Here is a 57671-nt window from a genome sequence, read left to right on the forward strand (position 1 = left end):
GCGCGCGGCTCCGGCTCGCGCGGGCGCTTGCGGCTCGGCGCGTCGTCGCGCGCGGGAATGCGGCCATAGCTCGTCTCGGCGAGCGCGCGCACGGTCTCGAAATCCACGTCGCCGGCGACGATGAGTATGGCGTTCTCCGGCGTGTAGAAGCGACGATAATAATGCAGGGCGTCCTCGCGGCCGAGCGTCTCGATCTCATGACCCCAGCCGATGATCGGCGTGCCATAGGGGTGATGCGGGAACAGCGCCGCCTGCACCGCCTCGTCGAGCTGGGCGGAAGGGTCGTTCTCTGTGCGCATGCGGCGCTCCTCGAGCACCACCTCGCGCTCCGGCCCCACAATCTCGTCGGAGAGGACCAGATTCGTCATGCGATCGGCCTCGAACTCCATCAGCGTGCCGAGATGCTCCTTGCCGATCCGCTGGAAATAGGCCGTGTAGTCATAGCTGGTGAAGGCGTTCTCCTGGCCGCCGAGCTCCGAGACGAGATTGGAGAACTCGCCCTGCGGATGGGCGTGCGTGCCCTTGAACATCAGATGCTCGAGGAAATGCGCGATTCCCGACTTGCCGAGCGGATCGTCGGCGGAGCCGTTGCGATACCAGACCATATGGGTGACGACCGGCGCGCGGCGGTCGGCGATGACGACGATCTCATTCCATTGGCGAGGCGCGAATGGACGACCCCGGCGGCGGCGCTCTCGCTTTTGGCGGCTCCGGCGCGCGCGTCGATCTTGGCGGAGGCGGGGCTGGCGGCGTGATCGGCCGCGATCGCCTCGGCCCCCGGCTGTGTCATCGGCATGATAATCTTTCCTCGCTATAGCGCGTCCGGCGCTCGGGCGTGTGCTGAACGGCCAGAAACGGTCCGACCGAACCTCGGCCCGGCCAAGAGAATTCGGCGCCAGTTCGGCCGTGGGCTTTCCCCCGGACGCTTCGACGGAAGCATTCGATCTATATAAGCGTGAATGCGAGGCATGTCAGGCGCCGCGCGCGAGAGCGCGGCGCATCGCTTTGTCGATGAATGGCGAGCAGGCTGTGTGACGACTATACCCGTTGTGAGGGCGTCGTCGGACGCTCCGCGCCAGCGTTGCCGCAGCTGAAGCTCTCATGGCATCATCTTCCCCTCGAATCGTCAAAATTCGACGGCGCGGCGGCCAATGCGCCGTGACCGAAGCGCCGCAAGGGGGGATCGCATGGCTTTCACACGACGTTCTTTTCTGGCCGGTCTCGCGGCCTGCCCGTTCTGCGCCGCCGCGGCCCGCGCCGAGGGGGCGCATTGGACCTATGACGATGCGCAGCATTGGGGCGCGCATGACGAGGCGGCGAAGGCCTGCACGCTGGGCGCGGAACAATCGCCGATCGACCTCGCCGATGCGGTGAAAGCCGACATTCGCCCGCCCAAGCTCGGCTGGAAGCCGCAGGCTTTCGAGATCGTCAACAATGGCCATACGATCCAGGCCAACGCCGCTGCCGGGAGCGGCGTCGCCGAGCTCGACGGACGCAAGTTCGAGCTGAAACAGTTCCATTTCCACACGCCGAGCGAGCACGCCCTCGGCGGCAAGCGCCTCGCGATGGAGGCGCATTTCGTCCACGCCGGCGACAATGGCGATCTTCTGGTGGTCGGCTCCTTCCTCGTCGCCGGCGCGCCCAATAAGGCGCTATCCGCGCTGATGGCCGCCGCGCCGAAGGAGGAGGGCAAAGCTGCGCTGAAGGCTCCGGTCGACGCCTCCGCTCTGCTGCCGAAGGGAAAGAAATTCTTCCGCTACGAGGGCTCGCTGACCACGCCGCCCTGTTCGGAGGTGGTGCATTGGAATGTCTTCGCCGAGCCAGTGGCCGTGGCGAAGGCGGACATAGACGCCTTCAAGACGCTGTTCCCGATGAACGCCCGCCCGCTGCAGCCGACGCATCGCCGCATCGTGCTGAGCGGCGGCTGAGCGGTGGGGCGCTGGATCGGCGGCTCAGGAGCCGCCGAAAAGGCTGCCGATCATGCCGATCGGATTGGTCCAGCCCGGCTTTTCCTCTGCTTCCTTCACGCCTTTGCCGCCCGCCACCTTCTGGCGATAGGCCTGCGGCGGCTCGGTCAGATAGGAGCGGGTCGAGGCCTCGCCGGCGCCGCGCGTCTTCGGGCCGGTAGCGGCGCCCGGCTCGTCCGCGTCTGTGGCGATGGTGCAATGGCCGTCCGAGGCGGCGACGAGGCATTTGCGCGGGCCGTCATGCTCGCCATTCTTGGAGCCGGCGACATTGGGATTCTCGTTGAGGCCCGGCTGGCGCGCGGGAGCCGGCGCGCCTTTGCGGCGCGCGATCTCCTGATCCACCGGCCAGGAGGCGGGGCGCTCGGTCTCCGCCTGCGGCGAGGGGAGCCCCTGTCGATTGGGCGGCACGACCAGCTTGGGATGCTCGCGGAAGACGATCTTCTGGCTCTCGTCCTCGTCGGAATAGACGCCGATGAAGCCGAGCACCGAGGTGAGCGTCGATTTGTCGTCATAGGCCGCGGCCGGGACGACGCCCGTTCCGCCGAGAAACACGAGCGCGAGCCCGACGCATGCCGGCGTAAGACGCAGAGAGGCTGTCGCCCGTTTCATCGCCCAGATCTCCTCCCATGGGCGCGGCCCCGTCCGAGCGCGCGCGATTCCCAAAGAGCCGAATTGTTACGGCCAGCTTAACGGCATTTTAGAGGCGTGTGAGGCTCCGGGCCAGCCGAAATCGTCGCGAGAGCGTTTCCAGCCGAAGTGGGCGCCGGTTCGGCGTTGGAAACGCGTCAAAACAAAAATCCGAGAGCTTCATTGAAATACAGAAAGCCTCTCGGGGCTATCCGGCGGCAGGCGTCGGCCGCGCGGCGCCAGTGCGAAAGCTCTCCAGCAGCAGCAGGACGACGCCGAGAAAAATCGCCGCGTCGGCGACATTGAACACGTAATTGGCCAGCGGCCCCACCGGCAGGGAGGTGTGGAAGAAGAAGAAATCCGCCACCGCGCCGCGCGTCAGCCGATCCGCGACATTGCCGAGCGCCCCGCCCACCACCAGGCCGAGCGCCGCCGCGGTGAGCCGCCGCGGCGCCCGCCATAGCCAGTAGCCGAGGCAGCCGACGATCGACAATTGAAAGGCGACGAGCAGCGCCCGCGTCGGCTCTGTCTGCGAGGAGAGCAGCGAATAGGAGACGCCGAAATTCCACGACAGCACGAGATCGAGAAAGGAAGTGAGCCGGATCGGTTGGCGCAGGCCGATGTCGAAGACATGCAGCATCCAGAATTTATGCGCCTGATCCAGCGCCAGAGCGAGAACCACCGCCACGAGGCCGAAGGCGCGAGGGGCGGAGAACCAGGGGCGATAGACCAAGGCGCTTCCTCTCATTTCGACGAAATGGTCACGCCCGAGGCGGCGATGAAGGGATAGACGCAATCGCCGAAATTCACGACCTCTTTCGAGACGGCGTGAATATCTTGCAGCAATTGTTGGAAATTCCCGCTCACCATGGTCTCGCTCGAGGCGTGCCGCACCTCGCCGTCCTCGATATAGAACGAGTTTTTGGCGATTCCAGAAAAATCCAGATTGTCATTGGGCGCGCCGCCCGAGAAGCGGGAGAACAGAATGCCGCGCTTCACCCCGGCGATCATATCGGCGAGGCTCGTCTCTCCCGGCCGCACGCGGCTGTTGCGCACGCCCGCCGTCTGCGGCAGACCGAGCTTGCGCGAGAAGAAATAGCCGATGAGGAAATCCTTCAGCACGCCATCCTCGATGATCGGCAGATCGCGCGTCGGCACGCCGAATTCGTCGAAATCCGAGCCGTCCACGAAATCCGCGGAGCGCGGGGCGTTGTCGAGCGAGAACAAAGGGCTGGCGATACGCTCGCCGCGCTTGTCCTTGAACGGCGAGGAGCCGGCGAGCAGGGCGGGGCCGGAGAGCGCGCCCGCGATGGAGGGCAGCAGCCCGGTGAGGCAATGCGGCGTGACGATCACATCGCCGACGAATTTTCCCGTGACCGGCCGGCGCTCCAGCGAGCGCTCGCATTCCGCCATCAGCCGCCCGACGCCGGCGGCGTCATAGAGCGAGGCGAAGGGCGTGAAGGACCTTCCCCCCGCCGCGTTGAAAGATGTGGTGAGCGTCCCGTCCTTGGCCATGAACATGGCGCGAAAGCCGTGACCACCGCGCCGCTCGCGCTGGCGCAGGCCGCCCGAATTGGCGAATTCGGTCTCATGGTCGGTGAAAGTGTAGAGGCAGTCGCGCAGCCGCAGCAGCGGATGGCGCGAGGGCAGGCTCGCCAGAAACTCATCGACCTGCGCGCGCATGGCGGCGCGGTCCGGCTCCGAAGGGCCGTGATCGCCGGGCGGCAGCGAGGGCGCCGCGGCGATGTCGTTCGCGGGATCGGCGACGCCCGCTTCGGCCGCCGTGGCCGCGGCGGCGATCGCAGCCTCGACCTCCTCCGGCCGGCGGCCGTTGAGCGTCGCGCCGCCGCGCTTGCCGTCGCGGAACACGGTGATCATCGTCGTCTCATTCTCGGTGGAGCGCACGAGATCGACGCTGCGATGATCGAATTCGATCTCGAAATAGCGCGTGCGGCTGCTCAGCGCCTGCGCGGCTGTGGCGCCGGCCGCTTTCGCTCGCGCGAGAATCTGGTCGAGAAAATCATCCGTCGGCGCGCTCATCCGCGTCCTCCCAGAGTGACGCGGCATTTGATCGACGGGCCGCCCATGCCGACGGCGATCACCTGCTTCTTGCCGCACCAGCCGCCGCCCGCCGACCAGTGGAAATCATCGCCGACATGGGTGACGCTCTTCAGCATGTCGAAGGCGACGCCGGAGATGGTGGTGTCGCGAATGGCGCGGCCGAGCTTGCCGTCGCGAATCTCATAGCCGCAATTGACGCCGAACATGAATTCGCTCGTCGCGTCCGCCTGGCCATTGGTCGAGCGCTTCAGATAATAGCCGCGCTCGATCGCGCCGATCATGTCGGAGAGCTTGTCGTTTCCCTTGGCGATGCAGGTATTGCGCATGCGCACCAGCGGCTCGTCCTGAAAGGAGAAAGCGCGCGCGTTGCCGGCGGGCTCCGCGCCCAGCATTTGCGCGGTGCGCTTATTGTGCAGAAAGTTTTTCAGCACGCCATTCTCGATGATGGCGACGTCGCGGCACGGCGTGCCTTCGTCATCGACATGAATGGCGAAGGAGGATTTGCCGTCCGGCCCGCGTCCGCCATAATCGCCGAGCGTGATCTTCTCGCTCGCCACCAGCTCGCCGAGATGGTCGCCGGCGACCGAGCCCGCGAGCACGAGATCGGCCTCGCAAGTATGGCCGATCGCCTCATGGGCGAGAATGCCGGCGAGCGCGGAATCGAGCACGACGTCGTGATCGCCGGCCTCGCATTGGCCGCCCTCGGCCTTGCGCCGCAAATTCTCGTGCAGATCCTCGAGCCAGGGCGCGAGCGTCGCCTCGTCGAAGGATTGATCCTCTATCTCGCCGAAGCCGCCGAGAATGTCATAGAGCTCGACGATTCCGTCATTGGCGGCGACGCTCATGGAGACGACGAGCGCCGCGCGCGGCACGAAGGAATAGGTCGCCGCGCCGTCGCTATTGGCGAGAATCTTCTCGCTCGCATGGCTGGACAGCGAAATATCGACATTGACGAGGCCCGGATAGCGGGCGCGGATCGCCTCGTCGAGCCGCCGCACGATATCGACGCGCTGCTCGGCCGAGAGCGGCGCGCGCGTGCTGCGATAATCATAGCTTCCGCTTCCGGCCGCGGTGGAGAGCGCGCCGCTCGCGGCGTGGCCGCCGGCGAATTCGGCATTGTCCTTGGCGGTGGCGATAACGGCGGAGAGGCTGGCCTCGTCATCGGCGGGCGCGGCGGCGAAGCCGAAGGCGCCGTTGCGATAGAGCCGAGCGGAGACGCCGCTGTCGCGCGAGCGTCCATTGGCGAGCAGCACGCCTTTGCGCATCATGATGCGGGAGGAATGATTGGCGTGCCAGCGTAATTCCCCATAGGCGGGCAATTGCGCCGCGCGCGCGACGAGCCGGTCGAGCATGTTCGCGGCCTTTCGGGTGAAATGAGCTTCTGGCGGCAATATAGCGGAACGAGGCCGCGAGTGGAATGACGGCCTATCGGCCGCGGTCTCGGACCATCATTTGCGAATAGCGGCGCCCCGTCAATATTCCCATTCGACGCCGACGCCCAAAGACGATTTGCCGTCGACCTTGGTTTCGCCCTTCACGCGGACATTCTTGGTGACGTCCACGCCGACGCTGACGGCGGTCTGCTCCGGCTTGGCGCCCGTGCGCACGCCCACGCTGATATTGTCGGAGATATAGCGCGAGGCGCCGACCGTCGGCCCGCTGGACCCGCCGGCCTCGAGATCGAGCGAGTCGACGCCGAGCGCCTTGCGCATTTTCTCGAAAGCGTCGACGCCGGTTCCGGCGCCGGAGAATTGCGCGAGAGCCGTGGCGAGCTGCACCGCCTGAAAGGCCGACAGCGAGCCCGACGCCTTGGCGAAGAGCAGGCGCGAGAGCACCTCGTCCTGCGGCAGCTCCGGCGAGGAGGAGAAGGAGAAATTCGGCAGCGAGGCGGGGCCGGAGACGCCGATCTTGGCGGTCACGTCGCTGGCCGTCGTCTCGGCGGTGAAATCGAGCTGCGGAACGAGGCCGCCCGCGAAGCTCAATTTTCCGCGCGTGAGATCGATGCGCTGGGTCAGCAATTGCAGCTTGCCGCGGCGCAGATCGAAAGCCCCATTGACGGCGGGCTTTTGGATCGTGCCATTCAGCTTCAGCTCGCCGCCGAATTCTGCGTCTATGCCGCGTCCGCGCACGAAGATGCGATTGGGCGCGGCGAGCGCGAGATCGATCGTCGCGTCGAAGGGCGAATGCTTGGCGGCGCGCGCTTTCTCCTTGGCCTCCAGCGCCAGCATCTCTTTGGCGAAAGCGCGCGGCGAAATATGCACCGCGCCGCGCGGCGCCTGAAAGGAGGCGGGCAGGCGATCGGGAACATTCACCTCCATCGTCGTCAGCGTCACGCGGCCGGAGACCTTCGGCGAACGGGCGAGCGGGCCGCCTATGTCGAGATCGAGATCGGCGGTGGCGGAGACGAGATCGCTGCTGACGAGCTGCGCATTCTTGGCCTTGATGCGAATGGCGCCGGGCATGCCAGCCTGCGGCTCGACGGCGATATTGCCGGTCGCGGCGATCTGCCCGCCATTTTTGGTCAGCGCCGTCAGGCGCGTGATGGCGATCTCGCGTCCGTGGCCGTCGAGCTTGGCGTCTATGTGATCGAGATAGACGCCGTTCAGCGGATCGGCGAAGGAGCCGTTCGCGAGCGTCACGCCGCCTTCGATCGCCGGCGCGGCGAGCGAGCCGGCGATGCGCAGATCGACATTGGCCTTGCCGCGCAGGCTCTGGCCATTGACGGAGAGCGCCGTGTCGGCGAGCTTGGCGTCCGCCTCGCCCTTCACTCGCAAATCCAGCGCGCCGGCGGCGTCGATCGGCGCCGAGCCCGTGATGGCGAAGCGCCCACCGGCGCCGAGCGCGATATTCGCGTCGAGGCTCGTGCGCGCGCCGGCGAGTCCGCCACGCGCATCTATGTCCAGCGGCGGCAGGCCATTGCTGCGCAATTGCGGGGCGGAGAGCTTGGCGATCTTGATCTTCCAATCGCCGCTCGGCGCTTTCTTGTCGCCGGTGATGCGCGCCTCGGCGTCCAACGCGCCCTCGAGCGCGAGGCTGGCGTCGGCGATGGACGCGATGGAGAGCGGCACGCTCCGCGCTCGCGCGGTGAGATCGAGCCGCTCGCCGATGGTTCCGTCTATGTCGAGCCGGCCTGCGCCGACAGCGAGGGCGACGCCTTTCAGCTCCACCGCGCCGCCGCCGAGGGTGACGCTCGCCGGAGCGGCGAGGGCGATGCGCTTGCCGGCGCGTTGCGCCGAGAGCAACTGAATGTCGAGCCGCGTCTTTTCGCCCGGCGTCAGCGCGGCGCGGCTCGCAATGGCGAAGCCTTCCGCATCCACGGTCAGGTCGAGCTCCGTGGCGGCGCCGGCGGGCGTGGCGGTGAGGCGGGCTTTGGAAATGGTCTTGCCGCCGACATGGAGCGCGTCCACGGCGATGTTTCCGTCGAGCGCCGGTCGGCGCAGCAGATCATGGCCGGAGAGTTTCGCGCTGAGCTTCTCGATCGCGGCGTCGGCGGCGCGGATGCGCGTACCCTGCGCGTCGATCGATATGTTCTGCGCGCCTCGAGCGGCGTCGAGGATGATGTCGGCCTTCAGCGCGCCGGAGAGCTTGCGCAGAGCGAGCGCCGAGAGATCGTCGAGATCGGGCGCGACCAGAGAGAGCCGCCCGCTGGCGAGGCTTTGCGCATCGAGCGTGAGCGCGCCGTGGAGCGCCGCGCGGCCGACGGAAAGATCGAGATTGTCGATCGTCCATCCGGCGTCCTTGCGCGCGTTCAGCTTGCCGCGCGCGGGGCTGCCGTCTATGGCGCCGTCCAGCGTCGCGGTCGCGGCGAGCGCGCCGGTGAGATCGCGCGCGGCGCCATGCAGCGCGAGCTTTTGAATCGCATGGCCGTCGAGATGCGCGCCTTCCAGCAGCGCCTCGAAATCGGCGTTGGGCTTGTCGGCGGAGCCGGTCGCCTTCACCGAGATTTCTGCGCGGCCGGAGAGGCGCGGATCGGCGGGTTTCAGATCGGCGATCGTGACCTTCGCGCCGACGTCGAGCGCTTCGCGCATCGCGGCGCCGTCGATCTTCGCGGAAACATGTTCGCCGCGCAGCGAAAGGCCTTCGAAGCGCAGCCCGCCGCCGGGAAGCGACGCGACGGCGCCGCCGAGCGCGAGACGTTTGCCGAGCAGCTTCTCGAGCGCAGGCGCGGAGAGCGCCGGGGCGGCGAGCGTTCCGCTCAGAATCGCGCTGATGCGCTCATCCTTTGGAACGCCCTTCAGCGCAATGGCGAGATCGAGCGGGCGCAACGCATCTTCGGCGCTCGCGCGGCTGCGGATGGCGATATCGCCCTCGAGCGCGCCATCGTCGCGCAGAGTGGCGGCGCCGGCGAGCTGCGTTACGCCGTCGAGCAGCGGAACTGCGGCCGGCGGCAGCAGCGGGGCGAGGCGGACGCCCATGTCGAAATCGAGCCGCCGCGCCGCATCCTTGTGAATGATGCGCGCCGCGCCTTCGGCGCCGATCTTCTCTCCAGCCTTGGCGGCGAGATGCGCGGCGAAATCGTCGAGCGTTCCTTCGCCGGTCAGCGAAATATCGACGGGCGGCAGGCCGGGCAGAGCGGCGAGGCGGGCGATGGCCCCGCCCTCCGGCTCCTGCGCCGTAAGGGCGAGCGTGATCTTTTGGCCGCCCGCCGCGACATCGGCTTTCGCCGTAATGGCGCCCGGCGCGTCGAGCCGGCGAATGTCGAGCGAAACATGCGCGCCTTTGTCGAGCGCCGCCTCGCCGGTCGCGGTGAATTTCGCCGCGGTTCCGAGAACGGGCGCGCCGAGCGACAGTGTTTCCAGCGCCAATCGGCCGAGGCGTATGCGCACAGGCAGATCGGGGAGCGAGAAGCCGCCGCCGCTCTTTTGCGTCGTCGCCGCAGCGCGCGAGGGCGCCGGGAGGCGGGCGATATCGATCGCGCCAATGGCGAGCTTCTCTATATCGAGGCGCAGCGAGAAGAGCGCGGAAGGCGACCAGTCCAGGGTGATCTGGTCGATCTTCAGATAGGGGCCGTCCCTATCGGCGATGGAGATATCGCGCAGCAGCGGATGCGCCGACAGCGGGTCCTCGAAGGCGCCTATGTCGATCTTCATATCGGGCGAGGAGGCGGCGCGCGAGACGAGATCGGCGAGGAAGCTCTTGCCCTCGCGCGTCTGTATCCGCAGCGTGAGCGTTCCAGCGACGGCGAGCAGCAGCAGCGCGCCGAAGGCATAGGCGAGAATGCGGCGAAAGCCCATCAGAACGACTCCCCGACGCCGATGAAGATCGCGAATTTATTCTCGCCGGGACGCCGTCCGAGCGGCGTCGCCACATCGAGGCGCACCGGGCCTATCCCTGTGTAATAGCGCAGGCCTATGCCGACGGAGGAGCGCATGGACGATTGGAAGTCGGGGAATGGCGACGAAAAGGCGGAGCCTATGTCGTAAAAGGGAACCACGCCGATATCGCGCGTCACCTTTATGCGCGCCTCGGCCGAGCCTTCGAGCAGGCTGCGTCCGCCGACCGGAAAGCCGAGTCCGGCGTCCGGGCTCAGCGAGCGATAGCGATAGCCGCGCACCGAGCCGCCGCCGCCAGCGAAGAAGCGATGGCTCGCCGGAATATTCTCTATGCTCGCGCCGACGATGGAGCCCGCCGCCATGCGGCCGGCGAGCACATACCAGCCATCCTCGTCCAGCGATTTGTAGCCGGTGATCTGCGTCTTCGATTGCACCATGCCGACGCTGTCGCCGAAGGCCTTCACATAAGGCGTGACATTGGCGATGGCGCGAAAGCCGTTGGTCGGCGCGAGGAGATCGTCGGTTCCGTCGTAATTGGCCGAGAGCGGAAAGCCGAGCAGCGAATAATCATGCGGGCCGAAAGCGTCGAACGTATGCCCGCGCTCGAATTCGAGCCCCGCCTGCACGGACGCCGTGTCGCTGAAGCGATGGCGGATCGCCGCCGTGGCGTTTCCGAACGCTGCCCCGTAATAGTCGGTCCTCTCGCGCACGAAGCTCATATCGAGCAGCAGATCGTTGCGCGAGCCGAACAGAGCAGGTTTCACGAAGCTCGCCTTGGCGCGGCCGATGACGTCTCTCAGGCGGATCGAGGAGAGGCCCTTGTAGCTCGCCGCGCCGCCGAAGGGGGCGAGGCCGCCTTCGACATCGAAGCGCAGCCGCTCGGCGCCGCCGAAGAGATTGCGATCGGTCCAATAGGCGCGCAGGCCCGGCCCATCGACATTGGAGAAGAAGGCGTCCGCGCCCACCGCATGTGGCTTGCGCTCGCTGGTCTGCACGAGGATCGGCAGATTGCCATTGGCGTCGAGCTTGTCGCCATCCTCCGCCTTCACCGAGCCGACGGCCTCGAGGCGGCCGATGGATCTGCGCAGCTCGGCGAGCTTCTTCGGACTATAGGTCTCGCCCTGCTCGAGATAGATGTAGGAACGAATGACGTCCGGATCTATGCCCGGCGAGCCGCTGGTCCTCACTTCGCCTATGCCGGCGCGCGGGCCGGGATCGATCGTCACGACGACATCCATCGCCTTTTCGGGGTGGATGATCGTCGGCTTCGCGGTCGCCACTTTGGCGAGCGGATAGGAATTGGCGCGCAGCGCGTCGACCCAGGCGGTCTGCATGGATTGCAGGGCGGCGGCGCGCGCCGGCTCGTCCTTGTTGCGCTCCAGCGATTTTTTGGAGAGCAGCGCTTCGTCGAGCGGCTTGCCGCTGCGGGCGTCGAGAAGCGCGACATTGCGCAAATGGAACAGCGGGCCGGGGACGATCTCTATGCGGATGGGCGCCAGCGCCTGGCCGCGCAGCCGCTCGGCTGCGGCGGCGGCGACATCGGCGCCATGGCCGTCCGGCCGCACCGGGACGCCGGCGACTGTCGCCTTAATTTCCGCGTCATAATAGCCGCTCGCCCATAGCGCCTCGGCGAGGCGCGGAAAATCGGCGACCACGCGCCGCGCGAGGCCGGCGCCGGTCGGCGGCGCCTGCAGCCGCAGCCGCCATGTGTTGGAGGCGTCCTGAAGATTGCGCGCGAGGCCCTCCGCCTCGTCGAGGCCGCCGAATTCCAGAGTGTAGGGCAGCGCGTCGCGGCTCGGCTCCGGCGTCTCCTCGGCGGCGCCGAAGAGGCCGAAAAAATCGAATGCGCGGGCGGAGGAGGCGGCTTCCAGGCCGCCGAACGCCAAGAGCGCCGTCACGCCCAGAAAACGCTTCACGTATTTCACTTCGCCAACGACCCGAACCGAGGATTGCCGCACCATAAGCGCAGCCTTGCAAGCGGTCCATCGCGTTAAGCTTAACAGCGCAACCTATGGTTAAGTAAGCCTTACCTCCCGCCGACGCGCGTCGCTATCGGGTTCACATATTGCGTATGCTACGCCGTCATGGCCGGGCTTGTCCCGGCCATCCACGCCAAGCCACTGAGAAACCGAATGAAAGCGTCCGCTATCGACGGATTTGATCTCGCGATTGGCGCCACCGTAGCTTCGGTGCCACACCAAATTTCTAAGACGCCTCGGCGTCCGGGCGTGGATGGCCGGGACAAGCCCGGCCATGACGTCGCGGGGGCGAGGGCGACGCGCGCCGGCGGGGCTCTGGTCGCGTCGGCGGCGGGGGGCGGGTTCAGAATTTGAAGCCGACCTTGGCCAGCACGGTGCGCGGCGCGCCCGGGTAATAAATGCCGTTGGCCGACGTCTGCTGATAATAGCCGCTGCTGATCTGGCCGATATAGGCGGTGTCGAACATATTCATGCAGGTGACGCTGGCGGTGATCGTTCCCCAGTCGATCTTGTGCTCGTATTTCACGGTGAGATCGAATGTGGAATAGCCGGCGAGCGGCTGATAGCCGGATGTGTCGCCCGCGCGCGAGCCGACGATATGCAGGATCGGCGTGATGGTGAATTCCTCTATGCGCAGATCGCCGCCGATCGTCGAGATGAAATAGGGCACGTCCGGCAATTGCTTGCCCTTCACCCGCGTCGACCAATAATTGGCCGCGGAGGCGCCGGGCAGCAGCGGCAGGTCTTCGACGAATTCGGCGCGCTGATAGCCGAGCGAAGCGAAGAGAGAGACGCTCTCGAGCGGGGAATAATGGACGACGGCCTGCGCGCCGTAATTCTGGCTCTCGCCGACATTGGCGCCATATTGCGTGCCTATGCCGGGATCGTAAGAGACGAGCTTATTGTGGTTACGCGAGTAATAGACGGTCGGCTCCACATAGCCCGAGCCATAGGCGCCGTCGAAGGACCAGCGCAGGCCGAGATCGAGCTGCGTCGAGGTCTCCGGCTTCATCGAATGCCAGAATTGATCGGCGGTGATTCCCTTGGCGAGGAAGGTCGCCGAATTCTGCTGGAACACCGGCCAGGCGTCATAGCCCGGTCCGCCATAGCCGCCGCCGCCGCTGAATTTCAGCAATAGATCGTCGGTCAGCCGATAGGTGAGCGCGCCGAAGGGCAGAAAAGTGCCGATGGTGAAGGGCTTGACGCTGCGATTGGCGATGACTCCGGAGGAGAGCGCCAGCGCCGTGTCATAGGGCACATCGCCTATGCCGGTCGAATTATAGGCGTCTATGCCCGCCATGCGCTCCCAAATATAGCGCGCGCCTGCCTCCACATGCAGCGGACCGAAGTCGCGGCTCGCGATTCCATAGGCGGAATCGAACACATGCGGCGCGGTCTGCTTGCCGAGGATCGCCCAGCTCGGATTGATGAGGCCGCCGCCTGCGTTGGGGGCGAAGACTTCCCAGGCCGTCGGCGGTCCGGGGGGATTTTGCACGCCATGCCAGAAGCCGAGCTTGGCGTCCGTATCCAGCACGCGCGTCTGCAATTCGCTCACCACGCCCCACATGTCGTGGTCGATGATCCATTTGCGGATGCGGCCATTGGCCTGACCGTCGAGATAATAGCCGTCCTCGCGGAAATAATAGGGCTTGAAGACGAAGCGCGTCGTCTTGTCGACTTCTATGGCGATATCGCCGAATGCGGTCCAAGAGTCGAAATGCTGGAGATTATAGCCGTAGTAATTGATCTGGCTGGCCGTCGTCGGGCCTGGATAGGCGGCGAAATCATAGCGGCGGAAGGCGCCGAGATTGCTCGCCTGCTGATAATTCAGTCCCTGATAGCTGTGCTGGTCGAAGCTGCTCTTGGCGACGAAGAATTTCGCCTCCAGCCCATCGACGGGCTTGGTGTCTATGCCGACCGCGAAGCCGGATTTGCCCTGCGGGTCCTTGCCGGAGCCGCGCCATTTGTCGGCGTCGGTGAACGAGCCGGAGACAAAGAGCTTGGTCGTGCCGTTCAAAATCTCGCCCGAGTCGATGCGGGCGAAAGTGCGCAGAAAGGAGAAGGATCCGACGCTTTGCGAAATCTCGCCGCCGAATTTCTCCGCCGGCCAGCGCAGGCGGCTGTCGAAGCTGCCGCCGACGGTGAAATAGGAGTTCACATCGGAGGGCATTGGACCCTGCCGCAGCACGATCTTGCTCAGATTCTCATTGTCGATGAGCCAAGTGACGCCGGGGCCGGGATTGATGCCGGAGAGCGGCAGTCCCTCCACCGTGCCGATGCTATTGCCGTGCTGGCTGACCTCGCCGCGAATGCGCAGGCCTTTGTTGCCGCCGGGAAGATTGGCGAGGCCGTAGGGATCGATGGCCGGCGCATCGACGGAGGGCAGCCAGGAGATGCCGCGGATCGGGTTGGAGCCGCCGCCGCCGCTGGCGAGATCGAGCCCGCGCGCATCCGCGGCATAGGCGGTCGAGCTATCGGAGGCCGAGCCGAGAATGGAGCTCTCGGGCTTTTTCTTCGGCGCGGCGGGCGCCGGGCCGATCGAGATTTCCGGTAACGGGGTGAAGCTCTGCGCGCCGGCGCCATGGGCGGCGCCGAGCAGCGCGGCCAAGGACGCGCCGCCGAGAAGAAGGGAGGAGCCGCGTCTCTTGCGCGCGAACATCGTCATTGCTGTCAGCCTTTCACCGCCCTCGGCCGACGCGCCGCTCGCCCGCCGCTCGATTCGTGATGTAACGCAATTACGTAAATAGGCGTGAGCGTGGCGGCAAGTCCATTATATCGGCAAAGCGATGCATATGACGCCATCTATCGCGATATAGAATATATGTATTTTCGTTCGCTATCGAGATTTCCGCGACGGCGCGGCGTCGGCCGTTTCTCCCGTCGCCGCCTCCCACATGCCCTCGCCGATGCGGCGCAAGGGCAGAACGGCGCGGCCGGCCGCGAGTTGCGGCCGTAGCCGCCCATGGGTGTCGATCCAATCGTCGGGCGCGGGCGCCTCGGCGTCCGTTTCCAGCGAGACGAGGAAAATTCCGAGCGCTCTCAGCTCTCGCGCCTGCACAGCGCGGTCGAGCCGGCGCAGCCCGCCGAATTCGAGCCAGCGTCCGGACCATCCGCGCGCCGTCAGCCCCACCGCCGCCGCCGCGCCGATGAGGCCGCGGCCCCCGCGCAGGCCGGCGACGCGCAGACCTTCGATCAAAGGCGGCAGCTCCTCGGGGCGAATCTCGCGCCGGCTGGCGGCGCGGCCGAAGTCGATGAGCGCTTCCGCCTCGGCGCCGGCCACGACGATTCCCGGCGCGCTGGAGGGCGCCGCATTGGCTTCCACATAGGCGGCGGCCTGGGCGAGCAGAAAATCCGCCGCATCGGCGCGCTCGCTCTCGACGACGAGGCAGGAGGCCTTGTTATTGGTCGTCGCCGTCACGCCGGAAAACAGAATATGGCCGACCGAGCCGATGAAGCGCGTCTCGCCCGCGAGCATGTCGCCGAATTCGCGCGCCAGCCGCGCCGTGCTGGCCGCCCAGCCGGCGCCGTCTGTGTCGTCCATGCCGATGAGGAGGCGCATCAGTCGGCGACCTCGGCGTCGCGCGGGCGCTTGCCTATGGCGATGAGGCGGCCGTCCTTCTCCTCCACCGGCGCGACGGCGCGTCCGCCCCAGAGCCGCGGCGACAGCCAGCCGCCGGTATGAATCATCGCCTCTGGATCGAGCGCGCGCGCATATTTGTCGATCGCGGCCGCTTCTATGCCGGCCTCGGCCAGCGCCGCCACAGAGATCGGATCGGGCAGGCGGCGCAGCCGTCCATATTCCAGAAAGCGGCCGCACCAGCCATAGGCGGAGAGGCCGACGGCGGCCAGCGCGCCGATGATTCCGTCATTGGTTCCGCCGAGGCCGAGCAGCTCGACGCCGGCGCGGGCGGCCACCGCTCTCGCATGATCCTGCGTCTCGATCTCATGCGTGCAGGAGAGGCCGAATGCGATGATCTCGGAAAGATCGTCGGCCTCCCGCGCGATGCAGAGGCCAGGGTCGGAGCCGTCGCTGGCCAGCTCGGCGATATGGGTGATCGCGCGGGCGGTGAGGGAAGGGATCAGCGCCTCGTCCTCTATCTCCACCACGGCGCAGGCCGGGCTGTTGTGCGAGGTGAAGGGAATGCGCGGATCGACGAGCAATTGATGGCGCAGCGCGCCCCAGAGCCGCGCGCCTTCCGGGAGCTTGCGCTCGAACATGCGCACCAGCCGCCCGGTGCCGATCTTCGCTCCGGCGACGTCGGTGTCGTCGAAGCCCATATAGAGCTTCATCCTTCGGCCCTTCCGTTCCGCCCGGCGATGGGCGCGAGCCGCCGCGCGCCGAAAGGATCGTCGAACACCGCCACCTCGACGCCATAGAGGCGCGAGATGCGCTCCGCCGTCACCACCGCCTGCGGCGCGCCATCGGCCTCTATGCGGCCCTCGTTCAAAATGGCGATGCGCGTCGCCAGCTGCATCGCATGTTCGGGATGATGGGTGCTGACCAGCACGCCATGGCCGTCGGCGGTAAGATCGGACAAATGCCGCATCAGCCGCAGCTGATAGCCATAGTCGAGCCCTGTCGCCGGCTCGTCCATCACCAAAAGGCGCGCGCCTTGCGCCAGCGCGCGGGCGATGAGCGTGAGCTGCCGCTCGCCGCCGGAAATCTCCGTATAGGGCCGGTCGATCAGCCGCTCCATGCCGAGCCGCGCGATGACGCTTTCGACGATCTCGCGATCCTCGGCGCGGGGCGCGCGCAGCAGGCCCGTCTCCGGCAGGCGGCCGAGCGTGACCACCTCGCGCACCGTATAGGGAAAAGGCGTGACATGTCCCTGCGGCACATAGGCGACGCGCTTGGCGATCTCGCGTCGCGAAAAGGAGGAGAGCTGGAGGCCGTCGAGCCGAACCTCGCCGCTCCGCGCCGTGAGAAAGCCGAGCAGCAGGCGGAACAATGTGCTCTTGCCCGCGCCATTGGCGCCGAGCAGGGCGACGATCTCGCCAGTCCCGAAGCCGAGCGTCGCGCCATTCAGCACGCTGCGCTTGCCGCGCGAAAAATGCAGATCGACGCCGCGCAGCTGCGCGGTCGCAGACGGCGCTCTCACGATACGGCCTCTCGGCGATGCGGGAGAGGGGGCAGGCGTCGCGCCTCTTCGAGACGGCGCGCGCGCCTATCGCTGGCGCCCCCTTTCCCGCGCTGCGGGCGAGCGTCGAGGAGGGGGCGCTCCACTGCCCTCCGCCTCACGCCCAGGCCCTCCGCGCCCGGCCGAGCACGAGGATGAAAGCCGGTATGCCGAGCAATTCGGTGACGACGCCGATCGGTATCTCAGCGCGGGTGATGTTGCGGGCCACGCAATCGGCGGCGATGAGAAAGGTCGCGCCCAGCAGCGCGCTCGCCGGCAGCAGCCGGCTGTTGGTCGGCCCTATGGCGAGCCGCGCCACATGCGGCACGACCAGCCCGACCCAGCCGATCATGCCGGCGAGCGAGACGGACAGCGAGGAGACCAGAGTCGCCGCGATGATGACGCCATAGCGCGTCGCATGCACCGGCACGCCGAGCGAGCGCGCCTCGTCATCGCCCATAGAGAGCGCATCCAGCGCGCGGCCCGCCGCCGCCAGAGCGCCGACGCCGGCGAGGATGGGCAGAGCGGCGCCGCGCAATTGCTTCAGATCGACGGCGCCGAGGCTCCCCATCATCCAATAGACGATCGCGGGCAGCTGATCGTAAGGATCGGCGGCATATTTGACGAGCGACAGCGCCGAGGTGAACAGCGCGCCGGAGATCATGCCGCCGAGCACGAGAGTCACCATGGAGGCGGCGCCGAAGAGATTGGCGACGATGACGCCGACGCCGACGGCGACCAGCCCCATGGCGAAAGCGGAGAGCTGAATGGTGAGAAAATCGCCGGAGAGCAGAATGCCGAGCGCCGCGCCGAAGCCGGCGCCGCCCAGCACGCCGAGAATGCCCGGCGAGACCAGCGGATTGCGGAACACCGCCTGGAAGGACGCGCCCGAGGCCGAGAGCGCGGCGCCGATGAGCCCCGCCGCCAGCACGCGCGGCAGGCGAATCTCGACGATGAGATTATGCAGGAGATCGAAACGCTCCGGGGGAAGCTCGACGAGCCCCAGAACGGCGCCGAGATAGGCGAAAATATCCGCTGGCGCGAGCGGATAGCGTCCGACCGAGAGAGCCAGAACAATGACCGTCAGCAGGAGGAAGGGCAGAAGGGCGAGGCGCATCGGAACCGCCACTCATTCCATTATGCGGGTGAAATCGGCGTCGGAAATATCGACGCCGAGAAAGAGCCGGTAGAATTTTTTGGTCTCGCCCTTCACATCGAGCGGAAAGCGCGACGGATAGAAGAGATTGGCCAGCCATTGGATTCCGAGCGCGCGCATATAACTCGGCGGACGATCGAGCCAGTTGAAGGGCGCATGCGGGACATTCACGATGCGGCCGTTCTTCACCGCCTCCACATTGCGCCATAGCGCGCTGCTCTTGGCGAGGGCCGCGAAACTCTTGTCCTGCGTCAATATCAGCGACGGCTTCAGCGCGACGATCTGCTCGACGCTGATCTTGTCCATGCCGACATGCGAGCTCTGCTCGCAATGATAGATATTGTCGCCCGCCGCTATGACGATCGGCTCCGTATGGAAGCTCTTATCGCAATCGGTCGCGAGCCCGTCGGCGGATTCGGCGTAATAGACGCGCAGCCGCTCCGCCGGCGGAATATCGGCGGTCGCCTTGCGCACGCGGAGAAGCGCGTCGCGAATATAGGCGGACATTTCGGCGGCTTTCGCCTCGCGTCCGACGATTTGTCCGAGAAAGGCGAAAGCGTCGGCATAATCGTCCAGCGTGTCGAGCTTCAAGAAGATCACCGGAACGCCGATCTTGGCGAAGCTCTCCACCACCTTCGCCTTCTCCTGATAGAAGCCGAGCCAGGCGATGATGAGATCGGGCCGCATCGCCGCGATCTCCTCGAGATTGAGCTGCCGGCCCATGCCCGCATTGCTGCCGAGCACGGGCAGATCGAGCGCCTCCTTGCGATAGAGCGATTTCTCGTCGCCGCGCATCGGCACATTGATGCCGATGAGCCGCTCCGGCGCTATGGCGTAGAGCGTCACCGCCACCGGCGGCGCCGCGCCGAAGATGCGCTTGGGATCGGCCGGGATCACGACCTTGCGGCCGGCCATGTCCGTGACCTCGCGCATTTCGCCGGCGCGCGCCGGACCCGCGAGCGCGAGCAGCGCCAGCAGGGCGCAGAGGAAGCGGTTCCGGACGAAGCGATGCGTCGAGGGCATGGGCGAGGCCTTTCGACCTTCGGCGATGGCGGGAAGACGCATACGATATATATGCATCTTATATAGATAGCGACCATAGAGACCGAAGGCTGCGCCGCGCAAGGCCAAATTCTAGCCTCGCCTGTCCTTTTCGAGGCGGCGGCCTGCTGTTCGGCCGATCGTCGGAAAAGAGCGAGCCGGAAGGCTCGCGGTCCGGGGCGGGGATTGGACCGCGAGCCTTCAGGCTCGCATCGAGCGCCCTCGGCCATCGTCTTTCATATCGATATATTCGGCGCATATGTTTTTGAACAGCCGCGGCCGCTCCCGCGTATCTGCGGTCATCTGGACGAGATTATAGGCTTCGCCTATCGAGCGACGATTTGCAGATATTGACAAAAACCTTCCTGTCGATCGTTATGTAATTATACTACATCGAATCCTTCCGGCCTCGCGGGGACTAGAATCATGAGCCTCATCAAGGAAATCGACTATGGAACGCCGGCTTCCCGCTCCGAGAAGGAAGTCACTCTGACCATCGACGGGACGGAGATCACCGTGCCGGAAGGCACGTCGATCATGCGCGCGGCGATGCAGATCGGCATTGAAATCCCAAAGCTCTGCGCCTCCGACAATCTCCATTCTTTCGGCTCCTGCCGTCTCTGCCTCATAGAGATCGAAGGGCGCGGCAATCTCTCCGCCTCCTGCACCACGCCGGTCATGCCCGGCATTGCGGTGAAGACCTTCTCGCCGCGGCTCGACTCCATCCGCCGCGGCATAATGGAGCTCTATATTTCGGACCATCCTCTCGACTGTCTCACCTGCCCGGCCAATGGCGATTGCGAGCTGCAGTCCATGGCTGGCGCGGTGAGCCTGCGCGAGGTGCGCTATGGCTATAGCGGGCGTAACCATGTGACGGCGCGCCTCGAAGGCCGCCGCAATGAGGATTGGAAGCCCAAGGACAAATCCAATCCTTATTTCACCTATGATCCCGCCAAATGCATCGTCTGCAATCGCTGCGTGCGCGCCTGCCAGGAAGTGCAAGGCACATTCGCGCTGACGATCGAAGGCCGCGGCTTCGACAGCCGCGTCTCGCCCGGCGCCGGCGAGGCCTTCATGGAGTCGGAATGCGTCTCCTGCGGCGCCTGTGTGCAGGCCTGCCCCACGGCGACGCTCACCGAGAATTCCGTCGTGGCCATCGGCCAGCCGGAACATTCCGCCGTCACCACTTGCGCCTATTGCGGCGTCGGCTGCGCCTTCAAGGCGGAGATGCGCGGCGAGGAGATCGTGCGCATGGTCCCTTGGAAGGACGGCAAGGCCAATCATGGCCACAGCTGCATCAAGGGCCGTTTCGCCTATGGCTATGCGCTGCATCGCGACCGCGTGACCAGCCCGATGATCCGCGAGAAGATCACCGACCCCTGGCGCGAAGTGTCATGGGAGGAGGCGATCTCCCACGCCGCCTCCGAGTTCAAGCGCATTCAGGCGAAATACGGCCGGCTCGCTGTGGGCGGCATCACCTCCTCGCGCTGCACCAGCGAGGAGACTTTCCTCGTGCAAAAGCTCATCCGCAGCGGCTTCGGCAATAATAATGTCGACACTTGCGCGCGCGTCTGCCATTCGCCGACCGGCTATGGCCTCAGCCAAGCCTTCGGCACCTCCGCCGGCACGCAGGATTTCGACTCGGTCGCCGAGGCGGATGTCATTCTCATCATCGGCTGCAATCCGACCGACGCGCATCCGGTGGTCGGCTCGCAGATCAAGCGGCGTATTCGCGAGGGCGCCAAGCTCATCGTCGTCGATCCGCGCCGCACGGAGCTGGTGCGCTCGCCCCACATCCGCGCGGCCTTCCATCTGCCGCTGCGGCCGGGAACCAATGTCGCCATCGTCACCGCTCTCGCCCATGTGGTGGTGAAAGAGGGGCTCGTGAATGAGGCCTTTGTGCGCGAGCGTTGCGATTGGGACGAGTATTTGGAATGGGCCGCCTTTGTCGGCGAGGAGAACAACAGCCCCGAGGCGGTGGAGAAATTCACCGGCGTTCCCGCGCATCTCGTGCGCGGCGCCGCGCGCCTCTACGCCACCGGCGGCAACGCCACCATTTATTATGGCCTCGGCGTCACCGAGCACAGCCAGGGCTCGACCACGGTGATGGCCATCGCCAATCTCGCCATGGCGACGGGCAATCTCGGCCGCCCCGGAGTCGGCGTCAATCCGCTGCGCGGGCAGAACAATGTGCAGGGCTCCTGCGACATGGGGTCTTTCCCGCATGAGTTCCCCGGCTATCGCCATGTCTCCGACGACAATGTGCGCAAGCTGTTCGAGGAGGCCTGGGGCGTTCCGCTGGACAGCGAGCCGGGTCTGCGCATTCCCAACATGTTCGACGCCGCCGTCGATGGCGTGTTCAAGGGCCTCTATGTGCAGGGCGAGGATATTCTGCAGTCCGACCCGGACATAAAGCATGTCTCCGCCGGTCTCGGCGCGCTGGAATGTCTCGTGGTGCAGGATCTCTTCCTCAATGAGACCGCCAATTACGCGCATGTCTTCCTGCCCGGCGCGAGCTTTCTCGAGAAGGACGGCGTCTTCATCAACGCCGAGCGCCGCATTCAGCGCGTGCGCCGCGTGATGAGCCCCAAGGCGCGCTATGCCGATTGGGAGGCGACGCAGCTCTTCGCCAATGCGCTCGGCTGCAATTGGAGCTACTCGCATCCGAGCGAGATCATGGACGAGATCGCCAAGCTCACGCCTTCTTTCGCGCATGTCTCCTACGCCAAGCTCGACGAGGTGGGCTCGGTGCAATGGCCCTGCAATGATCTGTCGCCGGAAGGCATGCCGATCATGCACATAGACAAATTCGCGCGCGGCAAGGGCAAGTTCGTCATCACCGAATATGTGCCGACGGAGGAGCGCACCGGGCCGCGCTTCCCGCTGCTGCTGACGACGGGGCGCATACTCTCACAATATAATGTCGGCGCGCAGACCCGCCGCACCGAGAACAGCCAATGGCATCCCGAGGACGTGCTTGAGCTCCATCCACATGACGCCGAGGTGCGCGGCGTGCGCGAGGGCGATTGGGTGCGTGTGCAGAGCCGCGCCGGCGAAACGACGCTCCACGCCAAGATCACCGATCGCGTCGCGCCCGGCGTCGTCTACACAACCTTCCACCATCCTCTCTGCCAGACCAATGTCGTCACCACCGACAATTCCGATTGGGCGACCAATTGTCCGGAATATAAGGTGACGGCGGTGCAGGTCTCGCCTTCCAACGGCCCCACCGAATGGCAGGAGCGCTATCGCGAAATGTCGGAGAAGAGCCGACAGATCGCCGCCGCCGGCGAGTAGCGCTGATCTAGCCGCGCGATCTTTGCCGATCATCCGGCCTCGCCGCTCGAAATGCGCTCAAGCGGCGAGGCCGTCGCGACAATCTGGCACGCCAGCCGCGCCTGCGAACTTATCCACAAACGACTCGCTCGCTCGGCGCCTCCGCGCGCCGAATTTTCCCGCGGCTCCAGACGCGCCGCCGGCGTCATCCCGCGTGTCCTTCGCGGCGACTGCGCCACACCTTCCGACAATGATTTTCTGGCCTTTTCGCGATTGTGCGCACGCGTCCGCGCGCTTGCGCAGATGCGTGCGTCCGTCATTGGCCTTAGACGCCAGCCCGGAGTGACTTTTCGAAAAATGCACGCCAGTTTCCGATCGCGATCGGAGAATTTGCGCCATGCGATTGGCTTCGCCAGCATCGAGAGACCGCATTCGTTTTCGTATCGAGCCCGCCGATCTTCTGTCGGCGATCATCGCGCCGATTATCGCGCTCGCTCTGCGCGATCCTCTGCTGCTCGACCCCGGCGATTTTCCGGCGGCATTTCCAGCGCCTTATCAATATGCGGTCATCTCCGCAGGCTGCGCCATCGTCATGATCCTCGCCTTTCGGCTGAGCGATCGCATGGGGCAGTTCTTCTCCCTGCGCGACGCCTTCGCCCTCTGCGGCGCCACCGCTTGCGCGGTCGCTTCCAGCTCGGCCATTCTTCTCGCGCTCACGCGCTTCGAAGGCGTGCCGCGTTCGACGCCCTTGATCTTCGGATTGGTGCTCGTCGCGGGCATGATCGCCACGCGCATGACGATGCGCGCGCTTCACAAGGATCTCTCGCGCAAGCACGAGCTCGACAGCGCGGAGGCCGAGGCCGAATTGCGCCGCGTGATCGTCGTCGGCGTCGATCGCTTCGCCTCGGCGGCGATCAAATTGACGGATTATCTGCGGCCGCGCACGACCCAGATCGTCGCTGCGCTCGACGCGCGCCCAGCGCTCCTCGGCCGCAAGATCGCCGGCGTCTCCATCGTCGGCGACCCCAGCGACATCGGCGCCGTCATCGACGAATACGCCGTCCATGGCGTCGAAGTCGACGAGGTGTGGCGCGCCGAGGACATGACCTTCCTGCCCGCCGATCTTCTCGCTACGGTCGAGGCGCAATGCGCGGCGCGCGGCGTGCCGATCCACTGCATAACGGAAGCGTGGAACTTCATCGCTGCGCCGCCCGCCGCGGCGCAGGAGCTCGGCGCGATCGAGACATTCGAGACGCCCGCATACTTCAAGGCGAAGCGCGTCATCGACATTTGCGCCGCGAGCCTGCTGCTCGTCGCAGCCTTTCCACTCGCGATCTGCGTCGCCTATGTCGTCTTTATCGATGTCGGCGCGCCCATATTGTTCTGGCAGCAGCGAATCGGCAAGAACGGCCAGAAATTCCTGCTCTATAAGTTCCGCACCTATCGCGCGCCTTTCGACGACAAGGGCCGTCCGGCGCCGGAGGAGCAGCGTCTATCCCGCATCGGCCGCATCATCCGCGCGAGCCGCCTCGACGAAATTCCGCAGCTCTATAATGTGATCGCGGGCCAAATGTCGCTCATCGGCCCGCGGCCGCTCTTGCCGCAGGATCAGCCCGAGGATCCGGGACCGCGACTCAGCGTGCGTCCGGGCGTCACCGGCTGGGCGCAGATCAATGGCGGCGCCATCGTCACGCCGGAAGAAAAAAACGCGCTCGACCTCTGGTACATCAAGCACGCCGGCCCGCGGCTCGATCTCGACATCGTCATTGGGACGCTGCTCGTCGCGCTCGGCGGCGAGAAGCTGAACGGACGCGCGGTCGAGCATGCAATCCGCTGGTATCGCCAAGAGTTTGCAGCGCATGCCGCATCGCGTCGCGATGCCCCATGCGAGCGCGAGACGCCGCGCGACCGTCGCCGCGCGGTCGCGGAACGCGCCGAGAGGCTACCGGCGCTCGACGCGGTGGCGATGGATTACCCCTATCGCGCCGTCGAGCCCAGCTGACCGAGGCGCCGGAGATTTCGCGCGGCGCGCTGTTCGATAGCCTTTTTCACAAGAGTTTCGGTCGAGCAGAGGATGCGCGCCCACGGGAGCAAAGGCCAGATTATGATTGTGTGTCTATTCCGATTTTCGGCGCTCGCCGCCATTTGCGTCACGCTTTCCGGATGCTCTCCGCAGGTCGGCGTGGGCGTCGACCCGTCCTACACCGCCAGCCTTCCAGAGCCCGACACGGCGAGAGCCGACACGGATTTCACACAGAGCGATTATCGCATCTCCGCGCAGGACGTGCTGGAAATAAACATATTCGGCTTTACCAATCTCAGCCGCGTGGCGCAGGTCGACGGCAATGGCCGCATCTCCTTTCCCTTGATCGGCGGAGTCGTCGCCGCAGGTCGCACGGTGAGCGAGCTGGAAGCCGAGCTCACGCGCAAGCTCGCGGCGAAATATCTGCAATCGCCGCAGGTGTCGGTGTTCGTGAGAGAATCGGTCGGGCTTCGCGTGACGGTCGAAGGCGCGGTCAAAAAGCCCGGCGTCTATGCGCTCAAGGGCAAGAACACGCTGCTGCAAGCGCTGGCGATGGCGGAAGGGATCAATGACGTCGGCGACTCAGCGGTGACGCTGATCCGCGTCTCCGATCAAAGGCGCGTCAGCGCGAAATTCGACGTCGCCGCCATTCGTTCCGGCCAGGCGCCCGATCCGCTGGTCTATGGCGGAGACACGATCGTCGTCGATGAATCCTTGGCGCGCACAGGCGTGCAAGTCATCAAATCGGCGGTCCCCGCAATGCTCAGCATCGGAGCGAGACCTTGGTGACGCTCCAAAGTCAACGCTAGAAAGGTCGTTTTTGGAATGAGCGCGGATCAAAGGCCAGAGACGGGTGCGTCTGCCGTCGCTCTCGACGCCACGCAATCGGAGCGAGCGATCGTCGCCGGCAGACGCTACTCTGCCCCTTGTGACGAACGGCAGCCGAGCTTCGACGAGAATAGCGGCGCCTCGAACTTCCTCAAATATGTCGGCTTGCTCATCAAGTATCGCATTCTCGTGGCCGCTATCTGCGCCGGCGCGATATTCTGCGCCTTCGTCATCACATTCCTGATGCCGCGAATCTATACGGCGACGACGACGATGCAGATCGATCGCGAGGCCGCGAAGGTCGTGCGCATTCAAGACGCGCTGGTGGAGAAAACCGACGATCCGCAATTCTACACGACTCAATACGAGCTTTTGAAGAGTCACGCGCTCGCCGAGCGCGTCGTGTCCTCGCTCTCCCTCGCGGACAAGAAGGGCTTCGTCGATGTGGAGGTCTCTCTCCTCGGGCGCGTGCTTCAAGGCCTGTTCGAGCGACGCGAGGAGGAGCCCGAAAATGTCCGCAGGCGACGCTTGGCGGTCGACGCCGTGCTGAAAGGCCTTGCGGTGCAGCCGATTCCGATGTCGCGCATCGTGAAGGTCAGCTTCAGCAGCAAAAGCGCCATTCTCGCGCAGCAGGTCAGCGCAGCGGTCGCCGAGAATTTCGTAGCGATGACGCTGGACCGCCGCTACAGCGCCTCCGCCTATGCGCGCACTTTCCTCGAGGAGAAGCTGCAGCAGGTGAAGCTCAAATTGGAAGACTCCGAGAAGCAGCTCGTCGCCTATGCGCAACGCGAAGGCATTGTGAATGTCGATGACAAGCTCTCCATCACCGGGGCCAATCTCAAATCGCTCAACGACGCCCTCGGCGCCGCCATGGCGCAGCGCATCAAGGAAGAGCAGCTGTGGATGCAGGCGCAGAGCGGCAGCGGATTGGGATTGCCGCAGGTGCTGGACGACAAGAGCATTCAGAAAGCCCGCGAACGCCGCACCGAGCTGATGGCGGAATATCAGGACAAGCTCGGCGTCATGAAGCCGGACTTTCCAGAGATGAGGCAGTTGCGGGCGCAGATCGCGGAATATGATCGCCAGATCAGGGAGCACGTCGAGTTCATTCGTCAGGCGATCAAGGCGCGCTATGAAGCCGCGCGCGATCAGGAATCGTCGTTCCTCAAGCGCATCGAAAGCCTGAAGGCAGATGCGCTCGATCTGCGGGATCGCAGCATTCAATACACTATTCTGCAAAGAGAGGTCGACACCAACCGGTCCTTGTACGACGGCCTGCTGCAGCAATATAAGGAGGTCGGCGTGACCGGCGCGATCGGGACCAACAATGTCTCGGTCATCGACAAGGCGGAGCGGCCGAAGAGCCCGTCGAGTCCGCGGCTGCTGAAGAATCTCGGCCTCGCCATTGTCCTCGGCCTGCTCATCTCGGTCGCGACGATCGCGGTGCGCGAATTTCTCGACGATACGTTCAAGATTCCGGAAGAGATCGAGGAGGCGCTCGGCCTCACCGTGCTCGGCGTCATTCCACTCGTGCGGCGGGATGACGAGAAAGCCCGCGACCCGTCCTATTCTGTCGCGAACGAGGTCATCGGCGATCCTCTGTCCTCAATGGCGGAAGCCTATCGCTCGCTGCGGACGTCGCTGCAATTCTCGACGGCCACGGGCGCGCCCAAGACGCTCCTCGTCACGAGCTCGCGGCCAGGAGAGGGCAAGTCGACGACATCGGTCTGCATCGCGGCCAATTTCGCGCAGCTCGGAATGCAGGTGCTGCTGATCGATGCAGATATGCGCAAGCCGTCGTTGCACGACATACTCTCCGTCGACAACAGCAGCGGCCTCGCCAATGTGCTGACCGGGGCATTGGACGCCTCCGCCGCCGTCACCGAGAATCTCATCTATGGCGTCACCTTCATGTCCTCCGGTCCTGTGCCGCCGAATCCCGCGGAGCTTTTGGCCGGACCGCGCTTCGCCTCGCTGCTCGCGCTGGCGCGAGAGAAATTCGACATTGTCGTCATCGATGGTCCTCCGGTCGTGGGCCTCGCCGACGCGCCCCTGCTCGGCAGCATAGTGGATGGCGCTGTGTTCGTGGTCGATTCGATGCACACGCGCCGGCGCGTCGTCCGTGCGGCGGTCAAGCGGCTGGATTTCGCACGCACGCGTATTCTCGGCTGCCTGCTGAATAAGTTCGACGCGACCAACGTCGGTCATTCTTATGGCTACGCCTATGGCGACGCTTACGGCCACGGTCCTGCCTATGGCGGCGAATATTTCGGCTATGGAGCGAAAAACCAAAAGGATCGCGCAATTTCCGCGACGATGGAACAGTGACGTGCCGAGAAGCAGGGCATTGCAATGCGCGCTCGCTCTCGCGTCGATCCCGCCGATGGCGGCGCGCGCGCGCGAGCTGCCATTGCCCGACGACGTGCTCGAGGTCATTCGCATCGCGGCCGGCTGCGAGGAAACGCTCGAGGAGGCCGCGCGGCGCTCCGGCAAGGACAAGAGCTATGTGAAAGCGGCGGCGGAATTTTATGTGCAGCAGATCCTGTTCTTTCCTACGGCCGACAGCCATAGAATTCTCGGCGTGCGTCCCGGCGCGAGCCGCGCCGATATGCGAAAGCATATGCGCTGGCTGATGATCTGGCTGCATCCCGATCACGCCCATGCCGAATGGAAGACCGTTTTCGCGCGTCGAGTGCTCGCCGCGTGGCGGGAGGCGCAAGAATCGCCGGATCGACGCAAGATTCAGGCGAGCGCGCGACGCGTGGCGGCGCCGATGCGCCATATCCCATGGGTTCCGCGACCGATCGAGCGGCGTCCGTCGCGATTGCTGATGCCGTCGCTTTTCCTCATCGCGGTCGCGATCATCGTGATCGCAATATTGGTTCCGAGCAGCTTCGTCGAGGCGGAGACGTCCTGGCTCGCGACATTTCTGCTTCGCGCGGTCGAGGCGCCGAAATCGGGCGCCGGATCATAGGCGCGCGAGGCGACATCGGCGCAGCCGAACGGCTCCTCTATCGCGCGTCAGCTTCGACGCGTCCAATTTCATGCGGATTGGAGATTTCAAAATGCAGCACGACGTCAATTTTCAACAAGAGGCGAAGCGCGCCGTGCTCGGGCTCGGCGATGTCGAGGGCCTGCGCTACAAGGCCGGCGACGGCGTGCTTCACGTCATCGTTTCGGACCCGCCGAACCACAATGCGCTGACGAAAGCCGCGACCGATAGTCTCTATGAGACGCTTCGCCGATTTCACGAGCTGCCCTTCGATCGTCTCGAGATCGCTTTCGATACGGCCTCGGGCTCGGTCGCTTGCGCTGGTCTCAATCTGAACGATTTCGAAGCCGCGGCGCGGCGCGTCAGTCCCGGCGAAGATCTGCTGGGCGAGGACAATTATTTCGTCCGTGTGACGCAGCTTCTCCGCGAGCTCGGCCGCAGCGTCCCGACAATGGCGCGCGTCGAAGGCCATCTCGTCGGCGCCGGCGTCGAATTGGCGCTCAGCTGCCGCGAGGTCGTCTGCGCGCGATCGGATATCAAAGTATTGATGCCGCATCTACGGATCGGCGTTCCCTATCATACATTAGGGCTCTGCCATATGGCCGGGCTCATCGGATGGGATGTCATGTCGCGCGCCATGGTGACGGACGCCATTCCCGTGCTGCTGTCCGAGGTTCTCGCCGATCGCGAAAGGATAGAGCGCTTCACCCTGGCCGAGCGGATCGCCGACGCGAAAATCGCGATCGACCGCATGGCGGCGGTCTTTCAAGGACGCCCGGCGCGCATCGGCGACGCCTTCTTCACTGTCGAAGATCGAACGGGCGAGACGCGCAATATCGCCGAAGCGCATTTGCTGCAAATCCTCGCTCATGTCGCTTTCGTCGATGAAATGGACGATCTGTCGACGGCGCTGCACGAGATCATCGACGCGCCGCGCGTGCGCGCATCCTCATGCGTCGGAGCGCGCTTGGCGGAATCGATCGCGGCGCATCGCCAGAGGCCGAAGCGTCTCAATCGCCACTTCTCGAAAGCGATCGGCGCTGGCGAGGAAGCGGGCGATGACGAGAGCGTTCGCGTCTCTATGCCGAATTGAGGCTCATCGCGATGGAAGCGCAGCGTCGGTGGAATCGAAGGAGTGAGCGCATGGACGATATCGGTCTCGAACAAGGATTGCGCGAAAGAAGAGCCATTCGGCATTACAGCGATGCGCCGGTCGACGACGCATTGCTCGCGGAAATATTCGAGCTCGCATCATGGGCTCCGTCGCCGGGCAACACGCAAGCCTGGAAGGTGATCGTCCTTGGCCACGACGCCTCGAAGGATGTGATCGCGCGCTTCGAGCTCGCCGGATGGGAGTCCGTCTTTCCGGTGCTGGAGCAGGTGCTGCGCAATGGCGGCGCGGAGCCTTCCAAGGTCGACGAGCGCAGGCCGGCGACGGCGGATGAATGGAGGCGCTATGTGACCGGCATGTATCGGCGCTTCTTCGAGGTCAAAGGCGCGCCGCGGCTGGTGCTCGTCTATCGCACCGCGGACCGGCGCAGATACGTCGATCTCGTGCGCTTGTCGCTCACTGCGCTGCTGCGGCGGGCGGCGCGCGACCCGAGCCTTCTGCAAGGGCTGCGCTGCTTTTTCGCATCGCTGCGCAATGTGCCCGTGCTGGTGCGCGTCAATGCGTTGACGCGCACTTTCGGATTGGCCAATTTCACTTATGCGGTCACGCTCGCCGCGCAATCGCGTGGCCTTGCGACCTGCATTCAATCCAATTATCTCAATGTGCAGCGCGATCTTCGACATTATCTCGGTCTCGGCGCGGAGATCGATATCGTCGCTTCCATATTGATCGGCTACAAGGCCGATGATGCGCTGCCGGCGCCGGAAATGTTCCGAACGCGCAAGCCCGTCGCGGTCGATTGGATCGAGACGACGCTCGGAGTTGTTGCAGCGCGTCGCGACGAGCGGGTTTTCGAAGCGGCCCAGTGAGCGGGGGCGGCTCAGCCGCCCTTGCGCATCAGCATTCCCTTGGCGGGATCATAGGCGATGAGCGCGCCGGCGGAGAAGAACGTCGTGTAGCCGGCGACGGCGGCGAGCGAGTCCCAGGAGATTTTCTCATAAAAGGCGAAGCGGATCAGTTCCACCGCATGGGTGAAAGGATTGACGAGGCAAATCCAATAGAGGACGGGGCTCGACTCCTGCACGCGCCACAGCGGATAGAGCGCGGATGAGGCGAAGAACATCGGAAAGATGACGAAATTCATCACGCCCGCGAAATTCTCGAGCTGCTTGATCGCGGATGAGAGCAGCATGCCGAGCGCGCCGAACATCAGTCCCGCGAGCACGAGCGCCGGCAGCACGGTGAGATAGCCGAGCGGCGTCGGCGGCTCGATCTCCCAGAAATAGGCGATGAAGAGATAGGCGTAGACTTGCAATATCGACACGGCGACGCCGGCGAGAAGCTTGGCGCCGAGCAGATACCAGCGTGGAAAGGGCGAGACCAGCAGCGTGCGCATATTGCCCATCTCGCGGTCGTAGACCATCGACAGCGAGGACTGCATGCCGTTGAAGAGCTGGATCATCGCCATCAATCCCGGCGTGATATAGACCTCGTAGAGAACATAGGTCTCATAGGGCGGGATGATCGACACGCCGAGCACCTGGCGAAAGCCGGCGGCGAAGATGAGCAGCCAAACCAATGGCCGCACCAGCGCGGAGACGAAGCGCTCTCGCTGATGCAGGAAACGCAAGGCTTCGCGCCAGATCACGCCGGCGAGGCAGATGGCGTATTGGCGCGCGGTGAAGCCGCTGGTTTCGGTCGTCATCGCTGTTCCGCTTTGTCTTCGGGCGCGCGGCGTGAGGGCCGCATCATGCCGCGTCTCGCGCCTTGGCGCCGGTCAATTGCTCGAATGCGGCGCCGATCGACTCTGTCGATGTCGCCGCCATTATATTCGCCGATGTGTCGGCGGCGAGAACTTTGCCCTGATGGAGCACGACGACATCATCGCTTGGCGTCACCTCGTCGATGAGATGCGTGGTCCACAGCACGGCGAGCTTGCGCTCGGCGACCAGCGCGCGCACTTGCGCGAGAATATCGGCGCGGGCCTTTATGTCGAGGCCGACAGTCGGCTCGTCGAGCAGCAGCACGCGCGGCTCATGCAGCAGCGCGCGCAATATCTCCACGCGGCGCATCTGGCCGCCGGAGAGATCGCGCGCCTTGTCCTTGGCGCGATCCGCGAGGCCGGCGCGCTCCAGCAAGGCCTCCCCACGGCGCTTCGCTTCGGCGGGGCCTATGCCGTGCAGCGCGGTGTGATAGACGAAATTCTGCATCACGCTCAATTCGAGATCGAGCGTGCGCGCCTGGAAGACGACGCCGAGTCGGCGTAGCGCCGCGCCGCTCTCGCGCGCGACATCATGGCCGAAGATCTCGATCTTGCCTTCGCGCGCGGCGTAGAGGCGTGTGATGAGCGAGAACAGCGTGCTCTTGCCGGCGCCATTGAGGCCCAGCAGCACGGTGAAGCTTCCCGCCGCGACGGAGAAGCTCACATCGTCCAGCGCGCGCCGAGCGCCATAGCTGTGTCCGATATGCTCGACGTTGAGCGCGAGCGGTTCGTCGGTCATTTGCCGGCGACCGCAATGCCCCAGGGGAAGGCCCCGACGGGGATCGACTTCAGCACTTTGAGGCTGGCCGCGTCGACGATGGAAATATCATTGGAGACGCCATTGGCGGTCAGGAGATATTTCTCGTCCGGCGTGAAGGCGAGATGCCAGACGCGCTGGCCGACGAGCAGATATTTTTCGATTTTCTTCGTCGCCGTGTCGATGACGGCGACGCGATTGGCCGGGCCGAGCGCGACGAAGGCGCGCTTGCCATCATTGGTGAAGGCGATGCCGATCGGCTGGATCGCCTCCTTGGAGAGGCCCGGAATCTCGAAGCGGATTTTCTGCGTCACCTTATGGCTCTGCGGATCGATGACGGCGACCGTGCCGCCGATCTCCGACGACACCCACAGCTCGGAGGCATCCGGCATGAAGGCGGCGAAGCGCGGACGCGCATCGACCAGCACATTGGCGATGATCTGCTTCGTCTGCGTGTCGATGAGATGCGCCATATTGGTGGTCTCGGACGTGTTGACGAGAATGCGTCCGTCCGGGCTCACCGCCATGCCTTCCGGCTCGACGCCGACAGGCACGTCGCCGATCTGGCGCTTGGTCTTGGTGTCGATCATGGTGACGAGATTGTCGTTCTCATTCGACACATAGACGGTCTTGCCGTCGGGGCTCAAAATCATCAGCTCGGGATCGGGACCGGAGGGCAGATTGCCGGTGATCTTGAGCGTCTTGGTGTCGAGCACCTGAATCGTGTCGTCGTCGCCTGCACAGATATAGACCTCGGAATTGTCCTTGGAGATCTCGATGCCGCGCGGCCGGCGGCCGACCTTGATCGTTTTGATCGCCTCCATCTTGTCGGTGTCGATGATGGTGACGCTATTGCCTTTCTCATTGCTGACATAGGCGGTGAAGGCCTGCGCCGGAGCAGCGAGAAGAAGAGCCGCGACCGCAGCCGAGCAGAACGCGTGCGCTTGCTCCCACTTGTGGGCGAAGGCGTGCGAATGCGCGACGGATGAGGGCGAGCCGCCGAGCGGTCCCGAATGGACCCTCATCCGACCCCACTTCGTGGGGCCACCTTCTCCCGCGAGCGGGAGAAGGAGTCGCGCACGAAGGTTGTTGGTCAGCGTCGTCATTTTCATTTCAGCCTGCATTTGGTTTCGGGCTTGTCGACGCCCAATGTGTCGAGCTCGGAGGTCTGATGCAGGAAGCCCTCCTGCGGCGACACCGAGACAATCATGCGGCCGTCGCCGAGCAGAATAGGCTGGCGCAGCTGTCGATTCCAGGGTCGCAGCGACAGGCGCACGCCTTTGAAGGCCGCTATGTTGAAATCCGGCCCGGTGAGATAGGCGGCCAGCGTCTTCGGATCGGCCGAGGAGGCGCGCGTCACCGCTTCGCCGATCATGCGCGCTGCGACCCAGGCCTGATGATCGCGGGCGTTCATGCCGCGATGAAACTGCGCGCGAAAGCGATTTTGCAGCTGCACCGCGCCCCATTGCTCATGCGAGGCGTCCCAGCTCGTCGGAATGAGGCCGGCCGAGCCCGCCACTGGACGCGGATCGAAATTGCGATAGGGCAGATAATTGCCGAAAACCTCGCTCTCGTCCGCGGCGATCAGCACGTCATAGCTGGCGCCTTGCGTCAGCGGCGGAATCAGCCGTTGCGTCTGCACGCTGCCGGAATCGGAGCGGCGTCCGCCCTCCGTGTCGACATAGACGCGCTCGTCCACGATCTTCGCGCCGAATTTCTTGGCGCTGGCGCGATAGGCCGCGGCGAGCAGCTCGTCCTGCGGATGCGAGCCCTTGATGACGAGCCAGCGGCGCCATTGCTTCCAGACGAGATATTGCGCCAGCCCATCGGTCAGCATGGAGCGCGTCGGCGCGACATGAATGACATTGGCGCGGCAGTCTTCCTCGCGCAGCCTATCGTCGGCCGCGCTCACATTGAGGAGGAGCGCTTCGCGCGATTTCAGCGCATCGGCGACATGTAGAAGATCGTCGGCGGAAAGATCGGCGAGTATCGCGACGGCGCCCTGGTCGAGCAGCTTTTGCGCGGCGGCGACGGCGTCATCGCCGGGCGCGAGCTTCTCGTCGATCGCCTCAAAGCTCTGATTGGTGAAGCGGCCGGTGGTGTTATCGTCGGCGACGCCGATCAGCGCGCCGGCGAGCGTGTCGTCCTCGGCCGGCAGGTCGAGGATCGACAGAGTTTCGCTCGAATGCTGCTGGCGCAGCACGCCGAATTTCACCCGCAGCGGCTCGGCCGCGGCGGGCATGATGGCGAGAATGGCGACGACCGACGCCCCGATGACGCAACGCTTGATCATGACGCGTGTCGGCCGCTCCTTTTTTCGTTCAGCGAATCAGCTTCAGCAGCGCCTGACCCGCCTTGGACTTCAGCTCCTTGGCGTCGAGCGTGCCTTCGTTGTCCTTGTCCGCCGCTTTGAACAGCTTGCCGACGAGGGCGAGATATTCCTCTTTCGTGAGCGTTTTGTCATCGTCCGGATCGGCGGCGGCGAAATCTTTCTTGCCGATGCGCGCGCCGACCTCCTTGCGGTCGACCGTGCCGTCATTGTCCTTCTCGAGCTTGTCGAAGACGGCCGCGGCGGCCTTGCTCACCTCGGCGAGATCGAGCGTGCCGTCATTATCCGTGTCGAAGCTCTTGATCGGCGAAGGCGCCGCGAAAACAGGTTGCGCGACCATGGCCGATGCGAAGCACAGTCCAGCGCCGAGGGCGATAATGTGAAACTTGGCCGTCATATCTTGCCTCCTTTTCCCGACGAAAATCGCGAGATTCTCCCAATATAGTCGGAGCCGGCCGATCACACAAAGCGTACATATGCACGCGGCCCCGCTACAGATCGTCGCCCTCGCGCTCGTCCGCCTCGGGCGGCTCCTCCACCTCGGGCAGCGGCAGCAGCACCTCTATCCGCGTGCCGCCTTTCGGCCGCGGCTCCATGCGCATCAGCCCGCCGAGCGCATGGACGCGCTCGCTCATGCCGATGAGGCCGAGGCCGAATCTGCGCTCCTCCGGCAGGCCGACGCCATCGTCCTCGACGAGAACGCGCAGCGCCTCGGCGCCGCCCGCCTCCGCGAGCTCCGGCGGCGCCTCGACGAATTCCAGCCGCGCCTCGGCATTGGCGGCGGATGCGTGACGGAAAATATTGGTGAGCGATTCCTGCACCACGCGATAGGCGGTCAGCGCGATCTTCTCGTCGAGGCAGGAGAGATCATGCGCGATGCGCAGCGACAGCCGCACATCGGCGCGGCTGCCGGTCCAGGAGGCGAAGAGCCCGCGCAACGCCGCCTCGAGGCCGAGCTCGCTCATCGCCGGCGGGCGCAGCCGCTCGAGCATTCGCCGCAGCAGCGTCTGCAGCGCCTGTCCGGCGGCGTCTATATTGGCGCAGGTTCGCCGCAGCAGCTCGGGATCGGGAAAATTTCCCGATCCCGAGGCGACGAGCGTCGCGGCGCCGGCGCGGATGGAGAAGAGACATGGGCCGGCTTCGTCATGCAGATCGCGGGCGATGTCGCGACGCTCGGAATCCTGCACGGCGAACAGCCGATCGATGAGCGAATGATTCTCCTCCGTCACGCGATCGAGCGTCGCGGCGAGCGAATTGAGCTTTTGGGAAATATTCCTGAATTCGGAGGCGCCGCGCAGATCGAGACGCACATCCTTCTCGCCCGCCTCGAGCCGCGCCAATCCGCGCCCCAGCGAATCGAAAGGCGAGAGCGTGCGGCTCAACAGCGTCAGCACCAGCGCCAGCATCAGCAATGTGACGGCGAGGCTGATGGCGCCGAGCCATAGGAGGTCGGACCAAATTTCGGCGAGCTCGTCGACCGGATCGAAGATGATGGCGATGTTGCCATATTGAACATCGCCGATGCGCGCGGGGATGATGTCGATCTTGGGCGTCGGCGCGAACAGGCTCACGAACCAGTCGGGCACGCCCGTCTGCATCTCCTTGCGCCACTTCGAGTCGAAGCTCGGCGCGATATCGTCATTGGGCAATATCTCTATCTCTATGTGGCGCAGATTGCGCAGATTGTCGAACAGCCTGCGCAGCGCGGGGATCGGGTCCTTGGTCTCCTGCACGCTGGCGAGCGCGGTCTCGACCAGCTCATGCGCCAAATGCTCTATGCTCTCGGCCTCGGCGCGCACGCGCGGGCCGGCGTGGCCGATCATGATCGCCACATTGACCGCGAGCATTGCAGTGAGGACGATGGCGATGAGCCAGCCGAGCCTCGCCTTCAAGGACATGGAACGCTCCCATTTTCGTGTCGCGTCGGCGCGAGGCGCCGGTGATTGACAAACAAGATTTTGTATTCGCATAGTAATCTTCTCTAGAACAATGGCTATGCCCGATGCGCGTGCTGATCGTCGACGACCATCCCATGGTGATTGCCGGATGCCGCGGCATGTTGTCCGGGCAATTGGACATAGAAGTGCTCGAGGCGCGTGACGCCGATGCGGCGCTCGAGGCGCATGCGTCCGCGCATCCGGATGTCATCGTGCTCGACATAAATCTTCCTGGGCTCTCCGGCTTCGAGCTGCTGCGGCGCATGCTGAAGCGCAAGCCGGATACGAAGGCGATCGTTTTCACTATGAATGACGATCCCGTCTTCGCTGCGCGTTCCATCGAGCATGGCGCGAAGGGCTATCTCGCCAAGAGCGAGGATCCGGCGCAATTCCTCAAGGCGGTGCGCATGGTCGCGGCTGGCGAGCGCTATCTCTCCAATCAGGTGGCGCAAAAGCTCGCCTTCTTCGATCAGAAGCACGGCGCCAATCCGCTCGAGGGGCTGAGTGGCCGCGAGCTGGAGATTTTGCGTCTGCTCGCGGAAGGCAAGGGAATGGCGGAGATCGCGCATGTCATGCGCGTGTCCTACAAGACGGTGGCCAACAGCTGCTCGCTGCTGAAGCGCAAGCTCGGCGCCCGCTCGCGCGCCGACCTCATTCGCATCGCCGTCGAGAATAAGCTCGCGAAAGAATTGGTCTGAATCTCGGTGCGCGCTCCTTCTCCCGCTCGCGGGAGAAGGTGGCCCCGCGAAGCGGGGTCGGACGAGGGCTCTGCGTGTTCAGAATTGCCGATTTATCCGCGGGAATTTTTAGACATTACGCGCGGGAAAATTTGGAACGCGAAATCCGCGGACCCTCATCCGACCCTCGCTGACGCGAGGGCCACCTTCTCCCGCGCGCGGGAGAAGGAAGAAACGCCCCTTCACGCTAGGCGCTGCTCTATCGCTATGCGCACCAGATCCATCGGCGTGCGCGCGCCGAGCTTGCGCTTCAGCAGAGAGCATGTGTTGGCGATCGTCTTGTAGGACACATGCACCGCATCGGCGATCTCGGTCATGCTCGAGCCCTTGCCGAGCAGGCGCAAAATCTCCAGCTCGCGGGAGCTCAGCTCCGCCAGAGGATTGGCGAGCGCCGCGGTCTTGTCGAAGGCCAGCCGATTGGCGAGCCGCGGCATCAGGAACACGCCTCCCGCCGCCACCTCGCGCACCGCGCGCAGCAGCAGAAACGGATCGTCGTTCTTGGTCACATAGCCGCGGGCGCCGGCCTCTATCGCGCGCGCGGCGAAGATCGGATCGTCGTTCATGGAAAAGATGACGATGCGCGCCTCTTCGTCGTGGCGCAGCATGCGGCGCGTCAGCTCGAAGCCGGAGGCGCCGGGGAGGTTGATGTCGACGACGGCGATATCCGGCCGCCATTCGACGAAGAGCGCCAGCGCCGTCTCCGCATCGCCGGCGTCGCGCGCTTCTATGTCGCCCTCGCCGGAGAGCATGGAAGCGCAGCCGGAGACGATGATCGGATGATCGTCGACGATCAGGACACGCATTCTTTGCTCGCGACGCCTCGTTTCGGGACGCTTCGCTTCGAAGCGCCGGCATGGATTGACCCGCGGCTACCCTTACGTAAAGTCGCCGCGCTTTGCAAAGGCGGGGCCCATGTTGAAAGGATTGTCCTTGCGCGCCAGGCTGCTGGCGCTGCTCGGCGCGACGCTCGCGACCGGGCTCGCCCTCGGCGTCGGCCTCTTGATGCTGCACGCCGCTTCGCGCGTGCGCGCCGAATCGGACAGCACGGCGCGCCTCGCGCGGGAGTTCGTAGCGACGGCGCTGGCCAGCGTCGAGGAGAGCGACGATCCGCTCGCGGCGCTGCGCGACCGGCTCGCCGAGGTGGAGCGGCTGCGGCACATTCATATCTATATGGCCGGCTCCGGCGCGGCGGGGGCGCGGATGGGGGACGGCCGGCGCGCGCCCGGCTGGTTCGCGGCGCTGGTCGCCGGGCCGCCCAGCGAGACGCGCATCGCGCTCGACGGCCGCGGGCGCCTGCGCGGGGAGCTGGCGCTCGCCGCCGATCCCGGGGACGAGATCGACGAGATTTGGGAGGAGGTGTGGGCGCTGGCGCTGGGCGCGGCGGCTCTGGCGCTCGCCGGCTTCGGCGTGGTGTCGGTGGTCCTCTCCCGCGCCCTCGCGCCGGTCTCCACTCTCGCCGAGGCGCTGCGGCGCATAGAGCAAGGCGATCGCGACGTGCGCATGGCCGCCGGGGATGCGCCGGAATTCGTCGCCATCGCCGGCCGGGTCGATGCGCTGGCGGAGACGCTCGCGCGCTTCGACGCGGAAAATCGCGCCTTGGTCGAGCGCATCATCCATGTCCAGGACGAGGAGCGCCGCGACATCGCCCGCGATCTGCATGACGAGATCGGGCCTTTTCTGTTCAGCATTCGCGCCGGGCTCGGCGCTCTGGCCCGCAAGCTCGAGGGCGCGCGTCGGGAAGATTGCCTGAATATCGACGCGCAGCTCGGTGCGCTGCAGCAGGTCAATCGCCGAATTCTCGGCCGGCTGCGGCCGGCGGCGCTGGACGAGATGGGCCTCGAGGGCGCGCTGCAGGCGCTCGCCCAAGGCTGGCGCGATCTCGATCCCGATGTCGCGGTCGGCCTCCATATCGACGAGACCGGGGAGCCGCTCGACGAGTCGATCGCCCTCACCGCCTATCGCATCGTGCAGGAGGGGCTCACCAATGTGTTCCGCCATGCGAGCGCCACGCGCGTCGATGTGACGGTGGAGCGCATAGAGGCCGGCGGCAAGAAGGAATTGCGCGTCACCGTGCGCGACGACGGCGCCGGCGTGCCGGAGGGCGCGCGCGAAGGCATAGGGCTGCGCGGCATGGGTGAGCGCGTCGCCGCCCTCGGCGGTCGGCTGACGCTCGAAACCGCCGCGCCGCGCGGCGCGCTGCTGGTGGCGCGCCTCCCTCTCTAGAGATATCGTCCGTCGACCATTGTGCGGCGCAAAATGAAATTGCGCGCCGCAGAGGGAAATTTTTCACGCTCACGCTCGCGCAGAGAAAAGGATTCGTGGCCTTTTCGTGACTTCGTCTCAGCGCGACGATCTGCCTCTCGCCAAGCCTCTTCGGATAGTTTATGTAGCAAAACGCACAAAGCGGGAGCAGCGCGGTTCCATCGCGCAGGCGTTTCGCGCGGGGCCAAGAGTATCGGCCTCCTATCGCGGTATGAAGGGTCGTCACATGGACTATCGGCGCTTTTTCGAGACGGCGGTCACTCGTCTCCAGGAGGAACGCCGATATCGGGTCTTCGCCCATCTCGAACGCTGTGTGGAAACCTTTCCGCAAGCGGTCTGGCACCGCGACGACGGCTCTATTCGCGATGTGACGATCTGGTGCTCCAATGACTATCTCGGCATGGGCCAGCACCCGGATGTGATCGCCGCAATGGTGGAGACCGCTTCGCGCGTCGGCGCGGGCTCCGGCGGCACGCGCAACATCTCCGGCACCAGCCATGCGATCGTGGAGCTGGAGAGCGAGCTCGCCGACCTTCATGGCAAGGAGGCCGCGCTCGTTTTCACCTCGGGCTGGATTTCCAATCTCGCGGCCATTTCGACGATCGCCGATCTTCTGCCCGATTGCGTCATTCTCTCCGACGCCTCCAATCATAATTCCATGATCGAGGGCGTGAAGCGCTCGCGCGCCGAGCGCAAGATCTTCCGCCACAATGATCTCGCCCATCTCGAGGAGCTGCTGATCGAGGCCGGCGCGAGGCCCAAGCTCATCGTCTTCGAGAGCCTCTACTCGATGAACGGCAATATCGCCCCGGTCGCCGAAATCGCCGCGCTCGCCGAGCGTTATGGCGCGATGACCTATATCGACGAGGTTCATGCCGTCGGCATGTATGGCGCGCGCGGCGGCGGAATCTGCGAGCGCGAGGGCGTCATGCATCGCATCGACGTCATCGAAGGCACGCTGGCCAAGGGGTTCGGCACGCTCGGCGGCTATGTGGCGGGCGACCGCGTGGTCATCGACGCCATTCGCAGCTATGCGGCCTCCTTCATATTCACCACCGCCCTGCCGCCGGCCGTGGCCGCCGCGGCGACGGCCGCCGTTCGGCTGCTGAAGGCGCGTTCCGATTTGCGCGCCGCGCATCAGCGCGCCTCGCATATCACCAAGCATGCGCTGGCTGCGGCCGGCCTGCCGGTGCTGGAGAATGGCTCGCATATCGTGCCGGTGATGGTGCGCGACGCCGAGCTGTGCAAGGCGGCGAGCGACATGCTGCTCGAGCGCCACGACATCTACATTCAGCCGATCAATTATCCGACCGTCGCGCGCGGATCGGAGCGTCTGCGCATCACCCCGACGCCGCGCCATACGCCGGAGCATATCGTCGCTCTGGTGGAGTCGGTGGCGGATGTGTGGCACACGCTCGGCATCCCCTTCGTGGAGCCGCCGCAGCATCTGCATATCGACGCGGAGAGCCGCGAGCGCTGTACCTATCCAGAGATCAAGCTCGCCGCGCAGTGAGCGGTGGATAAAGCGAAACCCAAAAAGGTTCGCGTCTCCTTCTCCCGCTTGCGGGAGAAGGAGACCCTCGCGTCAGCGAGGGTCGGATGAGGGTCCGCGCCGCCCTTGCGCGCTGAAATCGTCATCGTCCCTGGAAACCGGCCTCACCCGACCCCGCCACAGGGCGTCCTCACGGACGCCCTGTGGCGGGGCCACCTTCTCCCACGAGTGAGAGAAGGATTCGCGCTCAAAGGGTGTGGGTGTGCGGGCGCCGGCGCTGAGGCCACAAAAAAGCGCGCTTCCTTCTCCACGAGTGGCAGAAGGAAGCGCGCTCGATTCTTGCGCTTTACTGCACCAGCTTGGGCTGGCTCGGCCGGGGCGTCTCGTTCTCTTGCAGAATGCCGAGGCGGCGGGCCACTTCCGTATAGGCCTCGACGAGGCCGCCCATGTCGCGGCGGAAGCGGTCCTTGTCGAGCTTGTCGTTGGACTTGATGTCCCACAGCCGGCAGGAGTCGGGGGAAATTTCGTCGGCGACGACGATGCGCATCATGTCGCCTTCCCACAGCCGCCCGCACTCCATTTTGAAGTCCACGAGGCGGATGCCGACGCCGAGGAAGAGGCCGGAGAGGAAATCATTGACGCGAATGGCCAAGGCCATGATGTCGTCGATCTCCTGCGGGCTCGCCCAGCCGAAGGCGGTGATGTGCTCTTCCGAGACCATCGGGTCGTCGAGCGCGTCGTTCTTGTAATAGAACTCGATGATGGAGCGCGGCAGCTGCGTGCCTTCCTCCATTCCGAGGCGCTTGGACAGCGAGCCGGCGGCGACATTGCGCACCACGATCTCGAGCGGAACGATCTCCACCTCGCGAATCAGCTGCTCACGCATGTTCAGCCGGCGGATGAAATGCGTCGGCACGCCGATGTCGTTGAGGTGCTGGAAGACGAATTCCGAGATGCGGTTGTTGAGGACGCCCTTGCCGTCGATCACCTCGTGCTTCTTGGCGTTGAAAGCGGTGGCGTCGTCCTTGAAGTGCTGAATCAAGGTGCCCGGCTCCGGACCCTCGTAGAGGACCTTGGCCTTGCCTTCGTAGATGCGGCGGCGGCGATTCATCGGGATCAACCGGGGCTTGAGAAAATCCATTACTGGCCCGTGGCTCCTCGGTTCGGCTTCAGCGTGACGATCGTCTCCGCCAGAGCGCTAGGCTCGGGAAGAGCGACGTCCCGTCCGAAGCGGCGTTCGCATGGCCGCGGATCGAACCGGGTCCTATCCTGTTCCAGCCGCGGTTACAACCCGCCAGAAGAGACTAGCCGAATCGAGGGGCGGACACAACTTGACTGAATTTTTCGTTAATTGCGCGAACGTCATTGGAATCTCGACCGAATCTCCTAGATTCGATCCTGCGCCATCCGAGCGCTGGACGAAGGAAACATCCGAGGGTCGTCATGAGCATATTCGACAACCGGGAAGAGACTTTCGAAAAACGCTATGTCCATGAGCAGGAGCTCCAGTTCCGCGCCGAGGCGCGGCGCAATAGGCTTTTCGGCCTTTGGGCGGCGGAAAAGCTCGGCAAATCAGGGCCGGAGGCGGAGGCCTACGCCGAGGCGCTGGTGGTCGCCGAGGCTTCCGCGAACGCCGATGAGCAGGTGTTTTCCACAGTGAAGGCGGATTTCGCGGCGGCGGGCGTGGAGCAGTCCGACCATCAGCTTCGCCGCACCCTCGATGAATTGCTGGAGACGGCGCGGCTCGAGCTGAAACAGGGCTGAGCGCGAGAAGAGGGCGCGCTTTACCCTTCCTTTATCCGCGCGGGCCACCACTTATCCCATGCGCGATTCCCCAAGAGCCGCAACCAAAAGATCGGGCGCCGCCTTTCTGGCGGCGCCCGATATCGTCGCGGAGGCGCTCGCCTGGCTGCAGCATCTCTCCGGGGAGAGGCGCGCCTCCCGCCACACGCTCGACGCCTATGCGCGTGACGCGCGGTTTTTCCTCGCCTTTCTCGCCGAGCATAAGGGCGCGCCGGCCGACGCCGCCGCATTGAGCGCGCTCTCTCCCGCCGACATACGCGCCTTCATGGCGCGGCGGCGGACCGAGGGGCTCGAGAATCGCTCGCTGCTGCGGGCTCTGGCCGCTGTGCGCTCGCTCATGCGTTTCCTCGAGAAGAAGGGCCTCGCCAAGACCGATGTCTTCGGCGCCATCCATGCGCCCAAAAAGCCGCACAGCCTGCCCAAGGCGCTGAGCGTCGCCGACGCGCGTGATCTCACCCGCGCCGAGACCCGCGCCGGGGAGGCGCGCGAGCCTTGGGTTCTCGCCCGCGACGCCGCCGCTCTGGCGCTGCTCTATGGCGCGGGATTGCGCATTTCCGAGGCGCTGTCGATCGAGCGCGACCGCGCGCCCATCGGCGCGGTGGATCGCATCGCCATTACCGGCAAGGGCGGCAAGACCCGCGTCGTGCCGGTCATCGAGCCGGTGCGGCGCGCGATAGAGGAATATATCTCGCTCTGCCCCTATCAGCTCGCCGGCGGGCCGCTCTTCGTCGGCGCGCGCGGCGGGCCGCTCTCGCCACGCATATTGCAGCTCGCCGTGGAGCGCATGCGCGGCGCGCTGGGCCTGCCGGCGAGCGCCACGCCCCATGCGCTGCGCCATTCCTTCGCGACGCATCTGCTCGGGCGCGGCGGCGATCTGCGCAGCATTCAGGAGCTGCTCGGCCACGCCTCGCTCTCGACGACGCAGATCTACGCCGCCGTCGACAAGAACCGGCTTTTGGAGGCCTGGCGCTCGGCGCATCCCCGCGGCCGCGACAGTTCGAAATCGAATTGATTTCGCTTACATTCAAATCGATCTCGTCAAGCGCTTCCTCGCCGAAATTTTGAATCGCGGCGAGGTCTCGCCTTTTTCTGGCTCCGCCCTTCCTTCCTAGCGAACCTGCCGGTTTTTCGTTCCGTGCTCTCGCGCACGCACGCGATTTTCTGGCTCCGGCAGGTTGACGGCGTCCCGCGGGGACGGGCGCCGACGATCGGTGGGAGGGGAAAATGGGTCAGACGCCGAGACTGTCGCTGCTCGGAGTGGTGCTCGCCATGGCTTTCGCCTATGGCGTGTGGATCATCGTCACCTCGGGACAGGCGGCTTCGGCCGACGCCTGCCTCGGCTATGCGCTCTGCCGCTGAGCGGCGGAGCGAGGCGTTTGCTCACGCCGCGTCGCGGCGGCGGACGCGGGCGCGCAGCAGGGCGAGCTTGCGCAAGAACAGCGAGCGGCCCTCCTCGCCCAGAACGCGGGAAATCTGCGCCTTCAGAAAATCCTTCGCCTCCCGAATCTTTTGCTTGAACGGCTCGACCCGCTCATGCGCCCAGCGGCTGACGCCCAGCGTCAGATTATAGACGCGCGCGAACCAGGCGAGCTGCAGCAGCTTTTCGCGGCTCGCGTCGAAGAGGAAAGAGGTGACGCCGAGCGCCAGCGTCTTGGCGGCGAGGATCACCGCCAGCCCGGTGAGCACATGGCCATGGGCGATGGCCGCCACCGCCAGCAGCTTCAAGGGCAGGATCGTGATCGCCGGCAGAGCGAAGACGGCGAGCGTCGCAATGGGTGTGAGGCCGGCGATGAAGCCGCGAAGCTGCGCCTCCAGCTCCTTTACGCCCAGCGCGTCGGCGAGGCGCAGCAGCCACAGCTTCACATGGTCCCACAGCCAGCTCTCGACGAGGAACAGCACGGCGAGGGTGAACCAGAATGCGCGCGTGAGGCGGCGGCCGATCGATTCCATGGTGTTTCGTCCTGTTCCCGGGCGTTTCGTTCTGTTCCCGCTCCATCGTGGCGCCCATGCGCAAAGGGTTGGAGCCGTGACAGAAATATGCGCTCTGTTCCGGCTGCGCCACAACTTCGCGGCGATCGTGGGCGGCCTCGAGCGCAGGCCGCGCCTTGACGAGTGCCTTGGGGCGTATTTTACTATAGTAGTTCTATAGACATTGGAGATAACAAATGCGCTTCCTCACGGCCGCCGCCGCTCTCGGCGCTCTCTTCCTCACCTTCTCCGGGGCCTCTGCGGCGGAGGGCGAGAATAAGGGCGTGAAGCAGAAATTCTCCCTCACTTTGGACGGGGCCAAGAAGGCCGCCGCCGCCGCCGAGGCGGAAGCCGTCAAGAACGGCTGGAATGTGGTGATCGCCATTGTCGACGACGGCGGCAATCTCCTCTATCTGCAACGCCTCGACGGCACGCAGGCCTCCTCCTCCGAGACGGCGACGCGCAAGGCGCGCACCTCGGCCCTGTTCAAGCGTCCGACCAAGGCGCTCGAGGACGCCGTCGCCGGCGGCCGCGTCGCTTTGCTGAGCCTGCCCAATGTCACCCCGCTCGAGGGCGGCGTTCCGCTCGTCTACAAGGGCGAGATCATCGGCGCGATCGGCGTTTCCGGCGCGACCTCACAGCAGGACGCGCAAGTCGCGAAAATCGGCGCTGACACTCTGACCCCGTGAATTTTTCGCGCGAGGACGTTCGCGCTCCCCGATTTTTCGGAGCGCGGACGCCCTTTCGATCAGCACTCGCTCACAACTGCTGCTAGCACATTGTTTTTAAAAGATTATTCGGCATTCTCCTTGCATGATGATCGCAGTCGAACCTATCGTTCTCATGCGATCGAAGAGGAGGCGTCTCATGGCGTCGCGCGAATTTCGCCGAATGCTCGAAGGCTATGGGCTGACGACGGCCAATATTTTCTACCGTCTGCCCGATCACCCCGCGATCATGCAGTCCTACATCTGGCAGGACTACGATCTGCAGCCTGAATTTCCGCAATTGCGGAAGTTTCTGGATTTTTGGCAGAGCAGCCTCGACGGGCGGCTCCACTCGGTGCAAGTGGCGCATAGCGGGCTCATTCGACCGGCGGAAGTCTCCTTGGTGGACAAGGAGTTCCGTCTGCACTGAGGGCTTCGAGGCCGGCCCCCTCGCCCTGAGGAGCCCGCATAGCGGGCGTCTCGAAGGGCGGCCTCGCTCCGTCTCCTGGAGCGTCCTTCGAGGCTTTTCGCGTTCCGCAAAAAGCGCCTCAGGACGAGGGGGCTGGAATTGCGAGCCTGTCACATATGGATCGAGCGCTTGGCGACGCCGAGCGCCGCTTCCTTTATCGCCTCCGACAGCGTCGGATGCGCGTGGCAGGTGCGGGCGAGGTCTTCCGCCGCACCGGAGAATTCCATCAGCACGCCGCCTTCGGCGATCAGCTCGCCGGCGTCCGAGCCGAGAATATGCACGCCGATCACGCGATCGGTGGCGGCGTCGGCCAGCACTTTGACGAATCCCTCCGTCTGCCGACTGGCGCGCGCGCGGCCATTGGCGGAGAAGGGGAATTTGCCGACATTATAGGCGATTCCCGCCGATTTCGCCTCTTCCTCGGTCAGGCCCACCCAGGCGACCTCCGGCATCGTATAGACCACAGAGGGAATGACCCCGTAATTCACATGCCCCGCCTGGCCGGCGAGGATTTCCGCCACGGCGACGCCCTCCTCCTCCGCCTTATGGGCGAGCATGGCGCCGCGCACCACATCGCCAATCGCGAAAATGCCCGGCACATTGGTGCGGAAATGCTCCTCGATGACGACGCGCCCGCGCTCGGTGGCGATGCCCGTCTCCTCGAGGCCGAGGCCCGCCGTATAGGGAATGCGCCCGGTGGCGATCAGCACTGCGTCGGCCGTTATCGGCGTGCCGCCGCCGCCCTTGGTGGAGGCGTAGGAGACGGAGACGCCCTCCGGCGTCTTGTCGATCTTGGTGACCTTGGCGGCGAGATGGAAGGCGAAGCCCTCCTTCTCGAGAATCTTCTGGAAGCGGGTCGCGACCTCGGCGTCGGCGCCCGGCAAAATGCGGTCGAGATATTCGATCACCGTCACCTGCGCGCCGAGCCGTCGCCAGACCGAGCCGAGCTCGAGACCGATGACGCCCGCGCCGACGACGACGAGATGCCTCGGAACCGATTCGAGCTCCAGCGCCCCGGTGGAGGAGAGGATCGTCTTCTCGTCGAAGGCGATCTCCTTGCCGTCGACATCGCGCAGCGGCGCCACGGCGGAGCCCGTCGCTATGACGATATATTGCGATTCGAGAATCTGCGTCGCGCCATTCTCGCCCGTCACCTCGACGCGGCCGGCGCCGAGAATGCGGCCGGCGCCATGGTAGGAGTCGATCTTGTTCTTCTTGAACAGAAAGGCGACGCCGCCGACATTGGCGGCGACCGTGTCGGCCTTGTGCTTCATCATTTTCGCGAGATCGAGCCGCGGCGGCTCGACGATCACGCCGAGATCGGAAAGGCCGTGGCCCGCCTCCTCGAACATGTGAGAGGCGTGCAGCAGCGCCTTGGAGGGGATGCAGCCGACATTGCCGCAAGTGCCGCCATGGGTCGCGCGCTTCTCGACGACGGCGGTCTTGAGGCCGAGCTGCGCCGCGCGAATCGCGCAGACATAACCGCCCGGCCCCGTGCCGATGACGATGAGATCATATGCCATCCGCCAACTCCTTTGTCGCGTTGCGATCGATCGCTAGATAGCTTTTATGCAAGGAGAATATCCGCTTCGCAGGGGTGAGGTCGAACCATTTCTTCCGCGAGCGCGTCATGCGCCCGCCGATTGCGGCGCCAGCAGCCGCTCATAGGCGTCCAGCGTCGCGGCGCACATGCGCTCCACGGAAAAATGCGTCTGCGCATGGAGCCGCGCGCGCGCCGTCAGCGCCTCGCGGGCCGAGGGGCGCAGCTCCAGCGCCTCGCGAATCGCACGCGCCAGCGCGGCGGCGTCGCCCGGAGGCGCGCGCCAGCCGGTGGAAGCGGCCGCGTCCACTTGCGGCGGGGCGAGCACGGTTTCGACCGCCGCGCCGATATCCGAGACGACGATCGGCGCGCCCATCGCCTGCGCTTCTATGGCGACGCGGCCGAAGGCCTCCGGCGTCGTCGAGGGCGCGACGGCGACGGCGGCGGCGAGATAGGCGGCCGGCATATCGGCGCAATGGCCGGTCGCGCGCACGATTCCAACGAGGCCGGCGCGCGCGATATGCGCCTCCAGCTCGGCGCGGAAGCCGGCGCTCGGCGCGTCTCCCGCCAGAATGAAATGCACATCCGAAAAACCCTCGGCGACGAGCAGCTTCGCCGCCTCGATCAGCGTCGCATGGCCCTTGCGCGCCGAAAGTCGCGCCGGCAGCAGCACCACGCGCTCGTGCCGCGCCACGCCCCAGGAGGAGCGCACGCGCTCGACGCGGGCGGGTTCGACGGCGGAGGGCGAGAAGGCGCGCAGATCGAGCCCGCGCGCGATGACGACGATGCGCTGCGTCGCCTGCGGAAACAGCTCGGCGATGTGACAGGCGGTGAAGCGCGAGTTGGCGATGACGAGATCGCCCGCCGCCATGATGGAATTATAGCGCTGCTTGATGACCGAGGCGCCGCCATAGATGCTGTGATAGGTGGTGACGAAGCGCGCGCCCGCCCGCCGCGCGGCGTGATGCGCGACCCAGGCGCAGGCCCGCGAGCGCGCATGCACGATATCGACGCCCTCCTCGCGCAGAATGCGGGCGAGGCGGTAGGAGTTGAGCGCCATGGCGAGCGGATTTTTCGTCGCGGCCGGAAAGGGGAGCCACACTCCGCCCTTGGCCTGCAGCTCGCTGACCATGCGGCCGCCCTCCGAGGCGACGAGCGACCGTGCGCCGGCCATATGCAGCGCCTCGGCGATATCGATCGTCGTGCGTTCGGCGCCGCCCGATTGGAGGGCCGGCACGATCTGCAAAATGGCGCGACCGGCGAGGGGACGGCTGGTCGAGGGGAAGGCGTGGAAATTCTCTAGCATGGAGCCTAGCTGCCCAGTAAACGAGATCGTCGTCTTGGTCGAGAGGCGGGGGCTCTCTTCGCCCCAGAAATGGGCCGGCAATATGGCCCCTTTGGTCCCAGGATCGGACCATGTTACTGAGCAAGCGATGAAATTCCTTTAATTTGCGGGCCGGCGCGCCCGCGCGGCGGGGAGACGATGGCTGTGGACGGCGTCGAGGAGGGGCTGAGCTTCGTCGATCTTTCCCTCGCGGGGCGGGAGCCCTGGCGCATCGCCCGGCGTTCTCGCGCCGCTCGCGGGGCCGGGGCGGAGCGCCCGGGCGTGATGCTGCTGGGCGGCTTCAAATCCGACATGCAGGGCTCCAAGGCCACGCATCTCGACGCCTGGGCGGAGCGCGAGGGGCGCGCCTTCCTGCGCTTCGATTATTCCGGCCATGGCGAATCGAGCGGATGTTTCGAGGATGGAACGATCGGCGATTGGCTGGCGCAGAGTCTCGCCGTCCTCGAGGCTTCGACGCGCGGCCCGCAAATTCTCGTCGGCAGCTCCATGGGCGGCTGGCTCGCTCTGCTGATGGCGCGTCGTCTCGCCGAACAAGGCCGTCGTCCGCACGCTCTCGTGCTGATCGCGCCCGCCGTCGATTTCACTGAAGAGCTCATCTGGAAGAACGCCGACGACGATATTCGCCGCGCGATTCTCGAAGACGGCGCATGGATGCGTCCCTCGCCCTATTCGCCGGAGCCAACGCCGATCACGCGTCGGCTCATCGAGGAAGGACGCGCGCATCTCATGCTCGAGGACGTCATTCGCGTGAATGCGCCCGTGCATATAATGCAGGGAATGCGTGACGAGGATGTGCCCTATCGTCATGCGTTGCGGTTGATGGAATGTCTCGCCTGCGATCCTGTCGTGCTGACCTTGGTGATGGAAGGCGATCATCGTCTTTCGCGCAGCGAGGATCTCGCGCATCTCACAGCTACGATAGAGGCGCTCTGACAAATGCGCGTGAGCTGAGCAGTACCGCGCATTAGGCATAACGGCTTCTTTGCGAAGCGCGAAAGCATTCAATAAACATTGTCCCATTAACCTCCATTCTTAAGGAAGGCGCCATGTCAGGCGCTCTTGATCGAGAGACGCGAATGTTCGCGGACATTCCCGCGCGCGTCACCCGATCGGGCCTGGGAATGAAGAGTCATGATGCTCTCGAGAACAGCTTTGCCGCTGGTGTTCTTCGCGGCGATTTGGTCGACGGCGCGCGCCGCCGATTGGTATACGGGCGCCCCCACGCCGGAGGCGTCGGCGGCGCCGCCTCCGGCCACGCCTCAGCCGACCGTCTCCATCGATCTTTCCGTCGATGGAACGTCGCGCAGCTCTATCGCCGGCGCCGCGATCGGCAAGATCGCGCCCTTCGGCTCGCTGGTGGAGAGCGGACCGCGCATTCGCGTTTCCACTGTCATCGGCAAATACGCCTATGACGCCAGCGATCTTCCCGTCTACATCCCCGTCGGCGCCGCTTTCATTCCGAGCAATACCGGCTATGGCCGCGTGCATGGAACGCTGGAGGACGGCTCCTTCATGGTCGGCTATGAGGTCGTCACCAATCAGGGCGGCGTCGCTGTCTATGTCGGCCCGGATGTGATGAATCACAGCCTGTCGCCCTTCGATCCGGGCAATCAGGTGCGCGGCGTCTCCGCCGGCGCCAAGGTCGGCGTCGAGGCTTTCGCGCGGCCGACCGACTCCACCATGGTCGCGCTCATCGCCTATTATTCGACCGTGCATAATTCCTATTACACGCGGCTGAAGTTCGGCGTGGAGCTCGCCGATTATGTCTATGTCGGCCCGGAGGCGCTGGCGCTCGGCGATGATTATTTCGCGCAATGGCGCGCCGGCGCGCATCTCACCGGACTGAAATTCGGCGCGCTGCAGATCGGCCTCTCCAGCGGCTATCTGCGCGATCGCGTGCGCGGCAGCGGCGCCTATGGAATTCTCGACACGCATATCGCTTTCTAGATCGACGGCCGCAGATTTTTCGGCCGCCACCGTTTCATTGTTCGTCTTTGCTCATGGGCGTCGCCATGTCTCTCTTGCGTTTTCTCTCCTTTCTCCTTCTCGGCGGCGTCGCCGTCGCTCTCGCCACACAGCCGGTGAGCGTGCAGGCGCAGCTGGCGACGAGCCTTTCGGTCATCTTCCTCCTCGCCCTTTTGTGGAAGTTCTCGCGCGGCGCGGAAGCGCGCCAGCTATTCATCGCGCTCGCGCTCTTCGTGGTGCTGCGCTATGTCTATTGGCGCATCACCTCCACTCTGCCGCCGCTGTCCGATCCGGTCGGACTCACCTGCGGCTCCATATTGCTCGCCGCCGAGCTCTATTGCGTGGCGATGCTGCTCCTCACCCTCGTCGTCAACGCCGAGCCGCTGAAGCGCGAGCCGGCGCCGCAGATAGAGGACGAGGCTCTGCCGACCATCGATGTGCTGGTGCCGAGCTACGACGAGAACGCCTCCATTCTCGCGACGACTCTCGCCGCGGCGAAATCCATGGATTATCCCGCTGATCGGTTGAACATCTTTCTGCTCGACGACGGCGGCACGGATCAAAAATGCGCGCATCCAGATCCCGTGATCGCCGAGCGCGCCCGCGCCCGCCGCGCCGCTCTGCGAGAGCTCTGCGCCGCGCTCGGCTGCTATTATCTGACGCGAGAACGCAATGAGCACGCCAAGGCCGGCAATCTCAACGCGGCGCTCGAGCATGTCAGTGGCGACATCGTCGTCGTGCTGGACGCCGATCACGCGCCATTCCGCTCCTTCCTGCGCGAGACGATCGGCTATTTCTTCGAGGATGATCGCCTCTTCCTGGTGCAAACGCCGCATGTCTTCCTCAATCCCGATCCGATCGAGCAGAATCTGCGCACCTTCCGCCGCATGCCGTCCGAGAACGAGATGTTCTATGGCGTCACGCAGCGCGGATTGGACAAATGGAACGCGGCCTTCTTCTGCGGCTCGGCGGCTCTGCTGCGTCGCGCCGCGCTGGACGAGGCCGGCGGCTTCTCCGGCGTCTCCGTCACGGAAGATTGCGAGACCGCGCTGGAGCTGCATGCGCGCGGCTGGACCAGCGTCTATGTCGACAAGCCGCTCGTCGCCGGATTGCAGCCCGAGACTTTCGCCGCCTTCATCGGCCAGCGCGTGCGCTGGTGCCAGGGCATGCTGCAAATCTTCCTGCTGCGCAATCCGCTGCTGAAGCGCGGCCTCGAGCCGCTGCAGCGGCTCGGCTATCTGTCGAGCATGAGCTTCTGGTTCTTTCCCTTCCCGCGCCTCGTCTTCATGCTGGCGCCGCTCGCCTTCATTCTCTTCGATGTGAAGATCTTCGTCTCCAACATAGAAGAGGCCATCGCCTATACCGCGACCTATGTCGTCGTGAACGCCATGCTGCAGAATTATCTCTTCGGCAAGGTGCGCTGGCCCTGGGTGTCGGAGCTGTATGAATATTGCCAGGGCGTGTTCCTGACCAAAGCGATCGTCTCGGTCTTTCTGCGGCCGCGCAGCCCCGCCTTCAATGTGACGACCAAAGGCCTTCCGCAGACGCAGGATCGTCTCAGCGCGCTCGCCTGGCCCTTCTTCGCCATCTATGGATTGCTCGCGCTCGGCGCCGGCGTCGCCGTCTATCGCTGCGTGGCCGAGCCCGGCGTGCGTCAACTGATGTTCTTCGTCGGCCTGTGGAACATGTTCAATCTCGTCACCGCCGGCGTCGCGCTCGGCGCGGTCGCGGAACGCCGTCGCCGCGACACGCATCCGCGTCTTCCGGTGGAGCGGCGCGGCGCGCTCGCGCTCGGCGAGGAGCATGTTCGCGTCGCCATAGAGGAGGTCTCCGCCAGCGGCTGCCGCCTGCGCGCCGCCACCGACGCCGACGCCAAAGCGCTCGCCGCGGCGAAGGAGACGGAAGGGCGTCTCTATATCGACTCCATCGCCGACGCTGCGCGCCGTCCCAGCCTTTCTGCGCGCATTGTCGGCGTCGCGCCGGATGGACGCCGCCACATCGCCTTCACGCTCTCGCAGCCGCAGGATCATCTCGCGCTCGCCGATCTGATGTATGGCGACGCGACCGCGCTCGAGCGCTTCCAGGCCGCGCGCCGCAAGCACAAGGGCATTATCGCCGGCACGGTGCAGTTTCTCTGGTGGGGCGTTATCGAGCCGCTGCGCGCCTTCGCTTATCTGCGCCCCCGCGCCAGCGAGACCGCGCTGCGCGAGCCGCCGGCCTTCGCCGATCTCTCCAATCTTCTCGGCCGGCGCCAGCCGCGCCTGCGTCCGCCGGCGGAAGCCAAAGCGCCGCGCGCGGCGGAGCGCGCGCCGTCTTCGAAGAATGAAAACGCCTGATCCATTCCATCAAAAACATTCTCGCAAAAATGAGTGCCAAGATGCAGTTCCGAGTCCTCGCCCTTCTGCTCGCGACCACGACGGCGCTGACGCCGATCGCGGTGGGCGCCCAGGCGATCTTCACGACAGCGCCGCAAGAGCAGCTGTTTCATCTGAAAATCGACAGGCCGAGGCCGGCGATTTCCGGCCTCCAGCCGATCATCCCCGCGCGTTTCGCCGCGCGCGAGCCGTCTCGCATCGCCGCGGTGGAGCCGCCCGTCGCATCGACGCGGGCGGCGCCGTTGACGTCGCCAGCGCCGCAGCCTGCGGCCGTCGCGCCCGTCGCGTCGCGGCCCGCCTTCGCCGGCGCCATGCTGCGGCATCTCACCAATAATATTCAGGGCTATCGTCTCGCCGGCGAGATCGGTTCCTCGGAATGGCCGATCTATGTCACCGAGGCGCAGGCCGCGCGCCGTCTGCAATTTCGCATCGGCTATCTCGCCGCCGTGTCGGTGATGCCGGAGGCCTCCGCGCTGACTCTGACCATCAATGATCAGACGATCGGCGACACGCAGATTCGCGCGGTGCAGGAGGTGGAGACCATCGTCTTCGACATTCCGCCGGGCGTGATGCGGCCGGGCTTCAACTCCGTGCGCATCGCGACGAGCCAGCGTCATCGCGTCGATTGCTCGCTCGAGGCCACGTACGAATTGTGGACGCAGATCGATCCGACCGAGACCGGCCTGGTGCTGCCGGAGGATGACGCCGGCGTCACCAGCATTTCCGATCTCGGCGCGCTGCCGCCGGATGAGCAAGGCGCGCTGCCGATCCGCGCCGTGCTCGGCGTCAACGCCAAATCTTTCGAGATCGAGCGCATGCTGCGCGCGGCGCAGGCCATCTCGCTCGCCGGGCGTTTCGAGCAGCCGGTGGTCGACGCAGGCCCTGCGGCGAGCGGACGTTACGGCGTCAATCTCTTCGTCGGTCCCGCGTCGGAGCTGGTCGGCCGCGTCGATCTCTCTCGCGTCGGCCCCATAGACGAGCCGCGCGCCTTCGTGCTGCCGGCCGCGCCCGGGCGCCGCGTCAGCATCGTCGTGACCGGCGCGACATCGGCGCAAGTGGATGAGGCGATCCGCCGGCTCTCTGTCTCGCCCGCGCCCAAGGGCTCGCCGCAAGGCTTGCGCGCATCGGCCGCTTTTCCCGGCTATCGGCTCGACGGCGGACGCAAGGTGAAGCTGCGCGATCTCGGCGTCGCCAGCGAGGAGTTCACCGGCCATCTCTATCGCGCCGCCTTCAACATCGTCATGCCGCCGGATTTCTACGCGGCCGATTACGGCAATGCGCTGCTGCGTCTGGCCGGCGGCTATGCGGCCGGGCTCGACTCCAATGCGCAGATCGTCGTCAAGGTCGACGAGCGCACGGCGGTGAGCCTCAATCTTCTGAAGGCCGCGGGCGATGTCTTCCGCGACAATCCGCTGCCGCTGCCGCTCGGCTTTCTCAAGCCCGGCCTCAATCGCATCGAGATCGAGGCGCATGTGCCGACGCGCCAGGACGCCGATTGCGATCCGCTGGCGGCGATGCGCGCGGCCAAGCGCTTTCTCTTCCTCGACGAGACGGAGATCGAGCTGCCGCCGATCGCGCGCATCGCGCGCATGCCCGATCTCGCGGTGACGGCGACCGGCGGCTTTCCCTATGCCGGCGCCAAGGGGCGGCCCAAGCTCTACATGCCCTCGCTCGATACGGATGCGGTGGGCGCGGCGGCGACGATCGTCGCGCATTTCGCCGTCGCCGCCGGACGCCCGATCGATTTCGAGATCGTCGATGCGCCGCCCGGCGAAGGGCAGGGACCGACGCTCGCCGTGGCGCCGCTCGATTCCTTCGACGCTGCGCTGCTGCAACGTCTCGACATGCCGGCCGACACTCTGCGCGAGGCCTGGGGGCCGCATCTGACCGCCGATCATCGCAAGGCGTCGGAGAAGCGGCTCTCGCCGCTCGAGATCGCCGCGCGCAATCGTTTCGTCCTGCAGCGCAATTTTCCCATGGCCTGCTATGCGCCGCGCAACATGCTCGACAAGACGATCACCGCGCAGGCGGGCGGCGCGACTGCTGCGCCGGCGCCGGGCGGCGAGCCGGAGCGCGCCGATTTCGCGCCTGTCGGCTCGGTGCGCAAAAGCATGGAGCGCGGCGAGGGCGAGCAGGATCTGCTGGAGGCCTGGCGCGACGATCTGCGCCGCGAGGGCCGCTGGGGCTATGGCGTCGTCGAGCGTCTGCGCGTCGCCGGCGTGTGGAGCGCGGCGCGCGTCGCCGACGCGGCGCAATGGCTGCGCGCGGGCTTCGAGGCGGAGGCGGCCGATCATGTCGCCACGCAGCAGGCCTCGCTGGCGATGAGCCAATCCATCCTCGGCGACACGGCCAAGGATGTCTGGACCGTCGTCACCGCGCCCAATGCGGCGACTTTGGCGGAGGCCTCCGCCTGTCTCGTCGATCCGCGCGTGTCGCGACGCGTGCAGGGCCAGCTCGCCATGCTGGACATGAAGGACGCCAAAATGGTGGCGACGCCGGCCGAGAGCGCGCGCTTCATCGTCACGCGGCCGCTCTCCTTTGGCAATCTGAGGCTCATCGCCGCCGGCTGGATGTCGCTGCATCCCGGCGTCTATGTCGGCCTCTCCATTCTCATCGCCGCGCTCTTCGCCGCTTCCACCCTGTGGCTGACGCGCAATATCGGAAGGAGCTCGAGATGAGAATTGCGTCTCTCGCCGCGCCCGTTCTCGCGGCCCTCGGCCTCGCCATCGCGCTCGCGCCGGCCGCGCCGCGCGCCGAGCCGATAGCGGAAATCGCCGCGGTCATCGGCGCGCCGCTGTCGCTCGACGCGCATAAGATCAAGCTCGGCGGCGCGTTGCGCGCGCCGGAGGCTTGGACCGCCTATAAGAAGCGCTTCATCGCCGAGCAGGGCCGCGTCATCGACACGGCCAATGACCAGGTGAGCCACAGCGAGGGGCAGGGCTACGCCATGCTGCTCGCGGTGGCCGCCAATGACCGCGCCACATTCGATCGCCTGTGGGGCTGGACGCGCGCCAATCTCATGGTGCGCAATGATGAGCTGGTCGCCTGGCGCTTCGATCCGCAGCGTCGTCCCGCCGTCGGCGACATGAACAACGCCTCGGACGGCGATCTCCTCATCGCCTGGGCGCTGGCGGAGGCGGCCGAATATTGGGACGATCTGCCGCTGCGCATGGCGTCGCGGCGCATCGCCGTCGAGCTGTCGCGCAAGGTGGTGCTGTTCAAGACCAAGATGGGCGCGCTGCTGCTGCCGGCGGTCGCCGGCTTCAACGCCTCGGATCGTTCCGACGGGCCGGTGATCAATCTGTCCTATTATGTCTTCCCGGCCTTGGCGCGGCTCGACAGCGTCGCGCCGGAAGTCGATTGGGCGGGCCTCACCCAGACGGGTCTCGATTTACTGGAAGCGTCGCGGCCGACGCCGCAGACTCTGCCCGCCGATTGGATCGCGCTCGAGGGCTGGCGTGCGCGGCCGGCCGAAGGTTTCGCGCCGGAGTTCGCCTATAACGCCGTGCGCATTCCGCTCTATCTCGCCTGGGCCGGCGTCGGCGAGCGCGCGCATTACGCGCCCTTCCTCGCCTGGGCGCAGCGCGCCAAGGAGGCGCCGCCGATCGTCGATGTCGCTTCCGGCAAGGAGGTCGGCCAGTTCGGCGGCAATGGCATAGCGTCGATCGCCGCGCTCGTCGCCTGCGTCGTCGACGGCGCCAAGCTGCCCGCCGATTTCGCCGCGCCCAAAGCCAATGAAGATTATTACCCCGCCACTCTGCATCTGCTGGCGCTGCTCGCCGCGCAAATGAGGTATTCGTCGTGTCTCGCCAAATGAGAGCCCTTCTCCTCGCGGCCTGCGCCGTTTCCTTTGCGGCGGCTCCGCGCGCGCACGCCCAAGGCGCCGCCCCCCAATCCATTCTCGTCGCGCCGGCGCCCGCCGCCGCGACCTCCGAAAAGCCCGACGATCTCGCGTTGCGCTATTACGCCTCGCTGGATCAGCGTGCGCGCGTTCGCGCCGAATTCTCGCGGCTGCGGCGGCTCTATCCCAATTTCGAGCCGCCGGCCGATCTCTACGGACCGCGTCGCGGCGATGTCGACGAGGCGGGATTGTGGGAGCTGTTCTCGAGCGACAGGCTCGACGAATTGCGCGAGAACATCGCCGCGCGCCGCAAGGACATGCCCGGCTGGCGTCCATCCGACGATCTCATTCAAAAGCTAAAGCAGAAGGAGCAGCGCAATCAGATCTTCGCATTCTGGCGCGAGGGGCGCTGGCTCGACATTGCCTCCTTCGCGCGCGACGGCCGCTTCTTCATCGCCAACGCCGATGCGGAGGCGCAATGGACGATCGCGGAAGCTTTTGCGCGCACCGGGCAGATCAATGAGGCGGTCGAGGTCTATAAGGCGATCTTCGTCTCCAATGAGGACAAGCATATTCGTCTCGCCACCATGCAGAAGGCGATGGCCACGCTGCGAATGAACGATGTCGAGACGCTGCTGGTCGAGGCGCGCAAGAGCTCGAAAGGGCCGGAAGACGAATTCGCCGCTGTGGCCATCGACATCACCCGCGCGCGCATCGTCGCCGTGCTGCGCGACGAGCGTAAGGACGAGATTTCCGCCGACGAGCTGCAGCGCTTCGAGAATTTCGCCAAATTCACGCGCGAGCCGCAGCAGCTCGGCCTCGTCGCCTGGCTGCGATACAAGCGTCGCGATTTTCGTAATGCGCTCGAATCCTTCAAGGCGGCGATCGAGAATGGCGGGGACGCCATGATCGCGCATGGGCTCGCCCATAC

General features: G+C 65.4%; 45 protein-coding genes and 1 pseudogene (2 of these 46 running past the window's edge). 22 read left to right on the plus strand and 24 right to left on the minus strand.

Going from position 1 to position 57671, the window contains the following annotated elements; translation table 11 throughout:
* Nucleotides 1–796, minus strand: a pseudogene (locus METLW3_RS24980) (pitrilysin family protein) (it extends 622 nt beyond the left edge of the window).
* Nucleotides 797–1187: 391 nt separating this feature from the next.
* On the opposite strand from METLW3_RS24980, the gene METLW3_RS0101675 reads away from it, so the two are divergent.
* Entirely contained in the window at nucleotides 1188–1928 is a 741-nt protein-coding gene (locus METLW3_RS0101675; RefSeq protein WP_024878278.1) for a carbonic anhydrase family protein, read from the plus strand.
* Nucleotides 1929–1952: 24 nt separating this feature from the next.
* Here the strand turns inward: METLW3_RS0101675 and METLW3_RS0101680 are convergent, their stop codons facing one another.
* From METLW3_RS0101680 to METLW3_RS0101735, 12 genes are all read right to left on the minus strand, one after another.
* Nucleotides 1953–2576 carry a hypothetical protein gene (locus METLW3_RS0101680; RefSeq protein WP_026599876.1) on the minus strand — a complete coding sequence of 208 codons (624 nt, stop codon included), beginning with the start codon at nucleotides 2574–2576 and terminating at the stop codon, nucleotides 1953–1955.
* Between the two features lie 226 nt (nucleotides 2577–2802).
* A complete protein-coding gene (lspA, locus tag METLW3_RS0101685; protein ID WP_024878280.1) occupies nucleotides 2803–3327 on the minus strand; it encodes a signal peptidase II in 525 nt (174 codons plus the stop codon).
* 11 nt (nucleotides 3328–3338) lie between these two features.
* The gene (locus METLW3_RS0101690; RefSeq protein WP_024878281.1) at nucleotides 3339–4634 is read right to left on the minus strand and encodes a metallopeptidase TldD-related protein; all 1296 of its coding nucleotides are present in this window, start codon (nucleotides 4632–4634) and stop codon (nucleotides 3339–3341) included.
* Entirely contained in the window at nucleotides 4631–6007 is a 1377-nt protein-coding gene (locus METLW3_RS0101695) for a TldD/PmbA family protein (protein WP_024878282.1), read from the minus strand. Before METLW3_RS0101695 ends, METLW3_RS0101690 begins: the two co-directional genes overlap by 4 nt.
* Nucleotides 6008–6127: 120 nt before the next feature.
* Complete coding sequence (locus METLW3_RS0101700) at nucleotides 6128–9889, minus strand: translocation/assembly module TamB domain-containing protein (RefSeq protein WP_024878283.1); 3762 nt, start codon at nucleotides 9887–9889, stop codon at nucleotides 6128–6130.
* Complete coding sequence (locus METLW3_RS0101705; protein WP_064033058.1) at nucleotides 9889–11844, minus strand: autotransporter assembly complex family protein; 1956 nt, start codon at nucleotides 11842–11844, stop codon at nucleotides 9889–9891. The genes METLW3_RS0101700 and METLW3_RS0101705 overlap by 1 nt, the downstream gene beginning before the upstream one ends.
* Nucleotides 11845–12250: 406 nt before the next feature.
* Nucleotides 12251–14572, minus strand: a complete 2322-nt coding sequence (locus tag METLW3_RS0101710) for a TonB-dependent receptor (RefSeq protein WP_024878285.1) — start codon at nucleotides 14570–14572, stop codon at nucleotides 12251–12253.
* A 171-nt stretch (nucleotides 14573–14743) separates the two neighbouring features.
* Entirely contained in the window at nucleotides 14744–15466 is a 723-nt protein-coding gene (locus METLW3_RS0101715) for a hypothetical protein (RefSeq protein ID WP_024878286.1), read from the minus strand.
* Nucleotides 15466–16197, minus strand: coding sequence for a hypothetical protein (locus METLW3_RS0101720; protein ID WP_024878287.1), 732 nt, complete (start codon nucleotides 16195–16197; stop codon nucleotides 15466–15468). Before METLW3_RS0101720 ends, METLW3_RS0101715 begins: the two co-directional genes overlap by 1 nt.
* Entirely contained in the window at nucleotides 16194–17006 is an 813-nt protein-coding gene (locus METLW3_RS0101725) for an ABC transporter ATP-binding protein (RefSeq protein ID WP_024878288.1), read from the minus strand. The genes METLW3_RS0101720 and METLW3_RS0101725 overlap by 4 nt, the downstream gene beginning before the upstream one ends.
* A gap of 136 nt (nucleotides 17007–17142) precedes the next feature.
* On the minus strand, nucleotides 17143–18141 hold the full coding sequence (locus METLW3_RS0101730; protein ID WP_024878289.1) for an iron ABC transporter permease: 999 nt from the start codon (nucleotides 18139–18141) through the stop codon (nucleotides 17143–17145).
* Nucleotides 18142–18153: 12 nt separating this feature from the next.
* Entirely contained in the window at nucleotides 18154–19203 is a 1050-nt protein-coding gene (locus tag METLW3_RS0101735; RefSeq protein ID WP_024878290.1) for an ABC transporter substrate-binding protein, read from the minus strand.
* Nucleotides 19204–19647: 444 nt separating this feature from the next.
* Here METLW3_RS0101735 and fdhF point away from each other — a divergent pair, with 444 nt between their 5' ends.
* From fdhF to METLW3_RS0101780, 7 genes are all read left to right on the plus strand, one after another.
* Nucleotides 19648–22518, plus strand: a complete 2871-nt coding sequence (gene fdhF / locus METLW3_RS0101745; protein ID WP_024878291.1) for a formate dehydrogenase subunit alpha — start codon at nucleotides 19648–19650, stop codon at nucleotides 22516–22518.
* Between the two features lie 376 nt (nucleotides 22519–22894).
* Nucleotides 22895–24499 carry a sugar transferase gene (locus METLW3_RS26670; RefSeq protein ID WP_024878292.1) on the plus strand — a complete coding sequence of 535 codons (1605 nt, stop codon included), beginning with the start codon at nucleotides 22895–22897 and terminating at the stop codon, nucleotides 24497–24499.
* 102 nt (nucleotides 24500–24601) lie between these two features.
* The gene (locus METLW3_RS0101760) at nucleotides 24602–25309 is read left to right on the plus strand and encodes a polysaccharide biosynthesis/export family protein (protein ID WP_024878293.1); all 708 of its coding nucleotides are present in this window, start codon (nucleotides 24602–24604) and stop codon (nucleotides 25307–25309) included.
* 36 nt (nucleotides 25310–25345) lie between these two features.
* A complete protein-coding gene (locus tag METLW3_RS0101765) occupies nucleotides 25346–27676 on the plus strand; it encodes a polysaccharide biosynthesis tyrosine autokinase (protein WP_024878294.1) in 2331 nt (776 codons plus the stop codon).
* Between the two features lies 1 nt (nucleotide 27677).
* Entirely contained in the window at nucleotides 27678–28322 is a 645-nt protein-coding gene (locus METLW3_RS0101770) for a hypothetical protein (protein ID WP_134187964.1), read from the plus strand.
* A gap of 91 nt (nucleotides 28323–28413) precedes the next feature.
* Nucleotides 28414–29433 (plus strand): enoyl-CoA hydratase/isomerase family protein, encoded by a 1020-nt coding sequence (locus tag METLW3_RS0101775; RefSeq protein WP_198022730.1) that lies wholly within the window; start codon nucleotides 28414–28416, stop codon nucleotides 29431–29433.
* 50 nt (nucleotides 29434–29483) lie between these two features.
* Nucleotides 29484–30320, plus strand: coding sequence for a nitroreductase family protein (locus tag METLW3_RS0101780; protein WP_024878297.1), 837 nt, complete (start codon nucleotides 29484–29486; stop codon nucleotides 30318–30320).
* An 11-nt stretch (nucleotides 30321–30331) separates the two neighbouring features.
* Here the strand turns inward: METLW3_RS0101780 and METLW3_RS0101785 are convergent, their stop codons facing one another.
* The 6 genes from METLW3_RS0101785 to METLW3_RS0101810 form a co-directional block, all read right to left on the minus strand.
* Nucleotides 30332–31156 carry an ABC transporter permease gene (locus METLW3_RS0101785; protein WP_024878298.1) on the minus strand — a complete coding sequence of 275 codons (825 nt, stop codon included), beginning with the start codon at nucleotides 31154–31156 and terminating at the stop codon, nucleotides 30332–30334.
* Between the two features lie 43 nt (nucleotides 31157–31199).
* Entirely contained in the window at nucleotides 31200–31952 is a 753-nt protein-coding gene (locus tag METLW3_RS0101790; RefSeq protein WP_024878299.1) for an ABC transporter ATP-binding protein, read from the minus strand.
* Nucleotides 31949–32995 carry a YVTN family beta-propeller repeat protein gene (locus tag METLW3_RS0101795; RefSeq protein ID WP_024878300.1) on the minus strand — a complete coding sequence of 349 codons (1047 nt, stop codon included), beginning with the start codon at nucleotides 32993–32995 and terminating at the stop codon, nucleotides 31949–31951. The genes METLW3_RS0101790 and METLW3_RS0101795 overlap by 4 nt, the downstream gene beginning before the upstream one ends.
* A gap of 83 nt (nucleotides 32996–33078) precedes the next feature.
* Nucleotides 33079–34263, minus strand: a complete 1185-nt coding sequence (locus tag METLW3_RS0101800; protein ID WP_036308557.1) for an ABC transporter substrate-binding protein — start codon at nucleotides 34261–34263, stop codon at nucleotides 33079–33081.
* A 28-nt stretch (nucleotides 34264–34291) separates the two neighbouring features.
* Nucleotides 34292–34696, minus strand: a complete 405-nt coding sequence (locus METLW3_RS0101805; protein ID WP_024878302.1) for a calcium-binding protein — start codon at nucleotides 34694–34696, stop codon at nucleotides 34292–34294.
* Nucleotides 34697–34790: 94 nt separating this feature from the next.
* Complete coding sequence (locus tag METLW3_RS0101810) at nucleotides 34791–36197, minus strand: histidine kinase (protein WP_024878303.1); 1407 nt, start codon at nucleotides 36195–36197, stop codon at nucleotides 34791–34793.
* 104 nt (nucleotides 36198–36301) lie between these two features.
* Here METLW3_RS0101810 and METLW3_RS0101815 point away from each other — a divergent pair, with 104 nt between their 5' ends.
* Nucleotides 36302–36934 carry a response regulator transcription factor gene (locus METLW3_RS0101815; RefSeq protein ID WP_024878304.1) on the plus strand — a complete coding sequence of 211 codons (633 nt, stop codon included), beginning with the start codon at nucleotides 36302–36304 and terminating at the stop codon, nucleotides 36932–36934.
* A 221-nt stretch (nucleotides 36935–37155) separates the two neighbouring features.
* Here the strand turns inward: METLW3_RS0101815 and METLW3_RS0101820 are convergent, their stop codons facing one another.
* The gene (locus METLW3_RS0101820; protein WP_024878305.1) at nucleotides 37156–37776 is read right to left on the minus strand and encodes a response regulator transcription factor; all 621 of its coding nucleotides are present in this window, start codon (nucleotides 37774–37776) and stop codon (nucleotides 37156–37158) included.
* 109 nt (nucleotides 37777–37885) lie between these two features.
* On the opposite strand from METLW3_RS0101820, the gene METLW3_RS0101825 reads away from it, so the two are divergent.
* Both METLW3_RS0101825 and hemA read left to right on the plus strand, forming a co-directional pair.
* A complete protein-coding gene (locus tag METLW3_RS0101825) occupies nucleotides 37886–39196 on the plus strand; it encodes an ATP-binding protein (protein WP_024878306.1) in 1311 nt (436 codons plus the stop codon).
* Between the two features lie 265 nt (nucleotides 39197–39461).
* Nucleotides 39462–40748 (plus strand): 5-aminolevulinate synthase, encoded by a 1287-nt coding sequence (hemA, locus tag METLW3_RS0101830; RefSeq protein WP_024878307.1) that lies wholly within the window; start codon nucleotides 39462–39464, stop codon nucleotides 40746–40748.
* 325 nt (nucleotides 40749–41073) lie between these two features.
* Here hemA and purC read toward each other — a convergent pair whose 3' ends face one another.
* Entirely contained in the window at nucleotides 41074–41868 is a 795-nt protein-coding gene (gene purC, locus METLW3_RS0101835) for a phosphoribosylaminoimidazolesuccinocarboxamide synthase (protein ID WP_018267133.1), read from the minus strand.
* A 302-nt stretch (nucleotides 41869–42170) separates the two neighbouring features.
* On the opposite strand from purC, the gene METLW3_RS0101840 reads away from it, so the two are divergent.
* From METLW3_RS0101840 to METLW3_RS29260, 3 genes are all read left to right on the plus strand, one after another.
* A complete protein-coding gene (locus METLW3_RS0101840) occupies nucleotides 42171–42491 on the plus strand; it encodes a DUF1476 domain-containing protein (RefSeq protein ID WP_024878308.1) in 321 nt (106 codons plus the stop codon).
* A gap of 58 nt (nucleotides 42492–42549) precedes the next feature.
* Nucleotides 42550–43542: a tyrosine recombinase XerC gene (locus METLW3_RS0101845; RefSeq protein ID WP_024878309.1), complete on the plus strand. Its 993-nt coding sequence runs from the start codon at nucleotides 42550–42552 to the stop codon at nucleotides 43540–43542.
* Nucleotides 43543–43754: 212 nt separating this feature from the next.
* Nucleotides 43755–43889, plus strand: a complete 135-nt coding sequence (locus tag METLW3_RS29260) for a hypothetical protein (RefSeq protein ID WP_256388657.1) — start codon at nucleotides 43755–43757, stop codon at nucleotides 43887–43889.
* Between the two features lie 21 nt (nucleotides 43890–43910).
* Here the strand turns inward: METLW3_RS29260 and METLW3_RS0101855 are convergent, their stop codons facing one another.
* Nucleotides 43911–44480 carry a hypothetical protein gene (locus tag METLW3_RS0101855; RefSeq protein WP_024878310.1) on the minus strand — a complete coding sequence of 190 codons (570 nt, stop codon included), beginning with the start codon at nucleotides 44478–44480 and terminating at the stop codon, nucleotides 43911–43913.
* A 215-nt stretch (nucleotides 44481–44695) separates the two neighbouring features.
* On the opposite strand from METLW3_RS0101855, the gene METLW3_RS0101860 reads away from it, so the two are divergent.
* Both METLW3_RS0101860 and METLW3_RS0101865 read left to right on the plus strand, forming a co-directional pair.
* Nucleotides 44696–45187: a heme-binding protein gene (locus METLW3_RS0101860; RefSeq protein WP_083967461.1), complete on the plus strand. Its 492-nt coding sequence runs from the start codon at nucleotides 44696–44698 to the stop codon at nucleotides 45185–45187.
* A gap of 178 nt (nucleotides 45188–45365) precedes the next feature.
* Complete coding sequence (locus tag METLW3_RS0101865) at nucleotides 45366–45635, plus strand: usg protein (RefSeq protein WP_024878312.1); 270 nt, start codon at nucleotides 45366–45368, stop codon at nucleotides 45633–45635.
* A 149-nt stretch (nucleotides 45636–45784) separates the two neighbouring features.
* Here the strand turns inward: METLW3_RS0101865 and lpdA are convergent, their stop codons facing one another.
* Both lpdA and METLW3_RS0101880 read right to left on the minus strand, forming a co-directional pair.
* A complete protein-coding gene (gene lpdA / locus METLW3_RS0101870; RefSeq protein ID WP_024878313.1) occupies nucleotides 45785–47197 on the minus strand; it encodes a dihydrolipoyl dehydrogenase in 1413 nt (470 codons plus the stop codon).
* A gap of 105 nt (nucleotides 47198–47302) precedes the next feature.
* Nucleotides 47303–48520 carry a glycosyltransferase family 4 protein gene (locus METLW3_RS0101880; RefSeq protein WP_024878314.1) on the minus strand — a complete coding sequence of 406 codons (1218 nt, stop codon included), beginning with the start codon at nucleotides 48518–48520 and terminating at the stop codon, nucleotides 47303–47305.
* Between the two features lie 177 nt (nucleotides 48521–48697).
* On the opposite strand from METLW3_RS0101880, the gene METLW3_RS0101885 reads away from it, so the two are divergent.
* From METLW3_RS0101885 to METLW3_RS0101910, 6 genes are all read left to right on the plus strand, one after another.
* Nucleotides 48698–49492, plus strand: coding sequence for an alpha/beta hydrolase (locus METLW3_RS0101885; RefSeq protein ID WP_036308559.1), 795 nt, complete (start codon nucleotides 48698–48700; stop codon nucleotides 49490–49492).
* 198 nt (nucleotides 49493–49690) lie between these two features.
* Complete coding sequence (gene bcsS, locus METLW3_RS0101890; protein WP_051465364.1) at nucleotides 49691–50506, plus strand: cellulose biosynthesis protein BcsS; 816 nt, start codon at nucleotides 49691–49693, stop codon at nucleotides 50504–50506.
* Nucleotides 50507–50571: 65 nt separating this feature from the next.
* Complete coding sequence (gene bcsA, locus METLW3_RS0101895) at nucleotides 50572–52860, plus strand: UDP-forming cellulose synthase catalytic subunit (RefSeq protein ID WP_024878317.1); 2289 nt, start codon at nucleotides 50572–50574, stop codon at nucleotides 52858–52860.
* A gap of 41 nt (nucleotides 52861–52901) precedes the next feature.
* Entirely contained in the window at nucleotides 52902–55577 is a 2676-nt protein-coding gene (locus METLW3_RS0101900) for a cellulose biosynthesis cyclic di-GMP-binding regulatory protein BcsB (protein WP_024878318.1), read from the plus strand.
* Nucleotides 55574–56716 (plus strand): glycosyl hydrolase family 8, encoded by a 1143-nt coding sequence (locus METLW3_RS0101905; protein WP_036309160.1) that lies wholly within the window; start codon nucleotides 55574–55576, stop codon nucleotides 56714–56716. The genes METLW3_RS0101900 and METLW3_RS0101905 overlap by 4 nt, the downstream gene beginning before the upstream one ends.
* A protein-coding gene (locus METLW3_RS0101910) for a hypothetical protein (protein WP_024878320.1) crosses the window boundary here: on the plus strand, nucleotides 56713–57671 show its 5' portion. The gene runs 1123 nt beyond the window's last position; 959 of the gene's 2082 nt are visible here — the first part of the coding sequence; its start codon is at nucleotides 56713–56715; the stop codon falls past the right edge of the window. Before METLW3_RS0101905 ends, METLW3_RS0101910 begins: the two co-directional genes overlap by 4 nt.

The sequence above is a fragment of the Methylosinus sp. LW3 genome (genome assembly GCF_000527115.1).
Taxonomy (GTDB): domain Bacteria; phylum Pseudomonadota; class Alphaproteobacteria; order Rhizobiales; family Beijerinckiaceae; genus Methylosinus.

Bases quoted from the DNA above. Each gene is read 5' to 3' on its own strand.
- METLW3_RS0101795 (WP_024878300.1), bottom strand. From the start codon at position 32,995: ATGAGGGTCCATTCGGGACCGCTCGGCGGCTCGCCCTCATCCGTCGCG.
- METLW3_RS0101805 (WP_024878302.1), bottom strand. From the start codon at position 34,696: ATGACGGCCAAGTTTCACATTATCGCCCTCGGCGCTGGACTGTGCTTC.
- bcsS (WP_051465364.1), top strand. From the start codon at position 49,691: ATGATGCTCTCGAGAACAGCTTTGCCGCTGGTGTTCTTCGCGGCGATT.
- METLW3_RS0101845 (WP_024878309.1), top strand. From the start codon at position 42,550: ATGCGCGATTCCCCAAGAGCCGCAACCAAAAGATCGGGCGCCGCCTTT.
- METLW3_RS0101775 (WP_198022730.1), top strand. From the start codon at position 28,414: ATGCAGCACGACGTCAATTTTCAACAAGAGGCGAAGCGCGCCGTGCTC.
- METLW3_RS0101840 (WP_024878308.1), top strand. From the start codon at position 42,171: ATGAGCATATTCGACAACCGGGAAGAGACTTTCGAAAAACGCTATGTC.
- METLW3_RS0101780 (WP_024878297.1), top strand. From the start codon at position 29,484: ATGGACGATATCGGTCTCGAACAAGGATTGCGCGAAAGAAGAGCCATT.
- METLW3_RS0101825 (WP_024878306.1), top strand. From the start codon at position 37,886: ATGTTGAAAGGATTGTCCTTGCGCGCCAGGCTGCTGGCGCTGCTCGGC.
- METLW3_RS0101815 (WP_024878304.1), top strand. From the start codon at position 36,302: ATGCGCGTGCTGATCGTCGACGACCATCCCATGGTGATTGCCGGATGC.
- bcsA (WP_024878317.1), top strand. From the start codon at position 50,572: ATGTCTCTCTTGCGTTTTCTCTCCTTTCTCCTTCTCGGCGGCGTCGCC.
- METLW3_RS0101675 (WP_024878278.1), top strand. From the start codon at position 1,188: ATGGCTTTCACACGACGTTCTTTTCTGGCCGGTCTCGCGGCCTGCCCG.
- METLW3_RS0101690 (WP_024878281.1), bottom strand. From the start codon at position 4,634: ATGAGCGCGCCGACGGATGATTTTCTCGACCAGATTCTCGCGCGAGCG.
- METLW3_RS0101785 (WP_024878298.1), bottom strand. From the start codon at position 31,156: ATGACGACCGAAACCAGCGGCTTCACCGCGCGCCAATACGCCATCTGC.
- hemA (WP_024878307.1), top strand. From the start codon at position 39,462: ATGGACTATCGGCGCTTTTTCGAGACGGCGGTCACTCGTCTCCAGGAG.
- purC (WP_018267133.1), bottom strand. From the start codon at position 41,868: ATGGATTTTCTCAAGCCCCGGTTGATCCCGATGAATCGCCGCCGCCGC.
- METLW3_RS0101695 (WP_024878282.1), bottom strand. From the start codon at position 6,007: ATGCTCGACCGGCTCGTCGCGCGCGCGGCGCAATTGCCCGCCTATGGG.
- METLW3_RS0101765 (WP_024878294.1), top strand. From the start codon at position 25,346: ATGAGCGCGGATCAAAGGCCAGAGACGGGTGCGTCTGCCGTCGCTCTC.
- METLW3_RS0101720 (WP_024878287.1), bottom strand. From the start codon at position 16,197: ATGAAGCTCTATATGGGCTTCGACGACACCGACGTCGCCGGAGCGAAG.
- METLW3_RS0101810 (WP_024878303.1), bottom strand. From the start codon at position 36,197: ATGTCCTTGAAGGCGAGGCTCGGCTGGCTCATCGCCATCGTCCTCACT.
- METLW3_RS0101735 (WP_024878290.1), bottom strand. From the start codon at position 19,203: ATGCCCTCGACGCATCGCTTCGTCCGGAACCGCTTCCTCTGCGCCCTG.
- METLW3_RS0101855 (WP_024878310.1), bottom strand. From the start codon at position 44,480: ATGGAATCGATCGGCCGCCGCCTCACGCGCGCATTCTGGTTCACCCTC.
- METLW3_RS0101800 (WP_036308557.1), bottom strand. From the start codon at position 34,263: ATGATCAAGCGTTGCGTCATCGGGGCGTCGGTCGTCGCCATTCTCGCC.
- METLW3_RS0101680 (WP_026599876.1), bottom strand. From the start codon at position 2,576: ATGAAACGGGCGACAGCCTCTCTGCGTCTTACGCCGGCATGCGTCGGG.
- METLW3_RS0101885 (WP_036308559.1), top strand. From the start codon at position 48,698: ATGGCTGTGGACGGCGTCGAGGAGGGGCTGAGCTTCGTCGATCTTTCC.
- METLW3_RS26670 (WP_024878292.1), top strand. From the start codon at position 22,895: ATGCGATTGGCTTCGCCAGCATCGAGAGACCGCATTCGTTTTCGTATC.
- METLW3_RS0101790 (WP_024878299.1), bottom strand. From the start codon at position 31,952: ATGACCGACGAACCGCTCGCGCTCAACGTCGAGCATATCGGACACAGC.
- METLW3_RS0101715 (WP_024878286.1), bottom strand. From the start codon at position 15,466: ATGCGCCTCCTCATCGGCATGGACGACACAGACGGCGCCGGCTGGGCG.
- METLW3_RS0101700 (WP_024878283.1), bottom strand. From the start codon at position 9,889: ATGGGCTTTCGCCGCATTCTCGCCTATGCCTTCGGCGCGCTGCTGCTG.
- METLW3_RS0101820 (WP_024878305.1), bottom strand. From the start codon at position 37,776: ATGCGTGTCCTGATCGTCGACGATCATCCGATCATCGTCTCCGGCTGC.
- lpdA (WP_024878313.1), bottom strand. From the start codon at position 47,197: ATGGCATATGATCTCATCGTCATCGGCACGGGGCCGGGCGGTTATGTC.
- METLW3_RS0101710 (WP_024878285.1), bottom strand. From the start codon at position 14,572: ATGACGATGTTCGCGCGCAAGAGACGCGGCTCCTCCCTTCTTCTCGGC.
- METLW3_RS0101905 (WP_036309160.1), top strand. From the start codon at position 55,574: ATGAGAATTGCGTCTCTCGCCGCGCCCGTTCTCGCGGCCCTCGGCCTC.
- METLW3_RS0101760 (WP_024878293.1), top strand. From the start codon at position 24,602: ATGATTGTGTGTCTATTCCGATTTTCGGCGCTCGCCGCCATTTGCGTC.
- METLW3_RS0101730 (WP_024878289.1), bottom strand. From the start codon at position 18,141: ATGCGCCTCGCCCTTCTGCCCTTCCTCCTGCTGACGGTCATTGTTCTG.
- METLW3_RS0101900 (WP_024878318.1), top strand. From the start codon at position 52,902: ATGCAGTTCCGAGTCCTCGCCCTTCTGCTCGCGACCACGACGGCGCTG.
- METLW3_RS0101880 (WP_024878314.1), bottom strand. From the start codon at position 48,520: ATGCTAGAGAATTTCCACGCCTTCCCCTCGACCAGCCGTCCCCTCGCC.
- METLW3_RS0101860 (WP_083967461.1), top strand. From the start codon at position 44,696: ATGCGCTTCCTCACGGCCGCCGCCGCTCTCGGCGCTCTCTTCCTCACC.
- METLW3_RS29260 (WP_256388657.1), top strand. From the start codon at position 43,755: ATGGGTCAGACGCCGAGACTGTCGCTGCTCGGAGTGGTGCTCGCCATG.
- fdhF (WP_024878291.1), top strand. From the start codon at position 19,648: ATGAGCCTCATCAAGGAAATCGACTATGGAACGCCGGCTTCCCGCTCC.
- METLW3_RS0101865 (WP_024878312.1), top strand. From the start codon at position 45,366: ATGGCGTCGCGCGAATTTCGCCGAATGCTCGAAGGCTATGGGCTGACG.